The organism is Vibrio sp. MMH1-50, from assembly GCF_022347645.1.
Lineage (GTDB): Bacteria > Pseudomonadota > Gammaproteobacteria > Enterobacterales > Vibrionaceae > Vibrio > Vibrio harveyi.
Window position 1 is genome coordinate 1 of the sequence record NZ_JAKRGG010000017.1, and the last position, 57,671, is coordinate 57,671.

The 57,671-nt window shown below is 44.8% G+C and carries 54 protein-coding genes (1 of these 54 running past the window's edge); 23 read left to right on the top strand and 31 right to left on the bottom strand.

Translation table 11 applies throughout. From position 1 onward, the window contains the following. Nucleotides 1-181: transketolase-like TK C-terminal-containing protein (locus MHO32_RS13865; protein WP_239212520.1), on the top strand; the 181-nt coding region annotated here is incomplete at its 5' end. Nucleotides 182-297: 116 nt separating this feature from the next. On the opposite strand, the gene MHO32_RS13870 is transcribed toward MHO32_RS13865, so the two are convergent. The 3 genes from MHO32_RS13870 to aroG form a co-directional block, all read right to left on the bottom strand. Next, nucleotides 298-1,860, bottom strand: coding sequence for a methyl-accepting chemotaxis protein (locus MHO32_RS13870; RefSeq protein ID WP_009696364.1), 1,563 nt, complete (start codon nt 1,858-1,860; stop codon nt 298-300). A 221-nt stretch (nt 1,861-2,081) separates the two neighbouring features. Next, nucleotides 2,082-3,254: an MFS transporter gene (locus tag MHO32_RS13875; RefSeq protein WP_239212522.1), complete on the bottom strand. Its 1,173-nt coding sequence runs from the start codon at nt 3,252-3,254 to the stop codon at nt 2,082-2,084. Between the two features lie 168 nt (nt 3,255-3,422). Further along, nucleotides 3,423-4,475, bottom strand: a complete 1,053-nt coding sequence (aroG, locus tag MHO32_RS13880) for a 3-deoxy-7-phosphoheptulonate synthase AroG (RefSeq protein WP_009696367.1) — start codon at nt 4,473-4,475, stop codon at nt 3,423-3,425. Between the two features lie 476 nt (nt 4,476-4,951). Between aroG and MHO32_RS13885 the strand changes: the two genes are divergently transcribed. Then, nucleotides 4,952-5,935, top strand: a complete 984-nt coding sequence (locus MHO32_RS13885; RefSeq protein ID WP_005452383.1) for an OmpA family protein — start codon at nt 4,952-4,954, stop codon at nt 5,933-5,935. Between the two features lie 522 nt (nt 5,936-6,457). Here the strand turns inward: MHO32_RS13885 and cyoE are convergent. The 4 genes from cyoE to MHO32_RS13905 are packed head-to-tail and all read right to left on the bottom strand — an operon-like array spanning nt 6,458 to nt 9,691. Then, nucleotides 6,458-7,366 (bottom strand): heme o synthase, encoded by a 909-nt coding sequence (gene cyoE / locus MHO32_RS13890; RefSeq protein ID WP_239212524.1) that lies wholly within the window; start codon nt 7,364-7,366, stop codon nt 6,458-6,460. Further along, nucleotides 7,359-8,378 carry a COX15/CtaA family protein gene (locus MHO32_RS13895; protein WP_239212526.1) on the bottom strand — a complete coding sequence of 340 codons (1,020 nt, stop codon included), beginning with the start codon at nt 8,376-8,378 and terminating at the stop codon, nt 7,359-7,361. Before MHO32_RS13895 ends, cyoE begins: the two co-directional genes overlap by 8 nt. Before the next feature lie 12 nt (nt 8,379-8,390). After that, entirely contained in the window at nt 8,391-8,927 is a 537-nt protein-coding gene (locus MHO32_RS13900) for a hypothetical protein (RefSeq protein ID WP_009696370.1), read from the bottom strand. Then, a complete protein-coding gene (locus tag MHO32_RS13905; RefSeq protein ID WP_239212654.1) occupies nt 8,924-9,691 on the bottom strand; it encodes an SURF1 family protein in 768 nt (255 codons plus the stop codon). The genes MHO32_RS13900 and MHO32_RS13905 overlap by 4 nt, the downstream gene beginning before the upstream one ends. Between MHO32_RS13905 and MHO32_RS13910 the strand changes: the two genes are divergently transcribed. Then, entirely contained in the window at nt 9,690-9,926 is a 237-nt protein-coding gene (locus MHO32_RS13910) for a DUF2909 family protein (RefSeq protein ID WP_005452392.1), read from the top strand. The two genes, MHO32_RS13905 and MHO32_RS13910, sit on opposite strands and share 2 nt — an antisense overlap. A 2-nt stretch (nt 9,927-9,928) precedes the next feature. On the opposite strand, the gene MHO32_RS13915 is transcribed toward MHO32_RS13910, so the two are convergent. Genes MHO32_RS13915 through coxB form a run of 4 tightly spaced genes read right to left on the bottom strand, consistent with a single transcriptional unit; the run spans nt 9,929 to nt 14,252 of the window. Beyond that, nucleotides 9,929-10,813, bottom strand: a complete 885-nt coding sequence (locus tag MHO32_RS13915; protein ID WP_005452393.1) for a cytochrome c oxidase subunit 3 — start codon at nt 10,811-10,813, stop codon at nt 9,929-9,931. Between the two features lie 11 nt (nt 10,814-10,824). Further along, a complete protein-coding gene (locus MHO32_RS13920; RefSeq protein ID WP_239212537.1) occupies nt 10,825-11,430 on the bottom strand; it encodes a cytochrome c oxidase assembly protein in 606 nt (201 codons plus the stop codon). A gap of 21 nt (nt 11,431-11,451) precedes the next feature. Continuing rightward, nucleotides 11,452-13,092 (bottom strand): cytochrome c oxidase subunit I, encoded by a 1,641-nt coding sequence (ctaD, locus tag MHO32_RS13925; RefSeq protein WP_005452395.1) that lies wholly within the window; start codon nt 13,090-13,092, stop codon nt 11,452-11,454. After that, nucleotides 13,089-14,252: a cytochrome c oxidase subunit II gene (gene coxB, locus MHO32_RS13930; RefSeq protein WP_239212539.1), complete on the bottom strand. Its 1,164-nt coding sequence runs from the start codon at nt 14,250-14,252 to the stop codon at nt 13,089-13,091. The genes ctaD and coxB overlap by 4 nt, the downstream gene beginning before the upstream one ends. 330 nt (nt 14,253-14,582) lie before the next feature. On the opposite strand from coxB, the gene MHO32_RS13935 reads away from it, so the two are divergent. Then, nucleotides 14,583-16,277, top strand: a complete 1,695-nt coding sequence (locus MHO32_RS13935; RefSeq protein WP_045486707.1) for a phospho-sugar mutase — start codon at nt 14,583-14,585, stop codon at nt 16,275-16,277. A gap of 87 nt (nt 16,278-16,364) precedes the next feature. Here the strand turns inward: MHO32_RS13935 and MHO32_RS13940 are convergent, their stop codons facing one another. Then, on the bottom strand, nt 16,365-16,784 hold the full coding sequence (locus MHO32_RS13940) for a GNAT family N-acetyltransferase (RefSeq protein WP_239212541.1): 420 nt from the start codon (nt 16,782-16,784) through the stop codon (nt 16,365-16,367). A gap of 88 nt (nt 16,785-16,872) precedes the next feature. Continuing rightward, entirely contained in the window at nt 16,873-17,505 is a 633-nt protein-coding gene (locus MHO32_RS13945) for a LysE family translocator (RefSeq protein WP_005452399.1), read from the bottom strand. Between the two features lie 250 nt (nt 17,506-17,755). Here MHO32_RS13945 and MHO32_RS13950 point away from each other — a divergent pair, with 250 nt between their 5' ends. The 3 genes from MHO32_RS13950 (at nt 17,756) to MHO32_RS13960 (ending at nt 19,706) form a co-directional block, all read left to right on the top strand. Further along, nucleotides 17,756-18,583, top strand: a complete 828-nt coding sequence (locus MHO32_RS13950; RefSeq protein WP_239212551.1) for an AraC family transcriptional regulator — start codon at nt 17,756-17,758, stop codon at nt 18,581-18,583. Between the two features lie 71 nt (nt 18,584-18,654). Further along, the gene (locus MHO32_RS13955) at nt 18,655-19,398 is read left to right on the top strand and encodes an AzlC family ABC transporter permease (protein ID WP_239212553.1); all 744 of its coding nucleotides are present in this window, start codon (nt 18,655-18,657) and stop codon (nt 19,396-19,398) included. Next, on the top strand, nt 19,395-19,706 hold the full coding sequence (locus MHO32_RS13960; protein ID WP_009696378.1) for an AzlD domain-containing protein: 312 nt from the start codon (nt 19,395-19,397) through the stop codon (nt 19,704-19,706). The genes MHO32_RS13955 and MHO32_RS13960 overlap by 4 nt, the downstream gene beginning before the upstream one ends. A gap of 8 nt (nt 19,707-19,714) precedes the next feature. Here MHO32_RS13960 and MHO32_RS13965 read toward each other — a convergent pair whose 3' ends face one another. Beyond that, complete coding sequence (locus MHO32_RS13965; RefSeq protein ID WP_005452403.1) at nt 19,715-20,329, bottom strand: fumarylacetoacetate hydrolase family protein; 615 nt, start codon at nt 20,327-20,329, stop codon at nt 19,715-19,717. Between the two features lie 204 nt (nt 20,330-20,533). Then, complete coding sequence (locus tag MHO32_RS13970; RefSeq protein ID WP_239212563.1) at nt 20,534-21,562, bottom strand: porin; 1,029 nt, start codon at nt 21,560-21,562, stop codon at nt 20,534-20,536. 564 nt (nt 21,563-22,126) lie between these two features. Between MHO32_RS13970 and MHO32_RS13975 the strand changes: the two genes are divergently transcribed. The 3 genes from MHO32_RS13975 to MHO32_RS13985 all read left to right on the top strand — a co-directional run bounded on the left by MHO32_RS13975 (nt 22,127) and on the right by MHO32_RS13985 (nt 25,047). Continuing rightward, a complete protein-coding gene (locus MHO32_RS13975) occupies nt 22,127-23,095 on the top strand; it encodes a porin (RefSeq protein WP_017190769.1) in 969 nt (322 codons plus the stop codon). Nucleotides 23,096-23,530: 435 nt separating this feature from the next. Next, the gene (locus tag MHO32_RS13980) at nt 23,531-24,370 is read left to right on the top strand and encodes a DMT family transporter (RefSeq protein ID WP_005452406.1); all 840 of its coding nucleotides are present in this window, start codon (nt 23,531-23,533) and stop codon (nt 24,368-24,370) included. A 62-nt stretch (nt 24,371-24,432) separates the two neighbouring features. After that, entirely contained in the window at nt 24,433-25,047 is a 615-nt protein-coding gene (locus MHO32_RS13985; RefSeq protein WP_005452412.1) for a glutaredoxin domain-containing protein, read from the top strand. A 67-nt stretch (nt 25,048-25,114) separates the two neighbouring features. On the opposite strand, the gene MHO32_RS25770 is transcribed toward MHO32_RS13985, so the two are convergent. From MHO32_RS25770 to MHO32_RS13995, 3 genes are all read right to left on the bottom strand, one after another. Further along, complete coding sequence (locus MHO32_RS25770; RefSeq protein ID WP_005452414.1) at nt 25,115-25,249, bottom strand: hypothetical protein; 135 nt, start codon at nt 25,247-25,249, stop codon at nt 25,115-25,117. Nucleotides 25,250-25,383: 134 nt separating this feature from the next. After that, nucleotides 25,384-25,731, bottom strand: coding sequence for a hypothetical protein (locus MHO32_RS13990; protein WP_239212565.1), 348 nt, complete (start codon nt 25,729-25,731; stop codon nt 25,384-25,386). A gap of 120 nt (nt 25,732-25,851) precedes the next feature. Further along, nucleotides 25,852-27,042 (bottom strand): multidrug effflux MFS transporter, encoded by a 1,191-nt coding sequence (locus tag MHO32_RS13995; protein WP_239212575.1) that lies wholly within the window; start codon nt 27,040-27,042, stop codon nt 25,852-25,854. Between the two features lie 111 nt (nt 27,043-27,153). Here MHO32_RS13995 and MHO32_RS14000 point away from each other — a divergent pair, with 111 nt between their 5' ends. Continuing rightward, nucleotides 27,154-28,041 carry a LysR family transcriptional regulator gene (locus tag MHO32_RS14000; protein WP_017190772.1) on the top strand — a complete coding sequence of 296 codons (888 nt, stop codon included), beginning with the start codon at nt 27,154-27,156 and terminating at the stop codon, nt 28,039-28,041. A 257-nt stretch (nt 28,042-28,298) separates the two neighbouring features. Continuing rightward, nucleotides 28,299-30,119, top strand: a complete 1,821-nt coding sequence (locus MHO32_RS14005) for a putative bifunctional diguanylate cyclase/phosphodiesterase (protein ID WP_005452427.1) — start codon at nt 28,299-28,301, stop codon at nt 30,117-30,119. Between the two features lie 35 nt (nt 30,120-30,154). Here MHO32_RS14005 and MHO32_RS14010 read toward each other — a convergent pair whose 3' ends face one another. Next, nucleotides 30,155-31,441: a peptidoglycan DD-metalloendopeptidase family protein gene (locus tag MHO32_RS14010; protein WP_005452428.1), complete on the bottom strand. Its 1,287-nt coding sequence runs from the start codon at nt 31,439-31,441 to the stop codon at nt 30,155-30,157. Between the two features lie 123 nt (nt 31,442-31,564). Then, the gene (locus tag MHO32_RS14015; RefSeq protein ID WP_005452429.1) at nt 31,565-32,194 is read right to left on the bottom strand and encodes a hypothetical protein; all 630 of its coding nucleotides are present in this window, start codon (nt 32,192-32,194) and stop codon (nt 31,565-31,567) included. A gap of 149 nt (nt 32,195-32,343) precedes the next feature. Here MHO32_RS14015 and MHO32_RS14020 point away from each other — a divergent pair, with 149 nt between their 5' ends. The 4 genes from MHO32_RS14020 (at nt 32,344) to MHO32_RS14035 (ending at nt 37,688) form a co-directional block, all read left to right on the top strand. Next, nucleotides 32,344-32,745: a GFA family protein gene (locus tag MHO32_RS14020; protein ID WP_005452431.1), complete on the top strand. Its 402-nt coding sequence runs from the start codon at nt 32,344-32,346 to the stop codon at nt 32,743-32,745. 157 nt (nt 32,746-32,902) lie between these two features. Further along, nucleotides 32,903-33,574: a YoaK family protein gene (locus MHO32_RS14025; protein ID WP_026000373.1), complete on the top strand. Its 672-nt coding sequence runs from the start codon at nt 32,903-32,905 to the stop codon at nt 33,572-33,574. A gap of 409 nt (nt 33,575-33,983) precedes the next feature. Beyond that, complete coding sequence (locus MHO32_RS14030) at nt 33,984-35,348, top strand: YjiH family protein (RefSeq protein WP_005452434.1); 1,365 nt, start codon at nt 33,984-33,986, stop codon at nt 35,346-35,348. Nucleotides 35,349-35,816: 468 nt separating this feature from the next. Further along, nucleotides 35,817-37,688, top strand: a complete 1,872-nt coding sequence (locus tag MHO32_RS14035) for a methyl-accepting chemotaxis protein (RefSeq protein ID WP_009696385.1) — start codon at nt 35,817-35,819, stop codon at nt 37,686-37,688. A gap of 60 nt (nt 37,689-37,748) precedes the next feature. Here the strand turns inward: MHO32_RS14035 and MHO32_RS14040 are convergent, their stop codons facing one another. The 3 genes from MHO32_RS14040 to MHO32_RS14050 all read right to left on the bottom strand — a co-directional run bounded on the left by MHO32_RS14040 (nt 37,749) and on the right by MHO32_RS14050 (nt 40,550). Next, complete coding sequence (locus MHO32_RS14040; RefSeq protein ID WP_079325282.1) at nt 37,749-38,051, bottom strand: hypothetical protein; 303 nt, start codon at nt 38,049-38,051, stop codon at nt 37,749-37,751. Nucleotides 38,052-38,330: 279 nt separating this feature from the next. Next, entirely contained in the window at nt 38,331-39,488 is a 1,158-nt protein-coding gene (locus MHO32_RS14045) for an amino acid permease (RefSeq protein ID WP_005452440.1), read from the bottom strand. Nucleotides 39,489-40,238: 750 nt separating this feature from the next. Then, the gene (locus MHO32_RS14050; protein WP_005452442.1) at nt 40,239-40,550 is read right to left on the bottom strand and encodes a hypothetical protein; all 312 of its coding nucleotides are present in this window, start codon (nt 40,548-40,550) and stop codon (nt 40,239-40,241) included. 140 nt (nt 40,551-40,690) lie between these two features. Between MHO32_RS14050 and MHO32_RS14055 the strand changes: the two genes are divergently transcribed. Then, nucleotides 40,691-41,026: a helix-turn-helix domain-containing protein gene (locus MHO32_RS14055; RefSeq protein ID WP_009700895.1), complete on the top strand. Its 336-nt coding sequence runs from the start codon at nt 40,691-40,693 to the stop codon at nt 41,024-41,026. Nucleotides 41,027-41,114: 88 nt separating this feature from the next. Continuing rightward, a complete protein-coding gene (locus MHO32_RS14060; RefSeq protein ID WP_239212585.1) occupies nt 41,115-41,846 on the top strand; it encodes a hypothetical protein in 732 nt (243 codons plus the stop codon). Between the two features lie 86 nt (nt 41,847-41,932). On the opposite strand, the gene MHO32_RS14065 is transcribed toward MHO32_RS14060, so the two are convergent. The 7 genes from MHO32_RS14065 to MHO32_RS14095 form a co-directional block, all read right to left on the bottom strand. Next, a complete protein-coding gene (locus MHO32_RS14065; RefSeq protein ID WP_239212587.1) occupies nt 41,933-42,679 on the bottom strand; it encodes a phosphatase in 747 nt (248 codons plus the stop codon). A gap of 26 nt (nt 42,680-42,705) precedes the next feature. Next, a complete protein-coding gene (locus MHO32_RS14070) occupies nt 42,706-43,440 on the bottom strand; it encodes a nucleoside/nucleotide kinase family protein (RefSeq protein WP_005452446.1) in 735 nt (244 codons plus the stop codon). Between the two features lie 9 nt (nt 43,441-43,449). Then, nucleotides 43,450-43,968 (bottom strand): MltR family transcriptional regulator, encoded by a 519-nt coding sequence (locus MHO32_RS14075; protein ID WP_029788584.1) that lies wholly within the window; start codon nt 43,966-43,968, stop codon nt 43,450-43,452. A gap of 59 nt (nt 43,969-44,027) precedes the next feature. Further along, nucleotides 44,028-45,299, bottom strand: coding sequence for a zinc-binding dehydrogenase (locus MHO32_RS14080; RefSeq protein ID WP_239212589.1), 1,272 nt, complete (start codon nt 45,297-45,299; stop codon nt 44,028-44,030). Nucleotides 45,300-45,346: 47 nt separating this feature from the next. After that, complete coding sequence (locus MHO32_RS14085; RefSeq protein WP_005452449.1) at nt 45,347-46,759, bottom strand: PTS mannitol transporter subunit IICB; 1,413 nt, start codon at nt 46,757-46,759, stop codon at nt 45,347-45,349. Nucleotides 46,760-46,772: 13 nt separating this feature from the next. Next, nucleotides 46,773-47,216, bottom strand: coding sequence for a PTS sugar transporter subunit IIA (locus MHO32_RS14090; protein ID WP_005425097.1), 444 nt, complete (start codon nt 47,214-47,216; stop codon nt 46,773-46,775). A gap of 478 nt (nt 47,217-47,694) precedes the next feature. Then, nucleotides 47,695-48,414: a GntR family transcriptional regulator gene (locus MHO32_RS14095; RefSeq protein WP_045486686.1), complete on the bottom strand. Its 720-nt coding sequence runs from the start codon at nt 48,412-48,414 to the stop codon at nt 47,695-47,697. Between the two features lie 313 nt (nt 48,415-48,727). Between MHO32_RS14095 and mngA the strand changes: the two genes are divergently transcribed. From mngA to manA, 3 genes are all read left to right on the top strand, one after another. Continuing rightward, the gene (gene mngA, locus MHO32_RS14100) at nt 48,728-50,662 is read left to right on the top strand and encodes a PTS 2-O-a-mannosyl-D-glycerate transporter subunit IIABC (protein WP_049537829.1); all 1,935 of its coding nucleotides are present in this window, start codon (nt 48,728-48,730) and stop codon (nt 50,660-50,662) included. 421 nt (nt 50,663-51,083) lie between these two features. Next, a complete protein-coding gene (gene mngB / locus MHO32_RS14105) occupies nt 51,084-53,723 on the top strand; it encodes a mannosylglycerate hydrolase (RefSeq protein ID WP_239212591.1) in 2,640 nt (879 codons plus the stop codon). 115 nt (nt 53,724-53,838) lie between these two features. Beyond that, nucleotides 53,839-55,032, top strand: coding sequence for a mannose-6-phosphate isomerase, class I (gene manA, locus MHO32_RS14110; RefSeq protein WP_038899182.1), 1,194 nt, complete (start codon nt 53,839-53,841; stop codon nt 55,030-55,032). A gap of 246 nt (nt 55,033-55,278) precedes the next feature. Here manA and MHO32_RS14115 read toward each other — a convergent pair whose 3' ends face one another. Next, nucleotides 55,279-57,051 (bottom strand): SgrR family transcriptional regulator, encoded by a 1,773-nt coding sequence (locus MHO32_RS14115; protein ID WP_239212609.1) that lies wholly within the window; start codon nt 57,049-57,051, stop codon nt 55,279-55,281. A gap of 227 nt (nt 57,052-57,278) precedes the next feature. Between MHO32_RS14115 and MHO32_RS14120 the strand changes: the two genes are divergently transcribed. Both MHO32_RS14120 and MHO32_RS14125 read left to right on the top strand, forming a co-directional pair. Next, a complete protein-coding gene (locus MHO32_RS14120; RefSeq protein ID WP_009696400.1) occupies nt 57,279-57,419 on the top strand; it encodes a hypothetical protein in 141 nt (46 codons plus the stop codon). A gap of 237 nt (nt 57,420-57,656) precedes the next feature. Next, nucleotides 57,657-57,671: the 5' portion of a redoxin domain-containing protein gene (locus MHO32_RS14125; protein ID WP_009701413.1), read on the top strand. Its footprint extends 525 nt past the window's final position; only the first 15 of its 540 coding nucleotides appear in the window; its start codon is at nt 57,657-57,659; its stop codon lies off the right edge, out of view.

The window sequence follows — 57,671 nt, forward strand, 5'->3', positions numbered from 1 at the left end:
AACTGCACGTATCGCTGTAGAAGCTGGCATTGCAGACTTCTGGTACAAGTACGTTGGTTTCGACGGTCGTATCATCGGTATGACAACATTCGGTGAATCTGCACCGGCTGACCAACTGTTCGAAATGTTTGGTTTCACTGTAGAAAACGTAGTGAACACAGCAAAAGAACTGCTAGCTTAATCGCTTAGTATTATCAGTTTTCTCTATTGCGAATTTGAAAACTGAAAAGCCCCGCTTCGGCGGGGCTTTATTTTATCTAATCATTTTTCAACAACGATTCAGCTAACTGGTTGGAATCACTTCTCTTCAAACTGAATAGCTAGTCGATAGAAATCTTGGACTTGCTCTTTCAACTGCTTACTGTTTTGCTCTACAGAATGTGTTGCCGCTAAGTTCTGCTCTGCTGTCGAAGCAATAGAATGAATGTGCTGATTTACGTCGCTAGAAAGCTGCAACTGCTTATTAGCAGAGTCCGCGACATTCACCATCAAACCACTCATGGTTTGCATCATCTGCTCGACTTCAGATAATCGCAATGCACTTTGCTCTGCAACATTTGAACAAGTGTCCGTTTGTTCTTTGTTGGCAATAATGTCTTTCTGCCAACCTTGAATCGTTGTAAGCATGGTTTCAATGGATGCTTTAATTTGCTCAGTCGCATTCGAAGTACGCCCTGAGAGCGCTCTTACTTCATCAGCAACAACAGCAAAACCACGACCTTGTTCACCCGCTCGCGCAGCTTCAATTGCAGCATTAAGTGCTAGCAGATTAGTTTGGTCGGCAATCCCGCCAATCTCTTCCATTAATTGGCTTACCTTTTGCGCTTGATCGCTCAATTGATAGGTCGTTTCCGTCGCTTTCTCAGCTTGTAAGCTAAGTTGCGCTAAGTTGGTATGAGTTTGGTCGATGGTCTCTTTCGCCATCAGACATGACTGCAACGTATCGTCTATCAGTAGATGCGCGTCGTTAGTGCTGGATGAAACTGAATTTGCAGACGCTTCCATCGACTCTGTCGCATCGCGAACTTGCCGAATGTCTATGTTCTGCTGAGTTAGCGCTGATGAAACTTCTGCCGTCGTGCTGCTAAGCTCTTCCGCGCAACTTTGTAAAGGCAGAGCTGAGTCCGTCATACGTCCTAACACGGTGCGAATACGGGCAGAGAGCATCTTGATATGGAAATCTGCAATCGAGAATGGTTTATTTCCGGAATACACCAGACGACTTACACTGTCGTACTGCGCTTGTAACCTTTTAAATTGCAGAGGCGTATCAACAAGTTCCTGGCGGAAGAGAACAGCTAAAACACCTGCCGGTAACAATGTCGTTAACCAAGCAAGAGGACCTTCAAGTGACAGAGCCAAGCTCGTTACTGGTGCTACTAACGCACCAAGAAGAATTGCATAGCGCAAGGTGTCATTTAACTTCAACGCCCACGCTCGACCGGATTTCTCTGCTTTTAGAAGCCCTTGGTACGCTTTAGAAGCGATATCCACCCACTCTCGCTTGGGCTTAACACGAACCGATTGATAACCCACAACTTGATGGCCTTCATAAATTGGGGTTACGTAAGCATCGACCCAATAGTAACCACCCGACTTCGTACTGTTTTTTACAATTCCGCGCCACGCTTTACCTTGTTTTAGGCGAGCCCACATATCACCAAAAGCGGCTTTGGGCATATCTCCGTGGCGAACGATATTGTGGTTTTGTCCGAGCAGTTCATCGTGACTGTATTCAGCAATTCTGCAAAACGCATCATTGCAATAAGTGATAACACCTTTGAGATCGGTGGTGGAGACCAGTTCGTCAGAATCTCCTACGAGGTTTTCTTGAGCTTTATTGGAAGTTGAGGCTGACATAGATGAGACTTCTATAGTTTTTATTAAATTGCGACAGGATATATACACGATTGTTATATTTATTACAAAATGCTAGAGAAAAAATCTTACCAATGCGACATTTAAAGCCCAAAAAACTCACTTAGATAACAATAATTAATCAATAATGTTACGGGTTGTGAGCTGATAGACAAAAAAGACCCAGCCTTAATAGCTGGGTCTTATAAAATTTTGAACTCAGTTTATGCAATTTGAGATTCAGAATTATTATTCATTTTAACAATAAAGATTGCCATCACCAATAAGACAAAAGGTAAGACGTACAAATTCAAATTTTGCCACCCTACTGTCGACTCCAACCAACCAGACAAAAGTGCAGTAATGGTGACGCAACTAAATACGAAGAACTCGTTGAACGCCTGCGCTTTGCTTTTATTTTTCACTTCATAGCTCTGACTAAACAAACTGGTTGCGGCAATGAACATAAAATTCCATCCAACACCAAGTAAGATCAACGCCGTACTGAAGTGCCATATAGATAACCCATGCATGTTAATTGCTATGCACGCGATGAACAGCACACCACCAGCTAAAATCATTTTCTTTGCACCGAATAGTTCAATTAACCGACCAGTAAAAAAAGCAGGCACAAACATGCCCAATACATGCCATTCAATAACCCCAGCAGCTCTTGTGAAATCAAACCCACAGCCAATCATGGCTAACGGTGTCGCTGTCATTAGTATATTCATCACGGCATAGGCAACCATCGCTGCTAACACCGCAATCATAAAGTTAGGACGATAAATAATGTCCTTGAGAGAGTCTGGTTTTGCATAGCAATTTTGCGTATGCGCCGCTGGAAATCGTATCGTCTGTAGTAAAACTAATGCCGTTATATACAAGACAATGAGTACAGCAAAAGCACTAATATAAAGCCCATCTGTCGACCACTTTTGCGAATAGATAGCGAGGTTTGGTCCCAAAACGGCAGCTAGCACCCCACCCGCCATAGAAATAGAGATCGCTCGATGCCTTGCTGATTCATCACACACTTCTATCGCAGCAAATCGATATAAAGTACCAAAACCAATCCCTACCCCTAGCAAAAAGGTGGAAGCACAAAACAAAGTAAAGTTTTGCAGAGATAGCGCATAGGTTGCCAACGACGCTCCAGCTATACCTATGATGTTACCTAAGCTAAAACCCAGACGGCGTCCCAGCTTTCCCATAATTAAGGACGCCGGGATCGTCGCAGACATTAATCCGAGAAACTGCAACGCTACTGGCAAAGTGATCATGCTTGAAGAAGGCGCAATTTGTTTACCGATAAGCGCAATGACAGAAATCAGAAGTATGTTCCCCGTCATCAATAAGGCTTGGCAAAGTGATAATAGCCAGACGTTTCTATTCATCTCATTCCTTGAGTGTTTTTTAATCTACCCAGACACCTTAACGGATTTAGGGCTAAAACACATGGGTTATGTGCGACAGGTTAAGCCATGAAATAGCTAACTACTCTCTACTTAAACTAAAAAAGCCAGCGAGAAGCTGGCTTTTTGTGAGTGTTATTCTCTCAGTTTTTATTTGGCACGACGCGCTTTTACTGCGTCGGATAGCTGACGTAGAACTGTTTCTGTATCTTCCCAGCCGATACATGCATCAGTAATCGATTGACCGTAAGTTGAAACTTTACCATCAACCAAGTCTTGACGACCTTCAACAAGATGCGACTCAATCATCACACCGAAAATAGCATCTTCACCGCCAGAAATTTGCTCTGACACATCATCAGAAACTAACATTTGGCGTTTAAATTGCTTAGAGCTGTTCGCGTGGCTGAAGTCGATCATCACTTTCTTAGGCAGACCGGCAGCATCCAGCTCATCCTTAATTTGACCTACATGAGATGCGCTATAGTTTGGCTCCTTACCACCACGCAGAATAATGTGGCAATCAGGGTTACCTGCCGTTTCAACGATAGCAGAATGACCGTACTTAGTGACTGACAAGAAATGGTGAGATGCGCTTGCCGAACGGATTGCATCACTTGCGATCTTGATGTTGCCATCTGTACCGTTTTTAAAGCCAACAGGGCAAGACAGACCAGACGCAAGCTCACGGTGAACCTGAGACTCTGTTGTACGAGCACCAATCGCCCCCCAACTGATCAGGTCGGCAACGTATTGCGGCGTGATCATATCTAGAAACTCGCTTGCCGTTGGAAGCCCCATATCAGTTAGATCAAGCAGAAGCTTACGTCCAATGCGAAGACCGTCGTTAAGTTTGTAAGTATCGTTTAGGTATGGGTCATTAATCAGACCTTTCCAACCTACCGTAGTACGTGGTTTTTCAAAGTAAACGCGCATCACAACTTCTAGTTGCTCACCGAGTTCATCACGAAGTACTTTCAGTTTTTTACCGTACTCTACCGCCGCCTCTGGGTCATGAATAGAACATGGACCAACAATCACTAGTAGGCGATCGTCTTTACCTTCAAGAATATTGTGGATGGCGTTACGACATTCAAAAGTAGTTGTGGAAGCAGTTTCGGTCGCCGGAAATTTTTCAAGCACTGCAACAGGTGGCAATAGCTCTTTTACTTTATTAATTCTTACATCATCAGTTTGAAACATTACTTCTACTTCCTAATTACTATCCAAGTCCCACTATTTTGCTCAAACTTTACTCACTGCAACATTGTTCACAAAGCAAGCAATAGTAAGGGCTGTGGGCTCATTTAATCGTGTCAATGCAAGTAACTTATCGACTTCGCAGACCGCTTGCAATCACTTTTTTAAAAAAAATGCAAATTAACTACTAATGTTCAAAACAAAACACAGCGTAAATTTTTATGTACACGGAAAGTTCAAAATTATCATATATTTTCCTGTAACTTTGAAAATCTTGTCTACAATGTAAGAAATATCAGAAGTTTGTGAGGTATTTGGCGACGAAAAGTGTAGCAAGATCTAAGATATTGTTGCTTGATGTTAATTTAAATGAATATTAAACTTATTTCTTATTGAACTAATTTCTTATAACTACCTAGTTTTACTCAAGTTGTAAAAACAAAGTAGAAACTAATATGCAATCAATACAAGGAAACATTATGAACAAAGTAGCAATTGCAGTAGCAGCAGTGGTAGCTGGTGGTTTAATTAACTCTGCTCAAGCTGAAATGTATATCGGGGGCAAAGTGGGCATGACTACGCTAGATGATGCTTGCTATTTAAACAGCCCTTGTGATGATGATGCTTTCGGTGCCGGAATGCACATCGGTTACGACTTTACCGATATCATTGGTCTTGAGTACGGTGTTGATTACTTAGGTGACTACGAAGCTAATTTCAAGTCAGGGGCTAATACAGTAAATACGATCGACGGTGATCTTTGGGCATTAACGCTTGCGCCTAAATTCAACTGGCATCTAAACGATACGTGGAACCTATTCGCGAAAATCGGTGGTGCTTACATGATTTCGGGTGACGAAAAAGATTTCGTTCCTACAGGTTCGCTTGGTGCTGAATACACTATCGATAGAAACTGGAGCGTTCGTGCTGAATACCAACGTTATCAAGATATCTCTGATGATGTCCTAGATGATATGGATGCAAACTTCTTTGGTATCGGTGTTAACTACAAGTTCGCAGCAGCACCTGTTGTTGCAGCAGTAGTAACAGAAGAAGTGGTTGCAGAGCCAGAACCAGTAATGATGACGAAGACGCACAAAGAAGAGTACGGTACAGGTACGTTTGAATTCGACAGTGCGAAGCTAACTGATTCAGTATCTGAGCGTCTAGACAACTTCGTAAACTTCTTGAACGAGTACCCACAAGCTCAAGTTGAAATCACTGGTTACACAGATAGCTCTGGTCCAGCAGCTTACAACCAAAAACTGTCTGAGCGTCGTGCTCAATCTGTTGCGGATTACCTAATCGCAGCAGGCATCGATGCTGACCGCTTCACAGTTACTGGTATGGGTGAAGAAAACCCAGTTGCAGACAACAGCACTCACGAAGGTCGCGAGAAGAACCGTCGTGTTGAAGTTGTCGTACCTGAGTTCCAATACGAAGAATTGGTACAACCAGAATAAGAGTTCCCGCTCTAATCTAGTCTAAGGGGTGCTTCGGCATCCCTTTTTGTTTACTTCAGCTTTACCCTTCACTCTTTATCAAACTCATTCAGTTTCTCTGTTCGCCCTTCTCCATCCTATCTGGTTCCGACTCTTATACTAAAGGCGACCTGATGGTACGCTCGATTAAATATTTGATTTCAAGTTTGGTGAAAAGTAGCAGTTTTCTCAAAGACTCATAGTTCATCGCTCTTGGTTCCAAAACCAATATACTCAAGTGATTCAACGACGCCGAATTCAGAGCATTGTCATCGCTCCTTTGATTACCGAAAGTAAGTAAGGAAAACAAGGTCGTATCATAGCCGGTTCTTTCCATGTTGTTTGACACAGTAATCGGGTCAATCACACGCTCCCGAAGGACGAGTTGACTGGGGTATAAACATTATTGGGAACGACAGCAGCAGACCCTAGTATTGCACCGTACAAACAAAAACTGCACCGGAGTTCGGTGCAGTTGTGAGCTTGCCCTTGCGTGGCTCTAGATCATAAAAACACACCAATATAGTGATCCACCAATAACGCAACAAACAGCGCCAATAAGTGATAGATGGAGAATTTAAACGTTTCCATTGCGCTATTTAATTCCGGTGAAAACTTTAACTTCCACGCGTGATACATAAAGCCAGCATTGAGGAGCAATGAAGAGAATAAATATACAGAGCCGACCATCCCCACCAGCACAGGCAAAATACAGACAAGCGTGAGTAGAATCGTATACAAAAAAATTGATGTCTTGGTGTACTCAATGCCATGAGTGACTGGAAGCATTGGGATATCCACTTTGCGATAGTCTTCGACACGATGAATTGCGAGCGCCCAGAAATGTGGCGGCGTCCAAATAAAAATAATCATTACCAATAGCCAAGCATGCGCGTGTAACTCTCCAGTTACCGCCGTCCAACCGAGTAGTGGCGGCATTGCGCCTGCAATCCCTGCAATCACAATATTCTGCGGGGTTGCTCGCTTAAGATACATGGTATAAACCACCGCATAACCTAACAAGCTTAAGAAGGTCATCCATGCCGTCAGTGGGTTGACCAATGTATGAAGCAACACAAACCCAATTCCCCCCAGAGCAGTAGCAAAAAGCGCAACAGACAAAGGGTTAGTATCACCTGAAGGCAAAGGTCGCTTGTGCGTACGAGCCATTCGCGCATCAATACGGCGATCAATCAGGTGATTAAACGCTGCAGCAGAGCCTGCCATTAGACCGATACCAGTAAGACCAATGGCAGCTTGTAACCAAGGAAAGTCACCAACAGGAGCTAAGCTCATCCCAACAATAGCCGTAATTAACATAAGAGCGACGACTTTTGGCTTTGTTAGTTTTAAATAGATTGACCCAATTTTTCTCTTACCACTTTCTAGAGGTAGCGCGATCTCTTTACTCATAGCGAACTCCTTTCGCTTGATGACCCCAACGAGCTTTACCCTGCCATAGGTAGAACTGACTAACGCAAATAAGTGTAAGCATAATGGCAGCACCGAGGTTGTGTGCCACCGCAACATAAATAGGGAGCTGGAACACAACGTTACTCACGCCCAATAAGATCTGACACACCAAGGTGAATCCAATCCAGATACCGAGGCGTTGGGAATGATGTGAATCTTGTTTTAATAGTAAGATGCAGTAAATCAACACCACGCATGCGGTAATAATGGCACCAATACGGTGGCTAACATGAATAGTCATTCTGGCAGGGTAATCTAGGACACCGAACTCATAGTTATCAAAACCTGTCTGCCAAAACGAAAATGCCTCTTTCCAAGACAAATAGCTTGTCCAGTTACCTTCACATATTGGCAAAGTGGTACACATTAATGCGGCATAATTTGATGATGTCCATCCGCCAAGCAACACCTGCAACAACACCACACCAAAAGCCATCAAAGAGAACGTTCTCACGCTCTTGGAAGAAGGAGAAAAGTAGAGGCTGTTTTTAGATTGTAATTGGCAGTAGAACAGCGCTTGAAGTGCAAGCAACGTAAAGCCGCCAAGTAGATGAAGCATAACTATCACTGGCATCAGCTTTAACGTTACCGTCCACATTCCTAATGCCGCTTGGCCCAAAACAAGAACGCAAAGCAAAACCGGAATTGTCGGATCAACTCGCTCTGCTCTCACCGCCATGATTGCCATCATCAGAATGACTAAGCCTAAAGTTCCAGCGAAGTAACGATGAATCATCTCTAACCACGCTTTTCCTTGCTCCACTGCTCGCTCCGGAAACAGAGCATTTGCCTTAGTAACTTCAACTTCAGTTTGGGGTACAAATAACTGACCATAGCAACCAGGCCAATCTGGACATCCCAACCCCGCATCAGCCAAGCGTGTATATGCTCCCAACATAATGACTACAAGAGTAAGACACAGGCTGAACTTAACCAAACGACTTAACGTCATATTGCACTCTCCCTAGCCTACGCGTGATAACTTCAATAGCTTTCGTAAGTCCGCCAATACATCTTTACTTAACCGCACCAAATCCTCGTTGGCTTCTGGCGTATAGGACATAACTAGCTGCCCGAGAGGGTCGACGATCAACATCTGCCCTGCTTTCACTCTCGATGACAACGAATCATTCATTTGCATCACCACAATGCTCTGGGCAACATTATTGGTCTCTTCCGAAGTCCAGATAACTGGCACCACACGCTCCTGATATTTACCTAATGCAATGTGGCTTTGTTGCATCAAATGTATTTGTTGTTGGCACTGTTCTTTACACTCCGGAGGCAACACATACGCTAATTGCCAACCTTTTTCGTCTAACGGTGATGGCTGACCTAATTGTTCGAGCGTGATATATGGCTCAACCAATTCACCTCGATTGGTTACCCCCGTTTCGTACCAACCTTGACTCAATACAACCTTGGCAATAATCGCGGGGAGCGCAAATAGACAAATCAGAGACACCAATACAATTCGTCCTTTCGTGACTGCATTTGTCATTTCTCACCTCCTTGTGAGCGTGGTTGTCGAATCCAACGAATAAAAATCAGGATTGTGATAAACAAAAATACGCCAGACATAGCAAACCATTGAAAAGAATAACCAAAGTGCTTTGCACTGGTTAACGGTAAGGGATTCCAAGGAAATGGGTACGACCATTGCGTTAGATTGTCAGGTTGAATGACCGTAGGCATTAACTCAATATTAAGCAGTTGGCTAAGTTGATTAATGTTGAGGTTTTGCACTCTTATCGTATCGCCCATTTCAGCCATTAGGTCTGAACTTAGTGGATTAGTAGATTTACGATACAAACGCCCTGTGATGTCATATGGCGTTGTCAGATATTCAACCTTCGGAAGTACGGCTCTGGATCTTTTCCCCTTCACAAATCCAAGTTCAAGCAGCGTCAGAGTCGCAGGATCATGAGACATCGATACGATTTGAAACGCTAGGTAACCCACTTCACCCTGATAGGTCTGGTTATCTAATAAAATAATTGGGAGTGGTTCAGGCGTCACATTTGCTTGTACTTTAACCCCTATAACACTTTCTTCTCGCCAATCGTTCTTTTCCAGTACTTCAGATATGTCCTGATAAGAAGTATTTTCCCTTGCTAAAATCGCTTGTTCCAAACGCTGCTTTTCATTACCACGTTCCAATTGCCAAAAGCCCAGTTTGACCAACAGAGAAAACACAGCCACAGTTAAAAAGACAGCAACCCAAACCCATTTCGATAATATCGACGACGAAACCGGAGGTGCCATGTCCACCGTATTTCTGTTTAAGTTAACGCTTGTCCTTTTGCTGCTTTTCATCATCTTTAACCTCGCAAAAGCGCTTATCGAAATGGTTCGCGAAGACCCAGAGGATTCATCGAAGAAAGGCAAACCAATGAGCCACTATCTCGGTCGTCGTGTCATGTTTTCTGCGTTAGTCGTGATTCTCCTTCTCGTAGCGTTAGGGGCAGGATGGATAGCCCCAAATCCTCGTCCTTACTAGCTTTACAGCACATAAACGAAAACAAATAAGCATAGCCAAACCACGTCAACGAAGTGCCAATACCAACTGCCAGCTTGGAATGCGAAATGGTCTTTCGGAGAAAAGTGGTCCTTGGCGATGCGGAATAACAGCACAATGAGGAAAATGGTACCGAGACAAACGTGCAAACCGTGAAAGCCCGTGAGCATAAAGAAGGTATTACCGTAAATACCGGACTGCAACGTCAGCCCAATATCTTGATAAGCGTGTGCATATTCAACGGCTTGGTAATAGAGGAAGAAGCCCGCCAAGACGATGGTGATTTCCAACCAGACAATCAGTGCTGTTCGTTTATCTTGCTCTAAACTGATGTGTGCCATATGTAACGTAATCGATGACAATAGCAGCAAGATAGTGTTGGTTAATGGGATACCCTGCCAAGGCATTGCTTGGGTCGTATCACCACCCGGCGTGGTGGTGAGTGGCCAGATTGCTTCGAAACTCGGCCACAATACCTCATGTGTCATTAAGTTATTATCTGCACCACCTAACCAAGGCACGGAAATCATTCTTGCGTAGAAAAGAGCACCAAAAAAAGCACCAAAGAACATCACTTCCGAAAAGATGAACCAGCTCATCCCTTGTCGAAATGAACGCGTGATTTGCGCACTGTACTTTCCGGTAAGAGACTCTGTGATGACGTTGCTGAACCACCCTGCCAGCATATAGAGCAAAAACAACATACCAATGGCGAGAATGATGCCGCCTAACGTACCAACCGCGCCATCACTTTGAGTACCTTGAACGGTCATTCCGGCACCGACAGCAACGAGGAACAGCGCAAAAGCTCCTACGATTGGCCAACTGCTTTGTGCGGGAACATAATAGGTCTCAGGCTTGTTACTCATAAGTTCTCTCCTTACAGACGCGCTTTGGTTTGCGGCGTTAAGGTCTGTTTCTCGCTCCCTGAGAGGCTAGCTGTTGAAGACTCGCCCGATTGAGGAGGAAATTTGTAGAGTGTGTAAGACAAGGTCAACGTATGAATTGAATCCGGCACTTCCGGCTCAATGTAGAAAATCAAAGGCATACTCGCTTGCTGCTTACCTTCCAATGGCTGTTGATTAAAGCAAAAACACTCGATTTTATTGAAGTAAGCTGCACCAGTACCCGGCGATACGGATGGCACAGCTTGCCCTACCAAATCTTCACCGCTCTGATTAAAAGCAAGATATTCGGTTTGAATCACTTCACCAGGGTGAACATCCATAAAAACGACTTTTGGTTTGAACTCCCAAGGCATGTCCGGGCTAACGTGCGCCATAAATTCCACACGAATCGTTCTGGTAATATCCGCCTGCATACCCGTCGGTTGAATTGCGGCCACATCACTGGTTTTACCATTAATGCCCAATGCATCGCACATGATGTCGTAGAGTGGCACAAGAGCAAAACCGAAGCCGAACATCAGCGCTGTCGCTAGCAGCAACTTGATAGTGAGTCTCTTATTGGATGAATTACTTGGCATCTCACTCACCTCACTCTTCGGTTAATCGACTTTTGGCGGAGTTGTGAATGTATGATGTGGGGCTGGGCTAGGTACCGTCCACTCTAAACCCTCTGCACGTTCCCAAGGTTTTGCCGTTGCTTTTTCACCACCACGAATACATTTGATGACTAGCCACAGAAAGATCAATTGAGACAGACCGAAGGCAAAGCCACCTATCGATACGATTTGGTTAACGTCGGCAAACTGGATAGCGTAATCAGGAATGCGTCTTGGCATCCCTGCTAAGCCCAAGAAATGCATTGGGAAGAACAACACATTGACCGAAATGATTGAACACCAGAAGTGCCATAGACTCAGCTTGTGGTCATACATATTGCCTGTCCACTTCGGTAGCCAGTAATACGCCGCTGCCATAATCGAAAACACCGCACCGGATACCAAGACATAATGGAAATGCGCAACAACAAAGTAAGTGTCATGGTATTGGAAATCCGCAGGTACAATCGCCAACATCAAGCCTGAGAAGCCACCTATTGTAAATAAGACAATAAAAGCAATGGCAAACAACATCGGTGTCTCAAACGTCATTGCGCCCCGCCACATAGTCGCCACCCAGTTAAACACTTTCACGCCAGTTGGCACTGCAATCAACATGGTGCAGTACATAAAGAAGAGTTCGGCGAATACTGGCATCCCCGTCGTAAACATATGGTGTGCCCACACTAGGAATGACAGTAATGCAATACTGCAGGTTGCGTAAACCATCGAATGATAGCCGAACAGTTTCTTGCCACTGAAAGCCGGAATGATTGCCGAGATAATCCCGAACGAAGGCAGGATCATGATGTATACCTCAGGGTGACCAAAGAACCAGAAGATGTGTTGGAACATCACAGGATCACCGCCACCAGCGGCATCAAAGAAACTTGTACCAAAGTATTTGTCGGTCAGAACCATGGTGACCGCACCGGCTAACACGGGCATAACCGCGATCAACAAGAACGCCGTAATTAACCAAGTCCAAACAAACATTGGCAGCTTGAACCAAGTCATGCCTGGTGCACGCATGTTTACGATAGTCACGATAACGTTGATGGCACCCATAATGGAACTGATACCCATGATATGGACTGAGAAAACAAACAACGCCGTACTATCAGGACCGTAAGTTGTGGAAAGCGGTGCGTAGAAAGTCCAACCGAAATCAGGGCCACCACCCGGTAAGAACAAAGAGCCGATCAAAATGAGGAACGCAAAAGGTAAGATCCAAAAACTCAAGTTGTTCATCCGTGGTAAAGCCATATCTGGAGCGCCAATCATCATTGGAATCATCCAGTTGGCTAAACCAGTAAACGCTGGCATGACGGCACCAAACACCATCACTAGTCCATGTACGGTCGTCATTTGGTTAAAGAACTGAGGGTCCACCAATTGCAGACCCGGTTGGAATAGCTCAGCACGGATGATCATCGCCATCGCACCGCCAGTGAGGAACATAGCAAAGCTAAACCATAAATAAAGCGTACCGATGTCTTTATGGCTGGTGGAATAAAGCCAACGCGCTAGCCCTTTTGGTGCGTGATGATGATCGTGGTCGTCTTCAATCGCAATGGTCGTGTTTGCAGTAGTTTGCGCTTCAGCAGGAGCAGACTTCACCGCTTTTTCAATTGGCTTACTCATATTTCCTCCTTGGCACTTTCTTGTGCCTTAAAGGCGTTAACATCGGATGCTTGAACGGTATCGCCAGTATCATTTCCCCAAGCATTACGTTGATAGGTAATTACAGCGGCAATTTCTTGATCGCTTAGTTGGTTAGCAAAAGCTTGCATGGCGGTGCCAGCTCGACCGTTCACCAATACATCGATGTGAGCAACAACCGGACCTTTGGCTATCTCGCTGCCTTTGATTGCCGGGAACGCGCCCGGAATGCCTTCGCCGTTCGCTTGATGACACACAGCACAGCGCGCGGTGTAAACCGACTCGCCTTGTCCCATCAAATCTTCCATTGAAAGGTCTTGCGTCAATGCTTCTTGGGCAGCCGCCTTTTGTAAGGCAATTTCTTGTTTCTTGTCTGCCATCCACTGGTCGAAATCATCTTCCGCCATCGCATGAACAACAACTGGCATGAAACCATGCGCTCGACCACAAAGCTCCGCGCACTGACCACGATATACGCCCGGTTCATCAATCTTAGTCCAAGCCTCATTAATGAAACCAGGGATCGTATCTTTCTTAACAGCGAAATCAGGTACCCACCAAGAGTGAATTACGTCATCAGAAGTCATTAAGAAGCGAACTTTACGGTTGATAGGCAAAACCAGCGGGTTATCCACTTCGAGCAAGTAGTGCGCCCCTTTCGCTTCGATGCCATCGATTTCTTTCTGGCTGGTAGCAAGTAGGCTGAAAAATTCGACATCCTCGCCGAAATAACTGTAGTGCCACTTCCATTGAGAGCCAGTGATCTTCACAGTAAGGTCTGATTGGCTGGTGTCTTCCATCGCCACCAGCGTTTTGGTCGCAGGAATCGCCATAGCGATAAGAATAATGACCGGAATAACGGTCCAGATGATCTCCACTTTAGTGCTTTCGTGGAAATTAGCGGCAACTGCCCCTTTTGACTTGCGATGTTTGAAGATGGAATAGAACATCACACCGAATACAACAAAAGCGATAGCGCAACAAATGTAGAAGATCAGCATATGTAATTCATACACTTGCTCACTGATCCCCGTAACACCTCGCGTCATCTTGTAATCACTCTGCTCTGACCAACTGGACGAAGAAAACGTGATAAAAATCACATTCGTTAATAAGGCTAGAGTAGTTGCTAATCTTTTCAAAAGATCTCTCCTCTGCTCAGCCGCTGCGCTTGCGCGAGCTTCCTTGCTTCCCGATGCAAATATCGAACAAATTTACGAAAAATCACAAAAACTACGATTTCAGCACTCTTTGTTATATTTATGTTAAAAGGCTAGTTATAGTTCAATAGTTCTTCAAGAAATTAACTGTGAATAAATTCCGTACAGACTGAAAAATAAATTCGGTTTATCGATTGCCCTCTTTGAAATGTAATTGAGAACCATTTACATTAATTAAAAGAAAACATTGGGACGCTTTTAAGCAAAGAAGTGTCTAAACAAGTAGGCTCCCCCTACTAAGGAAAGACGAATATGACAGTACAAATTACTCAATGGCTAGCACGAGACCCAGATCCAAAAACTCGTGAAGAGCTTCAACACCTAGTCGATACAAATAACGAACAAGAACTGACAGATCGATTTGGTTCACGCTTAGCATTTGGTACCGCAGGTCTGCGCGGTAAAGTCGGTGCGGGTCCAAATCGCATGAACCGTTTAGTGATTCAAGAGACAGCAACAGGTCTCGGTCACTATCTGATTGAACAAGTGAAAGACGCATCGTCTCGCGGTGTTGTTATTGGCTACGATGGTCGCCCAGATTCTAAACAGTTCGCACACGATACAGCTTCTGTACTTACTGCTTTGGGCATCAAGGTTTACCTAACCTATAAAGTAGCAGCAACGCCAATTGTTGCTTTTGGTGTTCGTGAATTAAATGCAGCCGCTGCTGTGGTTGTTACCGCAAGCCACAACCCACCAGAATACAATGGCTTTAAAGTGTACTGGGAAAATGGCGCACAGATTATTCCACCTCACGATTCTGGTATTGCTGCAAAAATCGATGAAGCAACAACAAAACCGCTTCCTCTGATGTCACTGGACGATGCAAAACAAAAAGGTTTGTTAGTTTGGCTTGAAGACGAGTACTACCAAACTTATCGCAAAACAATGAACGACAATGCCCTGCTAACACCGGACAGCAACACAGATATCTCGATTGTTTACACGGCAATGCACGGTGTCGGTGCGGACATGGCAGAAACGTTACTCGCAGACGCTGGCTTTAAAAAAGTCGCAAGCGTTCCAGAACAGCGTGAACCGGACGGTACGTTCCCTACCGTAAACTTCCCGAATCCTGAAGAAGCAGGCGCAATGGACATGGTGATGGCACTGGGTAAATCTGTCGATGCGGACATTGCTTGCGCGAACGATCCTGATGCAGACCGTTTTGCTGTGGCTGTAAAACGCCCAGATGGCGAATATCAGATGCTAACAGGTGACCAAGTGGGTTCATTGTTTGGTGACTACTTACTGCAAGGTCAACCAAATGCGCTTGTTGGGAATACCATTGTGTCTTCTCGTCTATTGAGCAGTATTGCGAAAGCACACGGCGCAGAATACTACCAAACGTTAACTGGCTTTAAATGGCTAACTAACGTAGCAATGACACAAGAAACTGAAGCGAACCCATTCCTATTCGCTTACGAAGAAGCACTAGGCTACACAGTAGGTAATAAGGTATGGGATAAAGATGGTTTGTCAGCACTGGTCGCTTTCTCTCAATTGACAGGTAAATTGAAAGCACAAGGCAAAACGCTGTGGGATAAGTTAGAAGAACTATACCGCCAACACGGTTTCTACTTCAACGCGCAGCGCAGCATTGCACTTGACCCTAAATCACCACCAATCGGTGACAAACTTCGCGCAAACCCACCGAAAGAGATTGCGGGTAAGCGCATCGAAGTCATTGAAGATCTGAAGTCATCACTTCGCTTCGTGACCGATGGTCCAACAGAAGCGATTAACTTGCCAGCAAGTGACGTACTGGTTTACCACTTAGAAGACAAATCACGTGTGATTGTTCGCCCTTCTGGTACTGAGCCTAAGTTGAAGTGTTACTACGAGGTAATCAGCGACTTCCCGGCTGAGATGGATTACGCGCAAGCTAACCAAGCTGCGGAAGCGAAAATGAACGCACTTATCGAAGCGCATCAACAAAGCTTGTAATTCGAGTTTGAAACATCGATTCTGTGACAGCTACAAATAGCAAAAGAGGCGCATCGAGCGCCTCTTTTTTATGCAATTCAAACCAAATCAAGCAATCTGTTTTTGCAGAAAATGTTTATCAATGCCTGCTGCTGGGTAGCCTGAATATTGCCCAACTTTTTCAAAACCCAATTTCAAGTAAAAATCGAGCGCTTGAAAGCTATAGGTATCGAGATACAAATGCGTGACTCCACGCGGTTTCAATTGCTCTTCCAGTAGAGCGATCAGCTTGCTTCCTAATCCCGAAGTGCGTGCCTCTGCATCAACCCATAGGTATTCAACGAACACGGTGTTATTGAACATCTCTCCCGTGAGTCCACCAATCACTTTACCCTCGTCATTACGGGCAAAACAGCCAATGGCATTTACATCCCCATCCGGTAGATGCATGTTGTTATAAGCTCGGATGCCATCACGGATAAAATCGAGATCGTTTTGTTCTGGATTGAGTTTAAATTCAAGTTTCATACTGCCACTCCTTGGAAATCAGAGTGATACTAAAACAAAAAGCCAGCGAGTGCTGGCTTTTGTTCAAAAATCTGATTGTTCCTACACACTACATCGCGAAGCTACTGAGCATCCACACCGCAAGGATAACGAACACCAAGCCCATTAGCTTACCTTGGTACATGCGGAATTTATCGTTTTCCAGCAACCCTTTGCCTAATGTCCCCGCCAATGCAACTAACAAAATATTGAATAGCAAGCCTAATACGTTTAGCAGCAAACCAAGCGCGAGCATTTGCTCACCCGACGATGCGGTAATGTTGCTAGAGACAAACTGAGGTAAAAACATAACGAAGAACACTAAGGCTTTTGGGTTCAGCAGGTTACTCATCAAAGCGCGTTGATAGTAAGTCGATGCCATCTTGTTTTTCTGGTCAAGCTCTGGTGCAGCAGAAACGTCCGCTCGTAAACAGTCCCACCCCATTTTGAGCAAGTACGCGCCCCCCAGTAGATGAAGCACTTTTAACGCGATTGGGCTCATGGCAATCAAGGTCGACACACCCATAGCTGCCAATAACGTTAAGATCACGCCGGATGTCGCGTTGCCTAAGCTTGCAAACAGACCAACTTTTTTGCCATAGCTCATGCTAGAGCTGGCAATCAACAACATGTCAGGTCCAGGCAACAAAAGAAGTGCAATAACAGCGGTGAGATAAACAGGGAGTACAGATAAATCGATCATGGTGGAACTGGCTTTCTAAAACAGGCGGCGGATCTTATACCAATGAATAGATAACAACCAGACCAAATATCTTTCTACGAAGCAATATTCAGAAAATACAAAAGGTTTAATGCTCAATTTAAAAACAATTAACCTTTTTGATGTTTATTTTTAATACCAATAGCAATTTTGTACAAAAATAAGCAGGATGGATCCGGTAGACTCCAAATGATGTGGTGCTACTGTTTACGCTTGAGCTATTTGGACCGAGATGAAAGAAAAGAATAAGGAAATCGCGACTTTTAAGATTGCTCAAGAGTTGGGCGGGTTAGAGCTGCTCGATGCAAAATACGAAAAACAAAACTTCTCTCGCCATAGCCATGAAGGCTACACCATTGGAGTGATTGAAAAAGGCGCACAGCAATTCTTTCGTACAGGTGGCAACCACATTGCACCGCAAGACAGTATCATTCTTGTAAACGCTGATGAGGTGCATAATGGTCACTCAGCGTCAGAAGGTGGCTGGGAATACAAAGCCATGTATCCCGTACCTGAGCAGTTTCAAACGCTTGGGGAAGAACTTGGCGCACCCAATGTCGCTCAGCCCTACTTCCCGCAGCCCGTCGTTTACGATCCAGAGCTCGCGAATCAACTGCGATTAGTGTTCGATACTCTCGAGAAATCCGATAACCGCTTATTAAGAGAGACACTTGTCTACGGCACACTGATCAAACTTGCCAGCAAGCACAGTACACATCGAGCTCCCCTTAAAGATGCAACCAAAGCGCAAAGGCAATTGCACCTGGTCAAAGAATTTCTTGAAGACTTTCCTCAAACCGATGTCTCTTTAGAAGAACTTGCGAAGTTAGCAGGGTTGAGCCCCTTCCACCTGTTGCGTGAGTTTCAAAAGCAGTTTGGCTTTCCGCCGCACGCGTTTCAGATTCAACAAAGGCTAAGAATGGCGAAAAAGCTGCTCAAGCTAGGACAAAAGATTTCCGATGTTGCTCAAGAATGTGGTTTTCACGACCAAAGCCACTTGCATCGTCATTTTAAAAAAGCCATGGGGGTAACGCCCGGGCAGTACATCAAGCACTGTTAGCAATTTTGTACAAGGCAGCATGCTTAGGTCAGCCTACCTTAACAGCATGTTTTTCTATTCAAGTTGAAGTTATGGATACTACTTTGCCAACTCATCAAGACTCAAAATTCTCACTCTTTTTACAAGGTACCATCGCAATGATGCCATTAAGCATCGCCGTACTGCCTTGGGGATTACTTGCGGGCTCATTTGCCATCGATACTGGCTTACACCCGCTGGAAGGTCAGGCGCTTTCCGCCATTCTATTTGCTGGCTCCGCACAACTTGTTGCCATGGGCATGATTAAAGCTGGTGCAGGCTTAACCACCATGTTGCTGACGACCTTTTTCATTACCTCTCGCCATTTTCTTTATAGTGTTTCGATGCGCAGTAAAATTTCGCCATTGCCCTTAAAGTGGCGTCTTTCACTTGGCTTCTTACTCACTGATGAGCTATTTGCCATCGTCGGACACCAATCCGATAAGCAATTTGATCGATGGTACGCCCTTGGCGCTGGATTAAGCTTCTACTTATTTTGGAACTTCGCAACACTTGCTGGCATCGTCGCTGGCAGTTTGATACCTGAATTGAATGAGCTCGGCTTAGAATTTGCCGTTGCTGCCACCTTTATCGCGATTGTGGTGCCAACGATAAAAAGCATTCCCGTGCTATGCAGTGTATTGGTAGCATTAGTTAGCTCAGTGACGCTGAATTATTACCAAGTGGAAGGAAGCTTGATGTTCTCGAGTATTCTCGCCATGTTGACGGGCTATTTGGTTGAACAGTTTACGACGAAAGCCCCAAACATTGAGAATACACCGGAGGAACGCCAATGATCTTTTTGTCTATCTTAGCCATGACAGCCTTGGTATTCACTAGCCGTTATCTATTTCTCGAACCAAAATTGCCGCTTAAATTGGGGGTAAGAACTCAAAAGATATTAAGCTACGCAAGCCCTGCAGTGCTCACCGCGATCTGGGCTCCTATCGTGTTTATGCCAGAAGGTGAACTGAGCGTCACATGGCAAAACCCATTTCTATTGGCTGCCCTATTAGCTGCTGCGATTGCATACCTCACAAAGAATGTATTGCTCACCACCATCGTAAGTATGGTCGCGTTTTTACTGCTTCGAATTTGGCTATAAGCTCGCGACTAAACAGCCAACCATTCAATCTCTAATAAGGTGATGTCTCCACACTTCAAACGTCCAAGGAAGACATCGCCTTGATGCACTTCACCCACGCCCTTTGGTGTCCCTGTCATCACGACATCGCCATCTTCTAGCGTTGTGTAGCTCTTCAACTCATCGAGAATGTTCATCGGTGGGTAAAGCATTTGCTTAACATGCCCTTTTTGAACATGAACACAGTTAATCAAAAGCTCTAAGTTGAGATCGTCAATATCGACACCTTGAAGAGAACGGAAACGGCTGAATACCGCTGAGCCATCAAACGCTTTGGCACGTTCCCAAGGTAATCCTTTTTCTTTGAGGTTAGATTGTAAACCGCGTTTGGTCAGATCTAAGCCGAGCCCAACCGCGCAGTATTGACCGTTTTTGATCACAAAGCAGATTTCGGCTTCGTAATGCAAAGGCTCTTGATGGAATGAGGTGAGTTTGGTTGAAACGGAAGTCGCCGGTTTATTGAACACTACCATTTGCTCTGGTACGGCATTATCTAGCTCTTGAATATGCTCAACGTAATTACGCCCGACGCACAGAACTTTGCCGACTTTGATTTTCTTCTCTTCAACCTGAACGACGCTCATTGCTCTTCCCTGCAAAACAAAAAACGCATAATAATCCAACACGTTACGTTGTTGACACTAGTTCTCGTTTCGAGGTGTTAAAAACAAGACATTCAGCCCGTTTTGAGTGAATCATCACTAAATTGAGCTTCGATAAGGTAAGAACCACAGACAAAAAAAAGCCAGCACGAAGCTGGCTTCCATAGTAACTAGGACAGGTTACTATTATAGGTAGTAACGAGCACCAAGTGCCCATTTGTCATCTGTTTTACGATCGTTTGCATCGTTTAGGTCGAACTGGTAGCCAGCGTAACCAACAAACTTAGGAGTGAAGTTGTATTCAGCCTGTACAGCCATCTCTTCACGAGCAGTTTCAGTTTTAGAGTTCTTAAATGTTTTACCTTCAACCATTTCGTAGTTAATGCTTAGGTTAAGGCTGCTTGGTAGTGCGTAAGCTAGTAGCGCTTCGTACGCATCGCTATCAACTAAGCGATCACCAGTAGTGCTGAAGTTCATGTTCTCGTTTGAGCCGTAAACTGCTGCAATGTATAGACCTTGACCGTATGAGCCGTACGCTGCAGATACTAGGTGAGATTCAGCAGATTCTTTGCTCACGCCATCTTTAATGTCGCCGCCAGTGTATGTGTAACCGATCTTAGCACCCATGATTTCGTAAGAAAGAGCTGCTTGAACACGGTCATCGTAGTTTAGAGAGGTATCAGCGTCTGTTTGAGAACCTTGCCAACCTAGACCGAAGTTGATTGCACCAGCTTCGCCCAGCTCAATCGCGTTACGGTAAGAAAGCATCTTGTCCGCACGACCTGTACCTAGGTTACCGTGATCGTCGTAGATAAAGTCGTTCGCAAACGCGATAGGCATATCAGCAACGCCAGCTACATCGTAGTAAGGTGCCCACTGAGTACCACCAACTGCACGACCGTAAACATCGTGAGTTAGACCTAGGTAACCAAGACGAGTAGTAAATGTTTCGTCACCACCATCTAGGTAGTTAAGAGCCCATTCACCGCGAGCGTCAGCAGTAAAGCCGTTGCCTAGATCCTGAGTTGCTGTGAAGTTGATACGTGGAGAGTTAGTACCTACATCAGTGTCACCTTGCTCTGAACCGTTCACGTTAATAGATACGTGACCGCCAACAGAGAACGTTGTGCCATCGTTGTTGTAAAGCTCCACTGCTACTGCTTGTGTACCGAATGTTGCTGCTGCGATCGCTGCTGCTAGGAATATTTTGTTCATTATAAAATCCATGTATTTATTCATTAGTTTATAAGTCAGTTTTATACAAAAGTAGATTGGGGCATCTTCTCCACCAATGTGCGTCACTTTTGATTAACAACTGCCAATCAATGTATTTCAGAAGTTCCCCAGAGCAGAGTGAAAAGATGTAATAAAAAAGAAAAATCGCAAACGTTTACCTTTTTTCTTTATACAAATTCTGAAAAATACACCCAAATTGGAAACAAATGCTTACATGTAACAACAAAAAGTCCAGCTAAATCATTGTTAAAACAAACAATGAAAATTTAAACATGAAATCTTGAATTACAATTCGAGAAGAAAAAAATGATTAGGATCTTTTTTAAAAATATGTCGTTCGGGAGTCATTAGAAAAACATAAAAAAACATAAAACCCCCTTTTTCTCTTATTTTCATAAATAAGAAGGCATTCATACATTTGAAATAAATATGCAAACAAATCATAACTTAATAGAAATCTATCTTTAATTTTCTCGGTTTACCTTAGCGTCATCAATACATCGAGCAAGAAAGCTCATCGATTACAACTAGGGTAATAAGAAAATGAAAAAGGCAGCACTAACTACTGCAGTGTTAACAGCATTGGTATCAGCACCATCTTTTGCGGCGACAGTGTACAAAGATGGCGGCACTGAATTGAAGGTTGGCGGTCGCGTCGAGTTTCGTGGTGACTTTATTGGTTCAGGCGGTGCTGAAGTAGACGGTTCCATGGAAGATAAGTCACGTGCGCGTCTAAACCTAAAAGGTAAGGCTGACATCGGTAACGGTCTGTCTGCATTTGGTGTTTACGAAGCGGAACAAAAAACCGGTAAGAGCGAATTTAAAAACCGCTACATGTACGCAGGAGTAAGTGCAGATGCAGGTAGCTTCTCTGTAGGTCGTCAAGACATGGCTGCCGTTATCATCTCAGACATGACGGATATCACCGAGTTTTCTGGCGTTCAGCAAGTCATTGACTCATCTTCGGATAAGCAAGATAGCGTTTTCGCTTACCGTGGTGAATTCGATGCTCTACAAGTTCAAGCCACTTACCAAGCTAACTCCGAGGATAGCCAAGATAAATACGGCATTTCTGGTCTTTACTCTCTACCAATCGGTCTTGACCTAGGTCTTGCATACTCAGGCGGTGATGTAGACAAAGACAATTCAGAAGACCAAATCCTTGGTGGTATCGCTTACTCACTGGATAACCTCTACCTTGCAGGTACGTACTCACAAGGTGCACTGACAGATTCTGAAGACTTTACCGCTTATGAGCTAGTTGCAAGCTACAAGATCGCAAGTAAGTTTACCGTCGCTGGTCTTTACACTTTCCAAGAAAACGATCCAAATGGCGCTGTAAAGTACGATGCAGTTGAAGGTTTTGAGCTTGTGGGATACTACAAACTGAATAGCAACTTCCGCACTTACCTTTCTTACTACATGAACCAACTTGATGAAGCGAAAGACGCGGAAGGTAAAGTAACCGAAGGCGAAGATACACTTCGTCTTGGCGTACGCTACGACTTCTAATTGCGGCTTCTGCCCAAGCCAGCATCGCAGCAAGTTTTTGACCGGCACTTCGTGTCGGTCATTTTCTATTTATTGAGATAAGACCAACAGCTTTTCTACTTAAACCTAACTGCCCTCTTTTAATGCATTTACTCCCGAAGTTAGTGCAATTCCTCTAGTAGCCGTTAGACACGCCCTTCTCACCCTTTAAAAATCAACACGTTAAAAGTTGGCACACTAGCTGCAATATTAAAAACGAGCAAATGCATGGCAGCGTTTGTGCTTCTCGTTCTTTGTACCTACTTCGGTAGGCACGTCCTTTGAATTGGTAATGTCGCCTCCCTCTGGGAGGCATTTTTTTATTGGCTACCCCAACATTAGAACGTATGATCCTATCTATTGTTTAAAACCGGAAATATCCAATTGAATCATCATCCTGTCCAAGGAGCATCTTGGATGCTTACCGCAGGCTTGGCTTTTGCCATCGTTAATAGCTTTGCTCAAATCGCAAGTATTCACTTTGGTGTGTCATCCACGACATTTGCACTCTTCCAATACGCTATCGCCTTTTTCGCTATCTTGCCGTATCTGCGAACATTAGGAATTCGTCAGTCTCTACGTACTAACCACTTTGGGTGGCATGCATTGCGCATCTTCTTGGCGGTTATCGGTATCCAGCTTTGGTTATGGGCTCTCGCTTATCCGGTTCCTATCTGGCAAGGCATCGCTTTGCTTATGACTTCACCGTTGTTTGCAACGGTAGGTTCAGGTTTAATTCTGAAGGAAAAAGTAGGTGTTGCTCGTTGGATCGCAACGCTTACTGGCTTTATTGGCGCAATGATCATTCTTGAGCCTTGGTCAGACTCTTTTACCTGGGCAACGTTACTGCCTGTCGGCGCGGCTTTTTTCTGGGCATCTTATTCTTTAATGGTGAAAAAGCTGTCGGTGAACGATCCACCATCAACCATGGTGGTTTACTTACTGCTCTTGATCACGCCCTTTAATATTTTGCTGGCGGCACCTACATTTGCAATGCCTGAAGGCTGGAACATTTGGGGAATCTTAATCGCCGCAGGCATACTTACGGCACTAGCCCAGTGGGCAGTAGTCAAAGCTTACGCTGTCGCTGATGCATCGTTTGTACAACCATTCGACCACGCGAAACTGCCCTTAAATGTCTTTGCAGGCTGGCTAGTATTCAACTGGGTGCCACCAGGTCGACTATGGCTTGGTGCTGCAATCATTATCGGCTCCATTGCTTTCATTACTCATTGGGAAGCGAAAAAAAGAAAGTAATTTGAAAGAAATTTCTCGGTTTTGAGTTCTATATTTTCAGGAAAGGAAATGAGGAGCATCTTATGACACAGCCAATCAAAATTACATTGTATCGTTGGGCCGGCAGTTGGGGACCATTCAAAGTCAATATCCCATGCGGGGAATGTACATTAACCAAAGATATTCTTGCTGACACATTTGAAAATGAATTAGCAGATGTGCCAGTCGAGCTAGAAGTGAAAGATTGGTTGTCTCATTGGTGGGAGCCATTAAAACTTGGAGCATGGCATGCCCCTATCCTAGTCGTTGAAGGCAAAGTCGTCAGCCAAGGGGAAGCGCTAAACCGAGGCGTGCTTGTTCAATCTGTCATTGCTGAATGGACCAAGCGAGATCAGCTTAAAGGCAACATCGTTTACGGTAAGGCGACATGCCCTTACTGTGTTAAAGCGAAAAAGTTGCTTGATGAAGCTGGCGTTGACTACAAATATCACGATGTAGTGAAAGACAGCGCAGCCCTATATCGTATGATCCCTGAAGTGAAAGCCATCATTGGTGAAAAAACACCAGTGACCGTGCCACAAATATGGTTAGACGGTAAGTACATTGGAGGCGCGGATAATCTGGAAAAGTGGTTGGCTGAGAAAGGATTAGATAGCGTGCCAGATAACGTTGTCGAGATCCCAAGTCAAACGGCTTAAATATATCGATTGAGATACCCAGAGCCAGAATGCAAAAAGCCCCGATATGACATCGGGGCTTTTCTTATTAATTCGCTAGTTTTTTCATTACGCGAGCAAACATAGAAGGCTTTTTCTTCTTCGCTTTACCGTAAAGCGCTTTGTGCATCGCGTCTTTAGCCATCATTTGACCAAAGTAAACACCACCAAGTTCGTAACCCATGACCTTCTCCTAAGAAGCAATTAACTGGTTTATGTTGTAATTTTACACCACAAAAACCATAAAACAAGGTATAGGTCACATTTATTTTGTAATTTAATTACAAAAATTTTTATCCTAGCGAATAAGAAACGTAATTAACGTTTAGGTTGCTGGTATGTTTTACCTGCTGCTTTGTAGGTGTCTTTCAGTTTAATTTCAAAGAAAGTCTCGAAGAACCAAGCCGCAAACTTGATCAGGTGGTCACCTTCATTCATTACATGCTCAACGAACTCTTTCTCTTCACCAGACTCATCTGCTTGAACCGTAATGTGGTAAATGCGTTTTTCACCTTCTACTTCAGCAAGACCGAATTGACCTGTTAGCGATTCAGCAGCCTGAGCGACTTCTTCTTCCTCAGATGCTTTTAATAGCTCTAGCGCTTGAGGTAGGTTTTCTTGTTGACCGATTTCTTTCAGTAGAGCTTCAAATTCGTTTTGTTGCATGATTTCACCTAACAATGAACGGGTGTTGTCGATATGCCACTATTAACCGAGTGTAGATAACGACACAATAATTGGTTGCGCATTTTAGAGAGGACAACATGCCCTTGCAACCACATTCAACTAAGAACGCTCTGGTTGGACTAAACCACCAGAAAGGGTACGGAACTGTCCAACCACCAACACCAAACAAGAAATCACTGCAATCGAAATATAAAAGACGCCGAGTTGATGTTGAGTTGTTACCCAAGTTTCTACCAGATAGCCGCCAAATAGCCCTGCTAAACACATCTGAATAGAACCCGACAATGCAGATACCGCACCTGCCTGTCGTTTATGAGGCGATAGCAGTAAACTGATCGAAACAGGGAAAGACATGCCTTGCGCGAAGCTCAAACACGTAAAGGCAATGAGCAAAGATGTCGCTGTAAACGGCAATATAAGAAGCATCACTCCTGAAAAGGCAACAATGACAAAACTCATCAAAAGGATCTGTTGCTCTTTGTATCGAGCATTGATGATGTTGAGAACTAAACTCCCCATCAATAAACCTGCCGAAGGCACAATCATCAAGGTACCGTAATCGGCAGCAGTGAGACCAAGCTCTTGTTGCATTAAGAACGGATAGAGAGACAGTGTCACCAAAGCTGATAAGTAACTCAACCAGTTGTAGCTTGCGCTGCCTATTACTTGTTTGTTGGTCAACAACTCAAAGTAATTGCGCATCACACGTTTTGGCTCAAAGTGGCGTTTGGGGTATGGCAGCGTTTCATGCAGCACAATAAAGCCAAGGGTAAAGATCGCCGTAAGATAAATAAGAACGAAGACAAAAACCGCATGCCAACTAATGTGATAAGCAATCCATCCACCAAACAAAGGCGCAACAATCGGCATCACAGAAGCAGTCACCGAGATGTATGACAACACCTTTGTGAGCTGCGCTCCATCATAGCTATCTCGCAACACAGAGCGCCCAAGAACAGAGGCACTCCCAGCCCCAAGACCTTGTAGTAGACGTCCGGTCTCAAGTGCAAAAATGTGGTCCGCAAAGGCAATACAGATGATGGTTCCGACGAGATACACACTTTGTCCCAAGATAAATACAGGACGGCGACCAATTGCGTCGGATAAAGGACCATAAATTAGCTGTGAGACACCAAATCCGACAAGAAACAGCGTAACCAAGTTTTGAATCGTATGCTGAGGAAGATTCAAATCGTGACCAATCAAAGGCAAAGAGGGAAGATAGATACTGACGCCTACTTGACCAGTCGCGATGATCATCATCGCCAACAATAATGGTGTTTTACGCAATATACCCTCCTTACGTCATGACAGTTTCACGACAGACAGTGTATATTTGATACTCAAAGATGATAATAAACCAAAATGGAAAGGGATTATTTCCCCTGAGGATGGAATAAGATGGATTGGATTCAGAGCGTTAATAGCTATATTCGCGTAGTCGAGGAAGGTAGCTTTAACGCAGCAGCGAGAAAACTCAACACAACCAGCTCCGCCATCAGTAAACGTATCCAATGGTTAGAGGACAAGATTGGTGTTCAATTATTAAAGCGAACCACTCGCTCGATCAGCCAAACTGAAGCAGGCGCTTTGTTTTATGAACGAGCCAAAGTCCAACTCGACTCTTGGCAATCCGTTTTAGATGAAACCCGCTCTGTTAACCAATCACCAGCAGGACTACTTAAAATTGGTGCGACTTTGGCGGTAGGCTCTAAATTTTTAGTACATTATCTTGATGATTTTCTTGAAAAATACCCTGATATTAAACTTCAGTTGATCACCACGCTACCAGGTCAGATACCAGAACTTAGCCTAGATTTGTTTATCAGCCGTGAGTTGGAGCAACTCAATTCCCTCAGCTTTAAAGCCAGCCCATTGTTCGAGCACAAAGCTCAGTTTTATGCTGCGCCAAGTTATCTAGAGAAACACGGTACACCAAAAACAATCGAAGAATTGTCGCAGCATAACGTTTTAATCTGGGGTGAGAAACCAGTACGAGAAATCAAGACCAATCGTGGAAAACGTGTCAGCCTATCGGGAAATTTCGCCACGACGAACCCAGAAGCCCTCTTCCATGGTGCTAAACGAGGCATGGGAATCTTGCTGTCTAATAACGTGATGATCAAAGAAGACCTAAAATCCGGCGCTTTAGTACCCATTCTTCCGGAAGTGACCGCTGATGAAGCGACTGTATATGCCTACTACCCAAAGCTGGACTATCAACACACCCGAACTCAACTGTTTCTCGACTATCTAAAAACGCGCTTAGAAGAAGAGAAACGTGCCTAAACTTTTGACTCTCTGGTGCTTCAAGTACTAGAGAGTAACTAGCCTTCTCCAAAGCGACTACCACTTTGATGAGAGTTAGCTCCCCTAGCACCTCACCCTATGGTTGAAAATCACCAATAAAACGTATCTTGAGTTTGAAAAATCACCTGAAGTAAACAATAGTTAACGTGATGCATATCGATTAAATGAGAAAAGATCGTGTAATAAAGCCAACACAAACACGATATGGGTAAACACAACGTCGGGTGAAATGTTCAATGGATCATGAACAAAAAAGTATCCAGTTACTTGATGAAATTCTAAAGCTCAATGGTAGCGCACTACTCGACAGAGTAACGCTTGAGCTCCATCAGCAATTTCAAAGCTACTGTACTTGCGTAGTTGAGATAGCACACCTACAACATTGTGCGGTGACACTTTCCAACTCTAGTGGCGGAACCATCGCAGACAGCATGTGTTACGGATTAGAAGGCACTCCTTGTGAGCAAGTCGCACAAGACATTGGCGAACTCATCTTCTATCAAGATGAAGTTTACAAGCTATTTCCTGAAGACCAAATGTTTCAGGACGCTGGCATTCAAGCGTATATCGGACTTCCTTTAAAAACACATACAGGTGAAGTGTTAGGCATCTTAGTGTCAACATTTACTCACTCCATCAGCGAAGCTGAAGCCGAAGAAATCATCTTCCATCACCGTTTTTATGCAAACATCATCATCCATAGTTTGCGAGAAAAGTGGATCAGTGAACGCTCAGACAAACTTCTCAACCAACTCAGTTACGAAGTCTCTCATGACAATCTAACAGGGCTGCTCAATCGCAGTTGTTTAGCTGATACGTTGGAGACCTTAACTCAGCAGGCAACTCGCCCTTTTAGTCTTGCGTATCTAGATATCGACAACTTTAAATCCATCAATGACATCAACGGTAACTACATCGGTGACCAAATCATTAAGTTCACTGCAAATGCGATTCAACAAAGCTTAACCTCGCCCAACAATGCGTTTCGAGTCGCAGGTGACGAGTTTGCTTTTATTACCTATGACGAAGATCCTGTTAGCGTCTGCCAAGAAATCCTCGATAAAATCGAAGCAGGCTATTCAGACAAATCCAATCGTATTTCTTTCACTGTCAGTATCGGGATCGCGAGAGCGCCTGTGCATATGCTGAATAGTGATGACTTAATACTGAATGCGAGCCTTGCGCTAAAAGACTGTAAAAAACGCCGAGACACCCGTATTCAACATTACGACACCCACTTAAGTGCACTTTACCATCGCCAGACACAACTGATTGAAGCACTGCGTGAGCAGCTTCGTTTAAGCATTGATGAAAATGAAGAGCTTTATGTCGTAGTCCAGCCAATTGTTGACATCACCAGTGACCGTTGGGACTACTTTGAAATCCTCGCGCGTTGGAACAGCAGCGTTTATGGCAACGTCTCGCCAGTGGAATTTATTGAAGCCGCCGAACAATCAGGGTTAATCATTGAGCTAGGCGAGCGCATCGTGGAACTCGCCTGCCGCGCAAAACAAAACTTAGAACGACAACTGGGTTACACCGTCAAGCTTTCAATTAACTGTTCAGCTCATGAACTTATTGATTCTAATCGCTACATGAACTTCCTTACTCGGATTCTAGAAAAATACCATCACCAAGCTACAGACTTTGTTATCGAGCTTACAGAGACAGTCTTGCTGTCACAAAGTGGTCGAGAACAGATGGTATTGAATTCGTTACGCTATCTAGGCTTTAAGGTCGCATTAGATGATTTCGGCACAGGCTACTCAAGCTTAAACTACATTCACAACTACCCTATCGATAGCATCAAAATCGACGCGACATTTGTACGCAACATGCTCTCAAATACGACGTCAGAACAAGTCGTTTTGTTGATCGCTCAACTGGCTCAGTTGCTTGAGGTTGATCTTATTGCTGAGGGGGTTGAGGATGACAGAGCCTTGCAAAAGCTCATTGAAATGGGTTGCCACCATATTCAAGGCTATTTTTATTCGAGACCACACAATGTTGACGAGCTAATTGGCATCATCAACGAAAAGCAGATGAAAAGCGCTTAAAAAAAGACCAAACAATGTTTGGTCTTTTTTGTGATTTATAAAACGGCTTGTTCTTTGTCTTTAAGCAGTTTGTCCATCTCGTCTCGAGTAGCAATAAAGCTCGCCATTTCCTTTTTAGGCACAGAGCTTGCCATCGGGATCTTCGCTCGCATTGCATTAACAGGACGACCGTATTCGATCAATTCGTAGTGAAGGTGCGGACCTGTTACACGTCCCGTTTTACCCGATAAGCCAATACGTTGACCACGAGAAACTTTCTGACCTTTCTTCACGAGGATCTTACTTAGGTGCAGATAGCGCGTCTTGTACTTACTGCCGTGCTCAATCACTACGTAGTTACCCGCATATGGGTGTTTACGTGTCATGATAACCGTGCCATCCCCCGTTGCTTCTACTGGTGTACCGATAGGCACAGCCCAGTCAGTACCGTTATGAGGTGCAACTCGACCCGTTACAGGATGAAGACGTTTCGGGTTAAAGCCTGAGCTGATACGCCAGCCTCGACTAACAGGGTAACGTTGGAAGGCACGCTGTAGGCTCTCACCTTTCGCATTATAGAATTGACCGTCGGTATGAAGATAAGCAGTCACTTCACGACCACGGTTGTAGATCTTAATTGCTTCGATTTCGTTCTTGCCAGTCGGTACGCCATCAATACTTTGAGAACGACGAACCACTTCGAATCGGTCACCTGCGCGTAAGTCTTTACCGAAGTTAACCTGCTCTTTTAGTAGGTTCACCACTTGGCTGATTTCCGCTGAGCTCAAGCCCAAACGATTTGCTGATGACGAGAAACTACCATGAATCACGCCAACTAAAGGTTCTTGATGCCAAACACCTGGGATTGAGATGTCCGAGAAATCGTAGCTGCCATCAGCATTACGACGATAAACGACTTTGTCGGCGATAGAAAATTGAAGCTCCATCTTTTCCAATTCACCCGTCGACTCATCACGCCAAAAACGCAATGTGTTGCCGGGTTTTAAAGTATCAAGAGCAAGGAAGTTCAAATCCGTCTCCATCACTTTCATCAACGAACTGTAGCCAAAGCCCAGTTGGCTAAAAATGGAGCTCAGGTTGTCACCTGCTTGGATTTGGTATTCAAAATTTGGGGGAGAGACAACTTCTGCTGTTGTTGCCTCAAGAATATTTTCTACAACTCGCGATTCAGGCAAGTTAAGGGCGATGGTTTTAGTAAGGGAAGACTCTTTGAGAGAGTTAGAAACACCAATCGCAACTAATACTGGCAAGGAGTACAACAGTAGCGCTTTACGACTTGTCAGATTCGGCAACCGTCTTGTTGTAATTTCATTTGTAGACACGGGAATTACTATCTCCTTTATAACAAGGCTCATAGCTTATGCATTCCCGCATAAGAAATCACTATGAAATTACGAGATCTAGCGCAGAAAACACTTATTTTTTACAGAAGACAAAAAAATTCATTACTGTTGCATATGTAAGTTATTACCTACACGTTTAAGAGTGGTTGTAATCAATTGATTTGGTTGTTCTGCCATCGCTTGATCTTCTCCATGTTGAAGATATGAAAGCGAAATTTGTGTATCGCTGTTCCATTTCAATGAAGACATCTTGATTCGATCACCAATGAAAACGCTGTTAAGCAATACAACACGGCTTGGTACAGCATCAAACTTAAATAAACCGATGTAGTAAAACGCCCCAGAACCTTGTGTTGTCACGATCACAGGAGCCACAATCCAAGGGGTCTCACTTACGTTACGCTGCGCAATAAACTCGGTAGGTACCAGTACCTCGCCTTTTGTTGCACCAGCATCATACTGACCTTTTAAAAAACCATGCTCTTTATCCCACTCATCAAGAAAAGTCACCGCACCCTGCTCTGGAACTTGAACAGTCCACGGATTTCGTGACTGAATACCCAGCACTTCCGCTACGATTGAATTAGATTGTGCCTGCGCTTGAGGAAACTTTGCCATGATCTCATCATCAGAAAGGCTAAACCGGTAAATGCCCGCAATAATAACCACAGCTAACAGTACGATTGGGATCAGGAGAATGAGGGGAATAGGTAGGATTCTCTTACGAGTCATGAAGACTTCCTTGTGTTCTTGTTCTCTGAATTATGTTCGGAGTATATACCATTTATAGAGCGAAGACCGCTCTGCCTATCCGTTCATTTTGACTCAAGTGTTTCAAAATTAAACTAAACTGTTTGGTGGGCAACCAATAGGTAATAACGATGACAAAAATCACCCACACATGCGAGTGTGCCTGTGGCTTAGTCCAACTGCGTTGCACGGCGGAGCCCATTCGCACTTCTATTTGCCACTGTTTCGAATGTCAAAAGCGCACGGGGAGTGTGTTTGGTGTTCAAGCTCGGTTTCACAAAGACCAAGTAATATTAGATGGCGATACCACCAGTTATACTCGTATCGCCGATTCAGGAAATCAAGTGCATTACGAATTTTGCCCGGCATGCGGTACAACAATGCGCTTACTGCTTTCAGACGTCCCAGACTACGTGGTGATCCCAATGGGATTGTTTAACAATAAAGAGTTTCCACAACCCACTATTTCCATTTATGAGCAAAGAAAACAGGGATGGGTCAGCTTTGATTGCACCATGGAACACGTTAGATAAATATTTGTTATGCAGAATTTGAACTCTCTCAACATTTGAGTTTGCTCAACAATAGTTGAGACTTTATTGAGAATGATCAACCAAGTAATCGCGTAAGTACTTTCGTTCCGCGCCACGAGCGCTATAATCTGCTCCTAACATTTGGTGAGGCTTTATTGTGATTTCCAGACTTCCTCGTTGGGTGGAATATGGCGCTTTTCTGCTTGCTCTTCTCGCAGGTTGCGTCAATGCCGTGGGTCTTCTCGGCTTTCAACATCAAGCGATAACGCATCTTTCCGGAACCGTAACTCAGCTAGGGAACAGCTTGCTAACAGGTGTGGATACAACCATTCACCTGCTCCTTATTGTATTTAGCTTTTTGATTGGCTCTGCATTTAGTGGATTCTTTATCGAAAGCAGCGCGCTCAAGCTTGGTCGTCGCTATGGTGTAGCTCTTTGCATAGAGGGTAGCCTGCTGTTGCTCAGCTTGGGCTTTCTGGTACAAGGTAATGTTTATGGTCAATACCTTGCCTCTGCCGCTTGCGGCTTACAAAATGCGATGATCACAACATTCAGCGGAGCTGTCGTCCGAACCACTCACATGACCGGTATTATTACTGACCTCGGTATTATGATTGGAGAGAGCTTGCGAGGACGTCAGTTTGACCGACGTAAAGCCAAGCTGTTTATCTTTATCTTCCTTGGCTTCTTATTAGGCGGTACAGCTGGTGCAGGTTTATTTAACGTTTACGAGCTGTACGCATTAGCCTTCCCGGCTCTGTTAGCTTTTATAATTGCCATTGCATACTGGAGTTACCTCTACTTGCAGAGCCGCAACCAAACCGCCTAGTTTTTAATGACGGTTTAAGCATTCGACTTAAACCGTCTTATCTCTCTTGTCACTCGGTTAGCCTATAAACCCTATCTACTGGCAGAAAACGCTGTCATTGGCTTGAGATCCCAATCACATTTGCTAGGCTTTTTATTGCTCTAGTCACACTGTACCCCTTAACACTCTGCACTGAGCAGCTTACGTGCTACAATTTTCTAACACGAGCAACAAATTCATATACAACATTCTAGGTTTAGTACTTTTAGCCGAAAAAACGGCTGAATAACTAGATGTATTTAATGAATAGTATTGCAATGGATGCAGTTTGCGGGTAATCTCCGCACACTGTGATTAAATACGGATGTTTAGTGAATATTTATGTCATGGAATATGGCGAGTATTGACTAGTAGTAACACGAGACAAACAATGCATAACAACACTAATGCTGCTGAAGCGCCTAAGGGCAACTTTTGGATGTTCTTCATCCCATCCCTAATCGGTCTTCTACTTTTCATGGCACCAATCTCTTACGATGGTGGTCTGACAATCCCTGTCGCGGTAATGGCAAAAGTCATTCCTGCAGTTCTTGGCGATACTTTAATTGCTATCGTAACCGCTATTGTTGCTTTCATGGCGCTAGCTTCTGTTCTTTGCAAAATTTTCAAGCCAGCAGCAATCCTACGTAACGGTTTCTTGAACGGTCTATTTAATCCGTCTCCACTTTGGTTGTTGGTTCGCCTAATTGGCGGTGCAGCGGTGCTGATGACGTTCTTCCAAGTGGGTCCAAAAGCAATTTGGGAAGAAAACACAGGCGGTCTTGTTCTTACTGGTCTGCTACCAACGCTATTCGCGGTATTTATTTTCGCAGGTCTATTGCTGCCTTTATTACTTAATTTTGGTCTATTAGAACTGTTCGGTGCCCTACTAAGTAAAGTAATGCGCCCAGTCTTCAACTTGCCAGGTCGTAGCGCGATCGACTGTATGGCTTCTTGGTTGGGTGATGGTAGTGTGGGTATCCTACTAACCAGTAAACAATACGAAAACAACTTCTACACTCAACGTGAAGCTGCGGTTGTAGGTACGACTTTCTCAGCAGTATCGATTACCTTTAGTTTGGTTGTCCTTGCTCAGGTTCAACTAGAGCACCTATTCCTGCCTTTCTACGGCGCAATCTGTCTAGCTGGCGTTATTGCAGCAATTATCATCCCTCGCCTACCACCATTGAGCCTAAAGAAAGACCGTTACATGGATGGCAGCGAACCGAAAAAAGATGCGGACGCAGTACCTGCTGGTCACACGACTTTTTCTTGGGGTATGGATCTTGCGCTAAAACGCGCTGGTCAAGTGACTTCTGTACAGTCGGTATTTAAAGAAGGCGTACATAACGCAATCGACATGGTGTTTGGCGTACTTCCTGTGGTTATGGGTCTTGGTACCGTGGCATTAATCATTGCAGAATACACGTCTGTATTTGAGATCCTAGGTCAACCATTTATCCCTTACCTAGAATTGCTACAAATCCCTGAAGCAGCAGCAGCGTCTCAAACTATCGTTGTTGGTTTTGCAGATATGTTTATCCCAGCAATCCTAGCGGCATCTATCGATAACGAAATGACTCGCTTTGTAATTGCAGCAATGTCAGTAACTCAGCTTATCTACATGTCAGAAGTGGGCGCTCTGCTTCTAGGTAGTAAGATTCCAGTGAACATCGTAGAACTGTTCGTAATCTTCATTCTACGCACGCTGATTACGCTACCTGTCATTGCAGGTGTAGCTCATCTTATTTTCTAAATTTGATGCAATTGATAAAGGCTCCGCTCTGTCGGGGCCTTTTTTGTATTTGTAACATCAGTTTGTTTTCTTAGCTCAGATTCACCATATTCTTTGGTTCTACCCTCGCTTTCTTTACGTCTCATTTTTGATACATAACTTATAAATATCATTTCAAATTCATCTAGTTAAATTAGTTAGACACACAAGATAAGACTTGTTTCTATAAGGCTCAGTGATACCATTCTTATGTTTTTAACAGTTTAATGACGAAGTCCAACAATTCAGATCAAAGTCACAACTTTTAAATTCATCTAGGCTTTTTATCCCGTTTCGACAATAAAAGCCGTAAATAGCCTTCAGGTTTCTGATAAATCTGTCGATAAACAAAATAACAAACACAATTCTGTGTTCACATCTGCCGAAATCACCCAGGGAAGAAGAGGTGAAAGCAGAGTAAACCAGCCGGGAGACTCGAGAGGGAAAAGTATGAAATTCAGACATAAGGTTGTAACTGCCTCTTCTATTTTACTGCTTGTTACTGTGGCATTGCTGTCGACACAACAGGTTATGACTATTCGTTCGCAGATCGAAGAAAACATTGATACGAGTGTGAACGAAATTCTCTCCAGTGTGGGGAACACTGTAGAGTCCGAAATGAACGCGAAGAAAGATCTTGCTCAATCGATGACCGAGATCTTGGAAATTAATCCAAGCGATCACGATTACGTAAAAGATGTACTAGAAAAGCCAATGCCAAAATCAAGCTTCTTAGCAATCGGGTACGCATACGACCACGATGGTTCCTTAATCGAAAACGATGACGGCTGGGAAGCTGGTGCCGACTATGATCCTCGTGTTCGCCCTTGGTTTGTCTCTGCAAAAGCACAGGGCAAACTTATCGTCACTGACCCTTATGTTGATGTCTCTTCTAAGAAGGTCATTATTTCTATCGGTACGCCAGTTCGCGAAGCTGGTCGATTCCTAGCAGCGATGTTCTACGATATGGAGCTGACCACCCTTTCTGACTTGGTAAACCAAGTCAATCTATTTGATGCCGGCTACCTCTTCCTCGTTACTGCAGACGGCACGACGATTGCTCACCCAGAAGCGAAATACAATGGTGAGAAGCTATCGAGCTACTTGCCACAAGTCGAGATCAAACCTGGCGCTCAACACATTGAGATTAACGGCAACAAATACATGGCGAGCCTGTCGCACATTGCGGGTGAAAATTGGTATGTAGGCGCGCTTGTCGACGAAAGCATTGCGTATTCTGCAGTAGGTAAGCTGCGTAATAGTGCAATCATCTACTCATTGATTGCCGTGATTGCCTCTATCATCGCACTGACTATCCTTATCCGTACCTTGATGCGCCCTCTTGATGAGCTAAACACAGCAATCCAAGCCGTCGCATCAGGCAAAGGCGATTTAACGCAGCGTTTGGACACCAATACCGATCAAGAATTCTCTGAACTAGCAAAAGGTTTCAATACCTTTATGGAGAACTTGCAGCACCAGATCATCGAATCGAAGAGTATCTCTGATCAGATCCTCAGCGGAACGCAAATTACTGCTGAAGGTGCACGTGACTCTGCGTCTGCGATTCAGACTCAACTTCAAGAGCTAGAGCAACTTGCAACAGCTATGCACGAAATGTCAGTAACGGCAACCGAAGTAGCTAACAACGCGCAAGGCGCAGCAAGTGCAGCGAAAGAAGCGGATGAAGCGACCATGCAAGGCTCTTCTATCGTAAATGAGTCGACAGAAACGATTAACCTACTTTCTGACAGCATCGATCAAGCGGTTGAAGAAGTTCAAGGTTTAGAGTCTGCGACAGCTAACATTGAGACTATTCTTAAAGTTATCAACGATATTGCAGACCAAACGAACCTACTTGCACTGAATGCGGCAATCGAAGCGGCGCGTGCAGGTGAATCTGGTCGTGGCTTCGCAGTGGTAGCCGATGAAGTACGTACTCTTGCACAACGTACTCAAGAGTCTACGACCGAAATTCGCAGCATGATTGAGCAATTGCAATCAGGCGCATCTTCTGTTGCAAGCGCAATGCACCAAAGCAAAGGCAGCGCAGTAGAAGCGGTAGAAAAAGCAGGACACGCAAATGACGCTCTACAACGCATCCGCGATGCAATTCAACGTATCTCGGACATGAACTTGCAGATTGCTTCGGCAGCTGAAGAGCAAAGCTTGGTAGCAGAAGAGATCAACAACAACACGGTCAACATCAAAGATCTATCGACTCAAGTTGCTGACTCTGCAAACCGCACCAACGATGCAATGCAAGCGCAGAATGAAGACGTTCGTAAACAAGACGAAATCCTTAACCGCTTTACGGTGTAACACTTTCACTTACTTACAAATGCAAAACAGCGAGCACAGTGCTCGCTGTTTTTTTATCGATTACAACACCACATGAACATAACGATCTTTTGAACGCTTGTAATAGTGCTCATCCACCTTCAGGTAAGTAAAGTTCCCAATCTGGATATACGTACTGCGCGGTGGAATACGCTTGTAGTGATAATAATAATGTTTTGGTCGTTTGTGTTTCACCACGACGACCTTTTTATGCTTGTGTTTATGTTTATGGTGATGATGACCGTGTTTATTATGATGATGCTTTGGATGCGCGGAAACATCAGCGCTGAACACTCCTAACGAAAGCATCATTCCAATCATGGTAAGAGAAAGTCGCTTCGACACTCAATTCCCCTTTTCTTAATAACTTGGGCGTTATGATAAAAAGAGAGGCAATCGCTCTTGTCAGCCGCTAGCGAGACAATTTCATCCCATGGTCAGATATCATCATGATTTATCAAGCCAAGGCCAATCCGATAAGAGTTACAGATGTATCACTCGCCAAAAGGCATAAAAAAACCGTTTACCTCACGAGGCAAACGGCTTTTTAAAATTTGAGTCGCTTAAGCGTCAATCAATCAATCAATCAATCAATCAATCAATCAATCAATCAATCAGTGGATACTACACCGCTTGTGCAAACAACAGGAAACAACCAAATAGGAAGATCACGCTCATGCCCATCGCACCGCCACCTGCTTCGTACACATTGTCATCATCCACAGGCACACGACGTACTTTCATCGTCATTGATAGTGGGACAAAAACTGCTAAGAACACGAGGATAATACCTGCGTAGCTTAGGATTGCGAGAAAGTGTTCTGGAGCAAACACGGCACCAAGCAGCGGTAGGATGAACGTTGTCACAAATACCACAGGCTTGCTAGCTTTAAGAAGGTCCGCATTTTGGTCATACAACGCCATTGCCACACCCAAGAAAGACGTTAGAAGCGCCAGACCAGTGAACATCGATAGAATGAATTCTAGACCCGAGTATTGTTGACCAAGCACAGAGATCAACTCAGATACGTTAGAGAATTGAATAAGCTCGTGTGGAGGTAGATTACCCACGACTGCAAACAACCAAAGTAGGTAGCACACAAGAGGAATCGTAGAGCCAACAATGATCATGTTGCGCAGTTGATTCTTACTTGCTTCTTTGTTGTAGGTCACCAAAGAAGGAATCACCACCATAAAGCCGAAGCTGGTGAATAGAACTGAGCTCTGTTTAATCAATGCCATTTTGTCTGCATTTACCACTTCACTTAGACCTTCAAACGACACATTTGGCGCAAGAGAGAATAGCGTTAGAATGAGCGCGACAATCATACCGATGAACAAGCCACGGTTTAGCTTATCCACCACACCAGTACCCGCTGATACGATAAGACCAACCAGCACAGTAAAGCCAACTTGGCTAGAAATCGTAGAAAGTGGCAGTCCCATTGACGTGGTGACTTTTTGTACCAAGTCACCCGCACCAATAATGTAAGCCATTAGCAGACAAACAAGTAGTGCATACAAAAGACCATTAGTAACAAGCTGACCACCTTTACCAAGGGTTTCGCGAGCGATTGCATTCATGCTGACACCACCACCTACTTTGCAGCTTGCTTCTAATAGAAGAAGTGCAGCGTAAGTTGTACCTGCCCAAATGAACAGCATAAGGAGAGTGCCCCAAAGAAGGCCAAATTGAGCAAGCACCATTGGTATGGCAAGCATACCAGCGCCAAGAGCAGTACCTGCTACGATCAGAGAGCTGCCGACAAGTTTTAGGTTCACGGTTAATACCTCTAAATTTAATCCGTTTTATTGTGACTTATCGTACTTTGGTTCGAAGTACGATCTACGGAAACGCCCTACCTTACAGCCCCATAACTCAGCGCGAAGCCGGAATTCAGGATGCAAAAAGCTTAGACTCAAGACGGATCTATCCTGTCTGAGCATATAAAGGGTGTAGGGAATCATTTCCGGGCAGAGTTCGATTAACGGAACGTCTCACTTTGGGTTCGAAGCAAAATCAGCGCATCCTTTTTCGTCAATCCCATTCTCTGCTGAATGGATTTGGTTCGAAAGGATTGTAAGGCATAAATAGGACGATTGAAAAGCAAAAGCTCCATCTTATAGCCATATATTTTAACAACTATCATTTGATGCAACAGATATGTTGTAAAACCGCCGTTTATTTAGCCTTTTGTCGTTATAAAGAATCGAAAGTGAGCGATGGCACTCAATTTTTGAGGTGTACATGAAAATGTACACTTTGTTGGAAGGTGTTAGAAACCCGGAACATAGCCTAGATTCAGCAATATCGTTATTATTCGCTCCGTACCGACATGTTTCGGTTCACATACCTCTAAACACTGATTTACGGTTCGAAAATATAGGTAAATGAGTGTTCCGAATGCTGGGTTTGGTTCCCCAGCATTTGTATCCTTTCGTTAATTATTCCAAGTGCTTTTATTTCACACAAACGCCTTTGTGGGATTTCGCTCGTCCGTATTTTGTTAAACGAACCAAACCTTCAACGCATTACATCTCCTTGTCTAGCGCATCAATAATGTATGTCAGCACAGCAATCCCCAAATCAGCAACCGAACGTTCCATCAAACTCAAGTGTTCATATGATTGAACTAACTCCTGTTGTTCAATATCACTGCGATGTAAAAACAGCTCTTTATAGTTCATCAATCGCTTTTGGGATTCTCGCGTTAGCCAAGTAACATCTAATCTTGTATCCCGGCTACGATTGCGAATTTCATCAAGAAGTTGATCTAAAATGCGTTGCATTTTGCGAATATTAACTTCGCCAGAAATTGATTTATAAAACTGATATTTTTCCATTTTCTGAAACTGACTGAATTCACGTTATTTTTTTGTGGAACGTCATTCTTATCACTATATCCATTCGGGTAAATATGGGGTGGTTAAACTGGTCCGGTTATTGCGTGCTTCAGGACAAAACTGTCCACTAAGGAGGAGCGATGCAAGTAGACCCGTTGATTGAAGTTCTGATTAGGCGACGCAAAATGAAAGGCGTATCACGCGAACAAATGGCAAAAATTGCCGGAATGAGTGAAAAGACGTATCAGCGAATAGAACGAGGCGAATCTGATTTAAAACTCTCACAATACCGTTCAATTTTGCGTGCATTAAACCTGACCGATTTAGACATCGCATTGGATGCAAGAGGTGTTGATTACATTTCTGCAGAAGACGTTGCGTCTGCGGCAAGATTACTTCCCCCGGAAGCACAATCTATGCTGACCAAGCTTATCTTCTTAGTGCTAGAGCAAAAAACTAAGACATCCCAAAAGTAGTGCTCTAGACGCATGAATCAAACACAGTTATGGTGAGCTAAACTTAAAGATTAGCGCTTCGATACTCCAAATTATGGGGGAATGTACTATGAGAAGCATCTGGGTAATCGCCACCACCCTACTCTGCTTGGTTGGGTCAACAAGCCTTTCAGCACAGTCACAGGTGAAACCAGCAGTAAAACCGATAACTCAACCGGGTAACAAACACGATTTACGCCCAGTAAACCGCCCTTACCATCCCATTAAGCCACCGCACCATTACCGTCCGCCTTACTACCGACCACCCTACTATCATCGACCTCATTATGTCGTAAGACCACCTCGTTATCATTCGTCGTTTATCTATGTAAGACCGGGGTATTGGTATCCACCTTATCGTGGACGTTACTATTATTATCACAGTGATTTAGTAGACATTGCGACCTTTGCTGTCTTCGCTGGTATTACTTATGCCATTGTTCAAGATTCCTATTACCGTCGTGATGGTGTCCGCTATGTGTACGTTCGTTATCCACCAAGTGGTAACTACACCATATTACGCGATGACCGTGTGATAACGTCATCGACGACCAATGATGCTCCGCCTTCAAGGCAGATCGTTTCGCCATCATTAAGCTCAAACACAGCAAGAGTGAGTCCAATACCACCAGCGCCAAAGCCTGAGCCAAGCCCCTATAAACTTGGTGAAATCGTAGACTCGCTGCCTCACACTAAAGAAACTGTCGTCGTTAACGGACAAAGTTATTTCAAATATAAAAATACTTGGTTTGCACCACTCAGAGCCGAGCGCAAATTTGTTGTGGTAGAGCCACCGTTGTAGTGCTTTTTGTTTCATCCTAAGCAAACAAAACCCGCACGCTGCGGGTTTATGTCTCTTAGCCGATAACCATTTGGATCAGTCGCTTCTCAATACAGCGCTTCGAACTCTGGAATTTTCGCCTTGCCCCTCAGCAGTAAGAAGTTCAAGAACCGGCTCGTTGATGTAGTGAGTATTTTCTCTTCTTCAACACCATGTTTTTCCAGCAAAGCAATGGCCAACTCTAACTTGGAAATCTCTTCACTGAAGTGAGCATCCGATCCTGTGGTGAAGTAAACGCCAATTTCTTTACCTAGCTCCACAATACAGTCACAGCGACTATCACTGCCCTTACGGCTTTTGCCTGTCAAAGACGTATTGTTTACTTCTACCGCGACATTGTGCTCTTTTGCACAACGCAGAACCTGCTCCATATCGAATGGATAATTCGGGTTACCTAAGTGACCGAGAACATCCACTCTGCCACTTTTGATTGCATTAATCAGAGCGGCGGTATGCTCAACTTCCGTTGTGGGCTTAAACACGGGTTCATGAAAGCTCGCTATCACCCAATCAAGATGTTGATCAGAAGAAGACGGTAAATCGATCTCCCCCTTCACATTCAGCGTGTTGGCTTCGACGCCACGAAGAATACCAACCTCATGTAAAAAGCGGGGCAAAATTCTTTGATTATTGAAATGCCAGTAGTGAGGGGCGCCTGGCATCTCAGGAGCATGATCGGTGGTACAAAGAAGTTTTAGCCCCTTATTCTTGGCAGCCAACGCATTCTCTAAAATTGTGCTATAAGCGTGTCCACTGGCAATAGTATGGGTGTGGCTATCAATCACGATATCCATGGTAACCTCCTGAGATTGTGGACGAACTATCGAATTTCGAACGAGCCGTTTTGATTAAGGAACAAAGATAAGTCAGCAGGAACCGAATGATTCAGAACTTTATCAACGTTGACTGCATCAGAACGTAAATAGAACTCCAATGCCGCTTCTGGGTCTGTACCGCCGCGGATTTTACGATTGACCAAACGATCTTGTAGAAACTCCGCTTGGGTATCAATAAACACCGTAAAATCTGCCAAACGATGCAGTTCTTTCCATACTGGTTCATCAAGCAGCAGCCAGTTACCTTCAACAACGACAATGTTGCGATTAACTTGAATGGCATCATCAACTGGGTCATGTAAGTTGCGGTCGTAGTAAGGCCACTTACTGTCTTTCACTTTCAGTTGTTTCAGCTTGTCGATAAGCTCCGTGAGATTGAACGTCTCGTAAGAGCCTTTAATGCTGCGCAGTGGAACACGTTCACCATTACGCTCAATGGTGTTGCTGTCGAGGATTTCATTCGGGTAGTGAAAACCATCAAAAGGCAGAACCTGAAGTGGCTCTTGGTTTTCATCTTGTTCTGATAAATATTCCCAAAAGGCTGCTAGCGTAGACTTTCCACTACCCGGAGGGGCGCACAAGAACACAACAATACGCTCCTGCTTCTCGTGATAAAGGCGGGTAAACTTTTCGATAAGAGGTTGATGGATTCGCTTTACGTCGGCTTCAGGAAAGGTAGCTTCGGTCTCAAAACCACTGACGTTTAAATTCACTTTCATGGTGAACCCTTATTGATTTATCTCCCCTTCGATTCTTTCTATCAACATTTCACACGACAGCTTTAATACTGTTTTGATGAGGGCTTCGTATCTCATTTGTGAAAAGGACTCAAACGAAGAGAACTTAAGCTGATTGATCGACTCAAGATAAAAGCTGTCTTGCTGGGAAGAGAGTACTGATTGGTTTTTGATGAAGTCGTAAATCACGTCATCGGCAAACTCGACCTTTTCCGACTGAGTGACCGCGAACTCCAACACCTGATCGTACAACCCAATGTCAGCGTAAGTTTCCAGTGAGATCTTGCCCATTGCAAACATCAACTTAGACACCACATCGGTTGTTGCTAACGGACCATCTTCTTTCAATAAAGGATCCACAGCATACTCCTTCACGAGGTCGTCTTGAACGAACACTTTCGGAAGCAGTGCTTTTAACTTGAGGTTAATTATTTTGTTAGAAACCTGAAGAAACGCAGTGGCATTTTCGCACTCGTCCAGCTTCTCCAGTAACTCATCTTCACGTGACAACGTCTTATGACCTCTCCATTATGTGGCAGCACAGAGGCTACCACACAAATTCGTTGCAACTAAACCGTTAAGCTCACGTCATAAAACTCAAGTAACGCTTTTTCTGCATGAGCATTCCACACATAGTTGTTTGCGTTCAAAATTGCGTCTAATTCGACGAAGAACGGGTCTTGGTCTGCCAACGATAAAAAGTCATCAATCGCGGTCAACGGCAGGTCAATATGCGGGTAAATCAACTTCTTACCACCCGGAATATCCAACTGATTCAAAATCGTACGTGGCGCAGCTTGCAGACCACCAACGTGTGTGATCATGAACGATGGATTGATCTTACCTTGTGAAGACAAGTCGATAGACTCCACCATGTCGCCAGTTGAGCCACCAGACGTGCCCACAATATGCGTTGACTCGTAATGCACATTGTAGAAGTTAAACGGTACTTTAAATTTCTTATCGGTAGGTCCTGCGAAGAAGTTCAAGCAGCCGTCGTTACCCAACAGCTCGTCGGCTTGCTCTAATACTTGCGATACTGCTGCGTATACCATCACGTCATCGTAGCCTTTGCCGTCGTTAAGCGCTTTCAAATAAGTGACAGGATCATCAACTTGGGCTGTATTCACGTAATGCAGCTCAACGCCTTGCTCTTTTGCTTTCTCAACCGGAATTAAGCACTCTGCTCGGTCTAAACGTGCGGCGTCGATGTCCGTCACCACGATCAATTTTGGCTTCACTGGTCCGTTAATCGCGTAATCAATCGCGCCAATCCCCATTGGACCAGCACAAGCTAACAGCGCTAACGCCCCCCCCTCTTTGATGCCCATATCGTGCTCGTACACGTATTGTTTAGTGTGGTAACTAGCATGGTAAGCACCGATGATGCATGACATTGGCTCAGCCAAAGACGCATCTGCAAAGTAGTCACCGTGGTAAGGCAAAACGCAACCTAAGTCGATAGCGATTTTAGGAATGATAGAATACGTTGCGTTGCCGCCAAAAGTCTCATAGCTGTAGCCTGCCGAGTAACCAGTAGGCAAACCCATTGCAGGTTGCAGAACAAAGTAATCGCCTGCTCTGTATTCGTCTTTTAGGTTCTCACCGACTTCAACAATCACACCGGCGTACTCATGGCCCGTCATCACCGGCACTTCATCAATGTTCTCAGGTACGCGTTTGTGTTTGCTGCCTAGCAATGCCGCTTTGTAAGTGGAAAGGCAGATGCTGTTTGAAATGTTTTTAACCAGAAGTTCATCGGCTGAAATGTTTGGCAAATCAAAAGTTCTTAGTTGAACGTCTTTCTCGCCACAGATAACTGCTGCCGTTGTTTGTACCATGATTTCTCTCCTACATGGGGCGGAATGTTCCACCCCATACTGCATTGTTAGGCTGGTTGCTCAGTCGCGACCGTTTGTTGCTTAATCTTATCCATCAGCTCGTCAAGCGCTGGGTCATTAAGGAAGTTCTTAATTGTCACGACAGGCAAGCCTGTTGCGTTTACTGCGCGGCTTTCTAAACTTTCGTGTGTCACGACAATGTCGGCTTCACTTGGCACTTTTTCGATGGCAAAGTTCTTCACTTCAATATCAATCCCGGCTTGTACTAACTTGCGCTTGAAGGTTGAAGCCCCCATCGCGCTTGAGCCCATACCAGCGTCACAAGCAAAGGCGACAAATGAAATTGGTTTGTTTACTTGTTGCGTTGCAGGTTTAATTGCACCTTCCGCTTTCATGTCTTTCATCTCAGAGACAGACTGTTCAAACTCGTCTTCTTTGTTTTCTGCTTTGCTCATCTTCAGAATCGCACTTGCGACAAGGAAGGAAACTATTGTTGCTGTTGTGACACCTGCGATGGTCGCTAGGAAACTGCCTTTTGGAGTAAGAGCTAGGTAAGAGAAGATTGAGCCTGGACTTGGACCTGCTACCAAACCTGCATCCAGTAGGTTGAAGGTTGCGATACCAGTCGCCGCACCTGCAATCATTGCCACAATCATAATTGGCTTCATTAGCACGTACGGGAAGTACAGCTCGTGAATACCACCGAAGAAGTGAATAATGATGGCACTTGGCGCAGAACGTTTAGACAGACCTTGACCAAACTTCGCGTAAGCCAACAGCATACCAAGACCCGGACCTGGGTTAGATGCCACCATAAAGAAGATAGATTTGCCTGTTTCAGCTGCTGCCTGCAGACCTAACGGGTAGTAAATCCCTTGGTCAATGGCATTGTTAAGGAACAGTACTTTCGCTGGTTCATTGATGATCGCAAGCAAAGGAAGGAATCCCGTTGCAACCAAGGCTTCAATGCCCGATTTCACGAATAAGTTAGCCGCCGTTACTGCAGGACCAACAATCTCGTAGGCGAACAGACACAGAATCATGCCCACAATACCTAATGAGAAGTTGTTCACCACCATCTCAAAGCCCGAAGGGATGCGGTGTTGGATTCGTTTATCCATTTGCACCACAACCCAAGCACTGAGCGGACCCATAATCATTGCGCCGACGAACATTGGAATGTCAGCACCAACAATAACGCCCATGGTACCGATGGCACCAGCAACCGCTCCGCGTTTGTCACCAACAATCTGACCGCCCGTATATCCAATTAACAGCGGCAATAAGTAAGTGATCATTGGACCAACAAGTTCACCAAATGCTTCGTTTGGCATCCAACCCGTTGGAATAAAGAGTGCAGTAATAAAGCCCCAAGCGATAAAGGCTCCGATATTTGGCAGCACCATGGCGGTCAAATGACCCCCAAAGGCTTGCACATTGGCTCGCATGTTTGGTTTCACGTTATATTCCTTTTTAGTATGCTTTTATTATGTCTAGCACTTGCTCCTTAGATGAGGCTTGTGCCAGCTTTGCAATGTTCTCTTCGTCCACAAACATCTCGCTTAACGCTTGAATCACCTCAATGTGGGTATCAGAGTCTTTTGCAGCTAGGGTAATAAGAATGTTGGCAGGACCAAGGTCCGAACCAAAATCAACTGGTGAAGGGAAGATATGAATGCCCAAGCCCGTTTTTAGCACACCAGTTTCTGGACGAGCATGTGGCATTGCCAGTCCTGGGCACAACACATAGTAAGGACCATTTTCTTCGGTCGATTGGATGATGGCATCCGCGTATTGCTGAGAAACGTAACCTTTGTCTTCTAAGTATTGCGTTGTCTTTTTAACTGCGTCTTGCCATTGGTAAGCGCGGTCATTAATAACGTCTACTAGTTCGTGGTCGATTAATTCATACAGCATTTTTAAACCCTATCAACAGTTCGGTTTCGATGGGTTAATTATCAATAAGAGTAGCTAAACCACGCAACCACGCTCCTTTTGTGCAACAAATCACAATTAAATAGCTGTCAATTTGTTTTAATCAACGTAGTTCAAAAATAGACAAAGAAAATTAGCAACAAATTTTCTTTAAGCAACATGTCAATAGGCATAGCTTGAACCCGCGCACCAATCCAAACATTTCTAAAATTTACCAATAATATAACTTGATCACATTACGACTCTTGACTCACTATTTATCGTGATTAAATTCAAACTTCATTTTCCACTGATTCGGTGCCAACACGTTTCGAACAGGGACAATCATCACACTTGTTTGCGAAAAGAAATCGAAACGTTGCTTAGTTTCAGCAAATAATGAATAGCAAGTAGATAGTGAATAGCAGATACAGAAAACCCGCCGAGTGGCGGGTTTGAGAAGAAGTGAGTTGTATCGCACTTACGACTTATGACGTTTCGCCACCAGCGTAAACTTATAGTCAGTCGATTTAAAATAATTGCGGCTGTATTCAAACACCACATCACCTTGTAAGAAACCACGTGTGCGCTTCTCAATGATCGGTTGTGCTGGGTCGATGTCTAACAAGTCTGCAATGTCTTGCGGCGGCAATACCGGGATGATTTCTTGTTCGCTGCGATCAATCACCATGCCCTTCTCTTTCTCGATAAAGTGATACTTAGAGCCTTGCATCACTTGGTAGGTGAGATCAGGGAACATCTCTGTTGGTAGCCAGGTTTCTTCTACTGTAATTGGGTTGTCATCAAGATAACGAACACGCTTCACGTAAAAGATTTTGTCATTCTCATTAATGTTCAGAGCTTCAGCCATAGTTAACGATGCTTTGGTGATCTCGAACGCAACCACGTCACTGTGCGTCACCGCATTTAAATGCGCCCACTTTTCTGCAAAGCTGGTCTGCTGGTAAATATCGTAGTTAACCTTGTTCTCTTTCACATAGGTACCACTACCCTGCACGCTTTCCAGTTCACCATTTTCAATCAGCAATTTTAACGCTTGGCGAACCGTGACTCGGCTACAAGAGAATTCCTCGCGTAACTGGGCTTCGGTAGGAAGAGCGGTTCCTACTTCGTATTCGCCATCGCTGATCTTTTCACGAATCGCATCCGCAATCTGGCGATACATTGGCAGTCTTGCCATGTTTACCTCTATAAAAACAATACAAATGATCGTTCAAGTGAGCTTGTTTGAGACAACTCAAGAACCGAACACACCAGAGTGAACTATCATTGCAAGAAAGACTTGGTTTATAGACTCTATAATACGAATTCAGGTCAACATGACAAGCACTTGTTCGCATATCGGCATACAAAAACAAGCCAAAACAATACAACAATAATACATATTTTAATTCAACTGCGATCCTGATCACGGATCATTTGTATTTAAAAGGTATTATTCACATCATTGTTGAATGCACAACAATGTCGAATGTGACAATGGGACAAAAGTTATGAAATTAACCTCTCTTACAAACCCATCGCTGATAAACCTACAAACGACGTTTGAAAGTCGTGACGCAGCGATTCGTGCACTTGCCGACCAGCTAAACCAGGAAGGCAAACTGCATAACAAGGAAGAATACCTACAAGCAGTGTTTGCTCGCGAAGAGCAAGGTCCGACGGCGCTAGGCGAAGGCTTAGCAGTACCGCACGGTAAGACAGATGCAGTAAAAGAGGCGGCATTTGCCGTAGCCACACTAAAGCAAGACTTAAAGTGGCAAGGTCTGGATGAAGACGAAGACGTAAACCTGATCTTCTTAATCGCAATTCCAAATGCGGAAGCAGGTTCAACACACATGCACCTGTTGACCGAACTGACCACAACCCTAGTGGATGACGATGTTCGTGAGGCAGTGCTAAACGCTACAAATGTAGAACAAATTTTCGCTTTGCTTGATGGCCAAGCAGAGCAAGAAGAAAAACAAGACCAATTAGATACAAATGCACCTACCATCGTTTGTGTGACGGCTTGCCCTGCGGGTATTGCCCACACCTACATGGCAGCAGAATACCTAGAGAAGACAGGTAAGAAGCTGGGTTACAACGTGCATGTTGAAAAGCAAGGTGCGAACGGGATTGAAGATCGTCTGACTGCCGAACAGCTAAACAGTGCAACGGCAGTCGTTTTCGCGGCAGAAGTGGCGATCAAAGAACTTGAACGTTTTGAAGGCATTCCTCGTGTAGAAGTGCCAGTTGCGGAGCCAATCAAACACTCTGAGCGCATTCTTAACGAAGCGATTGAAGCAGGTAAAGCAGGTCGAAGCGCAGGCGCTGCGGTTGCAACCAATGACAAACCGAAGAAGCTACCGCTTAAGACTGAACTGAAACAAGCACTGCTATCAGGTATCTCTTACGCCGTTCCTCTTATCGTTGCTGGCGGTACCGTACTTGCTGTTGCCGTGCTATTGGCACAAATGTTCAACCTACAAGATTTGTATGCAGAAGAAGGCTCTTGGCTGTGGATGTACCGCAAGCTAGGTGGTGGTCTACTGGGTACATTGATGGTTCCTGTACTAGCAGCATACACCGCTTACTCATTGGCAGATAAACCAGCACTTGGTCCAGGCTTTGCCGCAGGTATTGCAGCGAACCTTATCGGTTCTGGCTTCCTTGGCGGTGTTGTCGGTGGTTTGATTGCCGGTTACGTGATGCGTTGGGTAAAAGAAAACGTACGTCTAAACCCTGCATTCAACGGCTTCCTAACCTTCTACCTATACCCGGTTATCGGTACTTTGGTTGCTGGCTCATTGATGCTGTTCGTTATCGGTAAACCTGTTGCTTGGCTAAACCAAGGTTTGACGGACTGGCTAAACGGCATGTCTGGCACCAACGCCCTACTTCTAGGCGCAGTAATTGGTTTATTCGTATCGTTCGACCTTGGTGGTCCAGTCAACAAAGCTGCTTACGCATTCTGTCTGGGTGCAATGGCGAACGGCGTTTACGGCCCATACGCTATCTTCGGTTCGGTGAAAATGGTCTCAGCGTTCACGGTAACGGCTTCAACCATGCTTGCACCTCGCCTGTTCAAAGACTTCGAAATCGAGACGGGTAAATCAACTTGGTTGCTTGGTCTAGCGGGCATCACTGAAGGTGCGATTCCGATGGCTATCGAAGATCCAATCCGCGTTATTGGCTCATTCCTACTTGGCTCTGTCGTAACAGGCGCAATGGTAGGTGCAGCAGGCGTAGGTCTATCGACTCCGGGTGCAGGTATCTTCTCAATCTTCCTACTACACGATGCTGGTCTAGGCGCATTCACGGCTGCGGCAATCTGGTTTGGTGCTGCGCTGATTGGTGCAACTATCTCGACCATCACTCTCATCATGTGGCGAGCACACGCAGTAAAAAAGGGCAAATTTGTCACTGAGGCTGCTGCTCAGCCATAACCCGAATTATTTATACCCAAGTAACTTCAAGCTGCTTGGTTCAGCGAGAATGACTTGGTTTGTAGACGCGGCGGCGATTTGAAGGTCTAGTGGGTCTAAATCAAAAATCGGCAACAAAGTATACATGCCAAGGCAACTCGCCCTTTGGGAGCGTGTCATTGACCCGATTTCTGCTTCAAACAATTTGGAAATAGAGAGCTATTACACTGCATTGTTTTCCTTGAACTCGAATCAATGACAACGCTCTGAATCCTGCAGTTTGAAATCACTTGGGTATATAGATTCGCTCAACACAAACTTTGGGCGTGGGATTTCTGCGCCCTAAATATTCGTCGGCAAACATAAACGCCGCAAAAACGAATAGAAAACAATCAAATTTAAAACAAATTAACGGCAATTATTGCCTAAGACGGTAAAAGTTATGACTACATCTCGCGTTCATATTACTCCTCACATGCACTGGGATCGTGAATGGTACTTCACTACAGAAGAGTCTCGCATTCTGCTAGTGAACAACATGGAAGAAATCATGACTCGTCTGGAAAACGATCCAGACTACAAATACTACGTTCTAGACGGTCAAACCGCAGTTCTGGAAGATTACTTCGCAATCAAGCCAGAAAATAAAGAGCGCGTACGTGAGCTAGTACAAGCTGGCAAACTGATTGTTGGTCCTTGGTACTCTCAAACGGATACGATGCAAGTATCTGGCGAATCGATTGTACGTAACATGCTTTACGGATTGCGCGACTGTCTAGCGCTAGGCGAGCCAATGAAGATTGGTTACCTGCCAGATTCATTCTCTATGAGCTCTCAGCTACCAGCTATCTACAACGGTTTTGGCATCAATCGCGCTATGTTCTGGCGTGGTTGTTCAGAGCGTCACGGCACAGATAAAACCGAATTCTTGTGGCAATCAAACGATGGCAGCGAAGTCTCTGCGCAAGTTCTGCCACTGGGCTACGCGATTGGTAAATACCTACCGCAAGACGAAGAAGGTCTGCGCGCACGTCTAGATAAGTACTTCCCAGTGCTAGAAAAACCGTCGGTAACCAAAGACATCTTACTACCAAACGGTCACGACCAAATGCCTATCCAAAAAGACATCTTCGAGGTGATGGATAAGCTACGTGAAATCTACCCAGACAAAGAATTCAAAATGAGCCGCTTTGAAGAAGTGTTCGAGCGTATTGAAGCCGAGCGCGTTCAGCTTGATACCATCAAAGGCGAGTTCAACGACGGTAAATACATGCGTGTTCACCGTACTATTTCTTCAACGCGTATGGATATCAAACTGATCCACGCAGAAGTAGAAAACAAGATCGTCAACATTCTTGAGCCATTAGCGTCTATCGCATGGACACTAGGTTTTGAATACCACCACGGTCTAATCGAGAAGATGTGGAAAGAGAGCATGAAGAACCACGCTCACGACTCGATTGGCTGCTGCTGTTCAGACAAAGTACACGCAGAGATCTTGAACCGTTACATCCTTGCGGACGACATGGCGACCAACCTGATCAACTTCTACAAACGTAAGATTGTTGACCACATGCCTGCACGCGAAGGTTGCGACAAGCTAGCACTATTCAACCTATCGCCATACGCTCGTGAAGAAGTGGTAAACACCACCATCACTATTCGTGCAGAACAGTTCAACCTGTTTGATGAAAACGGCACGCCAGTTGAGTACTTCATCCAAGATCAACGCGTAATCGACCCAGGTAAGATTGACCGTCAAATCGTTCACTACGGTAACTACGACCCGTTCATCGAATACGATATTCAAATCAAGCACACTGTGCCAGCGATGGGCTTCACTACCCTACACATTCAAGCGAATGAGAAAGGCACAAAAAAAGTGGCGGAGCAGAAAGAGTTCCTGCTGGAGAACGAATTCTACCGCATCAACGTCAACGCAAACGGCACTCTGAACATTTTCGACAAAGAGACAGAGCACCTTTTCGAACAAGCGCTGCGCATTGAAGACGGCTCTGACGATGGCGACGAATACGACTACTCACCTTCGCGTAAAGAGTGGCTACTGTACTCAGACGAATTCGACGCGGAAGTGAATGTGAAGCACGAAGGTTTCCAATCTGTGGCAACCATCAAACTGCGCATGAACTTGCCTGAGGATCTACAACAACGTGAAGAGCGCACAGGTCAAAACGGTTACCTAGACGTGAACTGCCAAGTGGTTCTAAAACAAGGTACACGCCGTATTGAAGTTCGCATGGAGCTGGATAACCAAGCTGACGACCACCGCGTTCGCGTATTGGTGCCAACGCCGTTTGTGTCTGAGACCGTAGTAGCGGACAACCAGTTCGGTTTGATCACTCGTCCAACGAACGATCCAGAAATGGCGAACTGGGAAGCAGACGGCTGGAAAGAAGCACCAGTGCCGGTTTACCAGCTAATGAACTTTGCTGCGGTTGAGAACGCACAAGGTGGTATGGCGCTAATGAGCAACGGTCTGCGTGAGTTTGAAGTGATTTCAAGCCAAGGCAATGAAGAGCGTGACACATTCGCCCTAACCCTTCTGCGTGGTATAGGCGTATTGGGTAAAGAAGAGTTGTTGCTTCGTCCGGGTCGTCCATCTGGTATCAAGATCCCGACGCCAGATTCACAAGTACGCGGCAAGATCGTTTGTGAGTTCGCACTATTCGGTTTCGCGGGCAACCACATCGAAGCAAACGTAATGGCAGCGGCGCGTGACAACGTGACTCCAATCCAGTGCTACAACAAGATCCCTTACAACGCGATGAAGCTGAACGTAGGCGAACAAAACCTACCGCTAACGCACAGCTTGCTAAACAAATCGCTAGAAGGCGCAGTACTGAGCGTACTGAAGAAAGCGGAAGACGAGGATGCACTCATCCTGCGCGTCTACAACCCATCAGAGAGCGAAGTGATTAACGACACAGTGACGTTTGCTTCAGAAGTAACGTCATGGAAAGAAACACAGCTAGACGAGAAAGTGCTACCAAATGAGGTAGACGCAGCATCGTTCGGCACGCTGAAACCGTGTCAGGTTAAGTCTTTCCAAGTGAAGTTCTAATCCGGTTATCAGGATAAGGTCATCAACTAGATAACCCGTCCAAACCGACTCAGGCTTGCTCTAATTGTGGAGCAAGCCTCTCCTCTTCTTTCGTTCCAATCAAGAGAATATCGCCATGCAACATGCTCTATTCAAACTGGACAATGTGATTCAAAACTACGCTTGGGGTAGCCACACGTCGATTCATGATTTATTCGGCATCGACAATCCAGCGAACGAGCCACAAGCAGAAATCTGGATGGGAGCTCATCCAAACGGCTGTTCAAAGCTTGCTGACACCAAACAACTGCTGTCAGAAGTCATCAACCAAAACAAAACGCAATCGCTGGGTGATTACACCGCTGCACGTTTTGGTGAACTGCCATTCCTATTTAAAGTGCTTGCCGCTGAAACGCCGCTGTCTATCCAAGTACACCCTAGTAAGCACAAAGCAGAAATGGGCTTTGCTCGTGAAAACGAACAAGGTATCCCGCTTAATGCTGCAAACCGTAACTACAAAGATCCAAACCATAAACCGGAGTTGGTTTACGCGCTGACATTTTACAAAGCGATGAACGGCTTCCGTCCAATTGAGCAGATCTTATCTCTGTTTGAGCAAGCGAACATCTCTGCTCTAGAGACAGAAATCAACGCACTGAAAGCCACACCAAACAGTGAAGGCCTTAAAGTGTTCTTCTCAGCAATTATGTCGTTAGAGAGCGAGCGCAAACAACAGGCTTTGAATGAGCTTTACGCGAGCCTAGAGCGCCCTGCGAAAACCGCCATGGCACGAGAAGCCTATGGCTATATTCAAGACTTCCGTCAGCATTACGCGGACGATATTGGTCTGTTTTCGCCATTGATGTTGAACACGATTGAACTGGCTCCGGGCGAAGCGATGTTCCTCCATGCAGAAACACCACACGCCTACGTTCAAGGGACAGGTTTGGAGATCATGGCGAACTCAGACAACGTGCTGCGCGCTGGCTTAACACCGAAGTACATCGACGTTCCTGAGCTTATCGACAACACCATCTTCAACGCGATTGACCCAGAACAAATCAAGCTCGCGCCCGTACATAAACAAGGCAAGCTTAGTTACCCAATTCCGGTGGATGATTTCGGTTTTGAAGTGATGGCAGTTGAAGGCACTGCAACGACTCAATTCGTACGTAGCGCAGAGATTTTGTTTTGTATCGAAGGGGAAATCTCGGTTTCTAGCCAAGACGATCACATCACTTTGAAAGCGGGTGAATCGGTATTCGTCTGCAGCAACTCAGTGAAATACGTTTGCCAAGGTCAGGGCACCTTAGCTCGCGCCTTTAACTGATTGGCAAAATGAACTGACAGCTTATTGGATAGCAGCTTTCTGTTATCCAGTAAGCACGCTCCTAACCTAGGTTTGCGCTGATTTTGTCAGTGGTCAGCAATAACCACCTTGTCACGCTCCACTTCGATGACGCTTTTCGAAGACGAGCAGACCGTTACCGTTAATATTCATGGTCCACTCCATCACCAAGACTTTTGACCATACCCACCAGTGTCGAGCGAAGCACATTGGTGGGATTTTTTTACTTTAATCTGCCGACCACACCGAGCGAATATCCGGCCAGCCCCAGTTGGTTAGGGCAACGTCTTCTAGAACACCTTGAAAGCGTAAAGTTTGCGTATGATGGAACATAGGCGCTATCCAATACTCACTGACCAGTGTTGAGGCGATCGGCTCTAACGCTTTGAGATAACCCTCTAACGCCGTATAGCCACGTACATTCTCTAGTTGCTCATTCAACCATTCGGCATTCTCTTCTCCCAAGGTGTGATGTAATACGACGTTGCTGAAAAAGTTAGTAAACGCCGAAGCGTGGCGATTGTCATCCAAGTTGATATTGGTGATCACTAACGTCTCATCAAGGGTACCATTTCGAGCTTTTTCACTTAACTCTCGGTAGGTGTACATGACGATATCAACCTTACTTCCCGTTCCCTCTAGACGACTCGCGATTGCACGCGCGCATCGACGCAATGCCGTATAGTTATAGCCGGCAATGGTGATGTTTTTTGGTAGTTTGCTCTCTTCACCAAACGGACGTAATACAGGCTTCCAGTTTGGTAGCAAGTTGTAAGCAGGCACGCTTCCAAACACAATATTTTCTTTGCGCATGACCTCCGTAAGTCGCTCCGGTTGGATTAACTCGGCAATATAGCGACGTTGACTCTGAGAAAGCGGATGCCTAGCATGCTGATTAAACAGAGCGAACAAACATCCATCCTCTGTGCGACTATGTTGGCTTGCAGGTGCAGACTCTGCATCTTGGGTCGACATATAATGCCCACACATGCTCTCAGAAAGCTCATCTCTGACTTTTTCCACCTGCTTTTGAGGGGGATTTGCGGCTAAGGATGGGTTTTCCATCTTCTCGTCATTGACGATCCAGATCGTCACCATATCGGTCAGTACTCGACATGCGTAATAACCATCGAACGCCTGCAGCTTTAACCGATGAGCACTGTGCTCAGTCACAAAGAACGGACCACTACCAACGACCAAGTTGTTGTTAGCAACGTTGACTTGGCTAACGGGTTGAATGCCATATTTCACACCAGAGATTAGCCCTGCAAACCCCAAGTCTGGTTTACTAAGGGTAAAGACCACTTTTAGAGGGTTTGGCGCAGTAATGTTTGCCACATGGGCAAGTTCTTTTTCATACAGTTCGAGTGAACTGAGTTTGGCAAAAAGACTAACGACTGTATCGGCATTTATCGGTGTGCCATTGTGGAATGTCAGCCCCGGACGGAGATAAAACGTCCATTCATAGCTTTTCTCATCATATCGCCAATGGTGTGCCAGCTCTGGCTTCACCACACCGTAGTAGTCACTCGATACCAAGCAGCAATAAATTTGGCGTAAGAAAAAGCGTTCACTGCTGCGGTGCAATTGGTGCGGGACAATACGTTCAAACATGCGTTTATAAGTGAGCTGAATATTGAGTCGACCTTCTTGAACGGATGCACCCGATGTGGTCTTGAGTAGTCGACCAAATGCCGCCTCGTCTTCATCAAGGATCGCTAGCGCTTTTTCATATTTCCCTCGTTTGATCCGCTCCAGTGCGAGACCTTCCTTTAGTGCGCTCAGCTCAATATTTAACAGAAGCGTCGAACGTTGATTTCGCCCTGCTTTTGGTTGCCAACTCAACCATTCTTGCTCCTGCATTTGAGACAGCAAGCTGCGCGCATGGCGAGGAGAAGTAAACAGCAAGTCAGCAACTTCCTGCAATGTGGTTTTGACTTCACCACCAATGCCAAGTGGAGTAAGCCGTTGGTAATAACGAAACAAGTTGAGATCAGACACCGAGCGCCCTCAATAAGTGGGTATAAGTTTATTTTACTCAACTTCATCCGTAGAAAATAAGAAAACTTCCTATCACTTTGTTCCTCTTTTTGCTCCCCTGATAATAAAAATTGGTGATTTAGCGCACTTCCCGCACCTAATTAGGAATAAACACCAGAAATCTACTCTCTTTTTCAGCTCCTCTTTTCTTTGCATACTGAATTCATCAGCAACAAGGAGGAAATGTCATGCGATGTAGAAGCACAACTCAATCGACTGAAACGTTGCCTACCATGGCAGCTTATTTCCAAAAGCGCGTAGCACAATCAGAAAACAAACTTGAAGTTTTAGCTCTGACTTACATGATCGAATTGTTTAATTGGTCATAACGGAAAGAACAACACCAAGCAGAACTTAGCTCCTGATACCACACCCCCACTTCGTTGTATCTTTAAGTTCTGCTTTTTCTTTTCCCATCTTTTATTCTTGCCATTTCCGACTAGGTTACTAAAAGTTAACTAGTTGAAATGCTTCGAAACAGGGTCTACATTGAAGCTTAAATCTCCAACCCAATAGCTGCTATTGAGAAAGGAGGTTCATGGATAATGACCGATTCAGGAGTCAATATGGCAACTTCAGTA

Excerpts from the sequence above, each read along its gene's own strand:
- MHO32_RS13935 (WP_045486707.1), top strand. The coding sequence starts at position 14,583 with ATGACAGTACAAATTACTCAATGGCTAGCACGAGACCCAGATCCAAAA.
- MHO32_RS14005 (WP_005452427.1), top strand. The coding sequence starts at position 28,299 with ATGGATCATGAACAAAAAAGTATCCAGTTACTTGATGAAATTCTAAAG.
- cyoE (WP_239212524.1), bottom strand. The coding sequence starts at position 7,366 with ATGAGTAAAGAGATCGCGCTACCTCTAGAAAGTGGTAAGAGAAAAATT.
- MHO32_RS13955 (WP_239212553.1), top strand. The coding sequence starts at position 18,655 with ATGGATACTACTTTGCCAACTCATCAAGACTCAAAATTCTCACTCTTT.
- mngB (WP_239212591.1), top strand. The coding sequence starts at position 51,084 with ATGACTACATCTCGCGTTCATATTACTCCTCACATGCACTGGGATCGT.
- MHO32_RS13920 (WP_239212537.1), bottom strand. The coding sequence starts at position 11,430 with ATGCCAAGTAATTCATCCAATAAGAGACTCACTATCAAGTTGCTGCTA.
- MHO32_RS13960 (WP_009696378.1), top strand. The coding sequence starts at position 19,395 with ATGATCTTTTTGTCTATCTTAGCCATGACAGCCTTGGTATTCACTAGC.
- MHO32_RS13970 (WP_239212563.1), bottom strand. The coding sequence starts at position 21,562 with ATGAACAAAATATTCCTAGCAGCAGCGATCGCAGCAGCAACATTCGGT.
- MHO32_RS13975 (WP_017190769.1), top strand. The coding sequence starts at position 22,127 with ATGAAAAAGGCAGCACTAACTACTGCAGTGTTAACAGCATTGGTATCA.
- MHO32_RS13950 (WP_239212551.1), top strand. The coding sequence starts at position 17,756 with ATGAAAGAAAAGAATAAGGAAATCGCGACTTTTAAGATTGCTCAAGAG.
- MHO32_RS14055 (WP_009700895.1), top strand. The coding sequence starts at position 40,691 with ATGCAAGTAGACCCGTTGATTGAAGTTCTGATTAGGCGACGCAAAATG.
- mngA (WP_049537829.1), top strand. The coding sequence starts at position 48,728 with ATGAAATTAACCTCTCTTACAAACCCATCGCTGATAAACCTACAAACG.
- MHO32_RS13945 (WP_005452399.1), bottom strand. The coding sequence starts at position 17,505 with ATGATCGATTTATCTGTACTCCCTGTTTATCTCACCGCTGTTATTGCA.
- manA (WP_038899182.1), top strand. The coding sequence starts at position 53,839 with ATGCAACATGCTCTATTCAAACTGGACAATGTGATTCAAAACTACGCT.
- MHO32_RS14065 (WP_239212587.1), bottom strand. The coding sequence starts at position 42,679 with ATGGATATCGTGATTGATAGCCACACCCATACTATTGCCAGTGGACAC.
- MHO32_RS14080 (WP_239212589.1), bottom strand. The coding sequence starts at position 45,299 with ATGGTACAAACAACGGCAGCAGTTATCTGTGGCGAGAAAGACGTTCAA.
- MHO32_RS14020 (WP_005452431.1), top strand. The coding sequence starts at position 32,344 with ATGACAAAAATCACCCACACATGCGAGTGTGCCTGTGGCTTAGTCCAA.
- MHO32_RS14060 (WP_239212585.1), top strand. The coding sequence starts at position 41,115 with ATGAGAAGCATCTGGGTAATCGCCACCACCCTACTCTGCTTGGTTGGG.
- MHO32_RS13915 (WP_005452393.1), bottom strand. The coding sequence starts at position 10,813 with ATGAGTAACAAGCCTGAGACCTATTATGTTCCCGCACAAAGCAGTTGG.
- MHO32_RS25770 (WP_005452414.1), bottom strand. The coding sequence starts at position 25,249 with ATGGGTTACGAACTTGGTGGTGTTTACTTTGGTCAAATGATGGCTAAA.
- MHO32_RS13885 (WP_005452383.1), top strand. The coding sequence starts at position 4,952 with ATGAACAAAGTAGCAATTGCAGTAGCAGCAGTGGTAGCTGGTGGTTTA.
- MHO32_RS13990 (WP_239212565.1), bottom strand. The coding sequence starts at position 25,731 with ATGCAACAAAACGAATTTGAAGCTCTACTGAAAGAAATCGGTCAACAA.
- MHO32_RS13910 (WP_005452392.1), top strand. The coding sequence starts at position 9,690 with ATGTCCACCGTATTTCTGTTTAAGTTAACGCTTGTCCTTTTGCTGCTT.
- MHO32_RS13870 (WP_009696364.1), bottom strand. The coding sequence starts at position 1,860 with ATGTCAGCCTCAACTTCCAATAAAGCTCAAGAAAACCTCGTAGGAGAT.
- MHO32_RS13965 (WP_005452403.1), bottom strand. The coding sequence starts at position 20,329 with ATGAGCGTCGTTCAGGTTGAAGAGAAGAAAATCAAAGTCGGCAAAGTT.
- MHO32_RS13985 (WP_005452412.1), top strand. The coding sequence starts at position 24,433 with ATGACACAGCCAATCAAAATTACATTGTATCGTTGGGCCGGCAGTTGG.
- MHO32_RS13875 (WP_239212522.1), bottom strand. The coding sequence starts at position 3,254 with ATGAATAGAAACGTCTGGCTATTATCACTTTGCCAAGCCTTATTGATG.
- MHO32_RS13905 (WP_239212654.1), bottom strand. The coding sequence starts at position 9,691 with ATGGCACCTCCGGTTTCGTCGTCGATATTATCGAAATGGGTTTGGGTT.
- MHO32_RS14015 (WP_005452429.1), bottom strand. The coding sequence starts at position 32,194 with ATGACTCGTAAGAGAATCCTACCTATTCCCCTCATTCTCCTGATCCCA.
- MHO32_RS13940 (WP_239212541.1), bottom strand. The coding sequence starts at position 16,784 with ATGAAACTTGAATTTAAACTCAATCCAGAACAAAACGATCTCGATTTT.
- aroG (WP_009696367.1), bottom strand. The coding sequence starts at position 4,475 with ATGTTTCAAACTGATGATGTAAGAATTAATAAAGTAAAAGAGCTATTG.
- MHO32_RS14000 (WP_017190772.1), top strand. The coding sequence starts at position 27,154 with ATGGATTGGATTCAGAGCGTTAATAGCTATATTCGCGTAGTCGAGGAA.
- MHO32_RS13900 (WP_009696370.1), bottom strand. The coding sequence starts at position 8,927 with ATGACAAATGCAGTCACGAAAGGACGAATTGTATTGGTGTCTCTGATT.
- MHO32_RS13980 (WP_005452406.1), top strand. The coding sequence starts at position 23,531 with ATGCTTACCGCAGGCTTGGCTTTTGCCATCGTTAATAGCTTTGCTCAA.
- MHO32_RS14090 (WP_005425097.1), bottom strand. The coding sequence starts at position 47,216 with ATGCTGTATGAATTAATCGACCACGAACTAGTAGACGTTATTAATGAC.
- MHO32_RS14120 (WP_009696400.1), top strand. The coding sequence starts at position 57,279 with ATGCGATGTAGAAGCACAACTCAATCGACTGAAACGTTGCCTACCATG.
- MHO32_RS14030 (WP_005452434.1), top strand. The coding sequence starts at position 33,984 with ATGCATAACAACACTAATGCTGCTGAAGCGCCTAAGGGCAACTTTTGG.
- MHO32_RS14095 (WP_045486686.1), bottom strand. The coding sequence starts at position 48,414 with ATGGCAAGACTGCCAATGTATCGCCAGATTGCGGATGCGATTCGTGAA.
- MHO32_RS14070 (WP_005452446.1), bottom strand. The coding sequence starts at position 43,440 with ATGAAAGTGAATTTAAACGTCAGTGGTTTTGAGACCGAAGCTACCTTT.
- MHO32_RS14050 (WP_005452442.1), bottom strand. The coding sequence starts at position 40,550 with ATGGAAAAATATCAGTTTTATAAATCAATTTCTGGCGAAGTTAATATT.
- MHO32_RS14035 (WP_009696385.1), top strand. The coding sequence starts at position 35,817 with ATGAAATTCAGACATAAGGTTGTAACTGCCTCTTCTATTTTACTGCTT.
- ctaD (WP_005452395.1), bottom strand. The coding sequence starts at position 13,092 with ATGAGTAAGCCAATTGAAAAAGCGGTGAAGTCTGCTCCTGCTGAAGCG.
- MHO32_RS13895 (WP_239212526.1), bottom strand. The coding sequence starts at position 8,378 with ATGACGTTAAGTCGTTTGGTTAAGTTCAGCCTGTGTCTTACTCTTGTA.